Origin of the sequence: Streptomyces sp. NPDC002032 (genome assembly GCF_042890765.1) — a bacterium.
Lineage (GTDB): Bacteria > Actinomycetota > Actinomycetes > Streptomycetales > Streptomycetaceae > Streptomyces.
Genome location: NZ_JBIASM010000007.1, coordinates 56,608 through 112,275, shown reverse-complemented (window position 1 = coordinate 112,275; position 55,668 = coordinate 56,608). Strand labels below are relative to the sequence as shown.

Below are 55,668 nucleotides of genomic sequence, written 5' to 3'. Positions count from 1 at the left end.
CCCTGGCCTTCTTCGCCTCGGCGCAGAAGGCGGGCGGGAGGGGGCCCTGTCCGGCCGGGGGGCTGACGCAGTACTTCGTGTAGAGGTTGTCGGATTCGGTCGCGGCCCGCTTGTTGAGGGCGGCGAGCGCGGGGGCCTTCTCGGTGAGCTTGCCGAGGTGGTTGTTGACGACCTTCGCGGTGTCGGCGACCAGTTTGGCGCTGTCCGCGAGGTTCTTGGGGTCCTTGACGAAGGGACGGGCCTTGTCGGCGGCGCCGTTGACCTTGTCGGCGAGGGTCTGGGTGCCGGCGGCGACGTCCTTGGTGCCGGTCTCCAGCTGGCCGGCGGCCGAGTTGAGCTTCTTCAGGCCGCCGGTGAGTTCGCCCGTCTTCTCCTTGGCCGTGTCCAGGCCGTCGGCGAGTTCCTTCGCGCCCTGCTGGGCCTTGCCCGCGCCGTCCTTGAGCTTGTCGGCGCCGTCGGCGGCCTCGGCGGTCTTGTCGTGCAGGTCGGAGAAGGAGACGAAGATCTTGTCGAGGAAGCCGCGGGAGGCGTTGGCGGTGGCCGCGGAGCGGACCTCGGCGAAGACGGTGCGGGAGATCGAGCCGACGATGTAGTTGTTGGCGTCGTTCGTGCGGACCTGGAGGGCGCTGGTGGTGGGGTCGGCGCCGCCGCTGGAGGCGATCTTCGAGCTGAAGTCGGCGGGCATGGTGAGGGAGAGGTAGTACTTCCCGTCCTCCAGGCCCTCGGCCGCCTCCGCCGCGCTGACCTCGTGCCAGTCGAAGGTCTTGCTGGCGTGCAGCTTCTTGGTGATCTCACCGCCCGCGTCGAGGCGCTTGCCGTCCACGGTGGTGCCCCGGTCGGAGTTGACGAGGGCGACGGGCACCTTGTCGAGGCGGCTGTACGGGTCCCAGAACGACCAGAGGTACAGGGCTCCGTACAGCAGCGGCAGGAGGAGCAGCGCGACGAGTGCGGCCCGGGGCAGCTTCCCCCGCCCGAACCGCTTCAGCTCAAGCGCGGCCAGTTTCGGCGAGCGCATCGTCCGCCCCCTTCGGGTCTTCGGTGTCTTCGGCGTCTTCGGTGTCTTCGGTGTCTGCGTGGGTGGTGCCGGCGGGGGCGGACGCGCCCTCGCCGTCCTTCGCGCCGTCCGTGTCGTTGTCCGGGGCCGGTGCGGTGGCGGCCTCCGCGGCCTCCGCGGCCTCCGCGTCCGCGGGGGACGCGGGGGCGCCGGACCGGCCCCAGGTGATCTTCGGAGCGGCGTCGTGGAGGACGGCCGTCGGCCCGGCGGGCTCCGCGGCGGCGGCTCCGGCGGGCTCCGCGGTGGCGGGCTCCGCGGCGGGGCCGGTGCGGAGCACCGTCACGCCCTCCGGGGCCTCGCTGCACACCGCGAGGACGGTGGTCCCCCGGTCGGCGATCGAGCGGAGCAGCGCCCAGGCCTCGGCGCGTTCGGCGTCCGAGAGCTTGAGGTCGAGGTCGTCCACGGCCACCAGCCGGGGGCCGGCCAGCAGGGCCAGGGCGAGGGAGAGCCGTACGCCCTCCAGCCGCTCCAGGTCGCGCACCGAGGTCCGGGTCCCCTTGGGCAGGGTGGCGAGGTCCAGTCCGACGGCGGCCAGGGCGGCGTCGACGCGGGCCGCGGCGCGGGCGTGGCGCTCGCCGCGCGGGCGCAGCAGGGCGCGCACCGGGCCTTCGTAGCGGCGCTGGAGCAGGGCTCCCTCGCGCAGCTGCTCGGCGACGGTGAGGGCCTGGTCGAGGTCGTTGACGCCGGGGACGGGGCCGAGGGCGGTGATCCGGCGGACCGCGGCCATCTTCTTCGGCAGCCGGTGGCGGCCGATCTCGGCGTGGCCCTCGGTGGGCTTCATCCGCCCGGTGAGGGCGAGGAGCAGGCAGGTCCGGCCGCTGCCGGAGGGTCCTTCGAGCGCGATGAGCGATCCGGGCGCCGCGTCGATGTCCACGCCCCGGAAGGCCCAGCCCCGCGGGCCCTTGAGTCCGAAGCCCTCGGCCTTGACGGCCACGCCGTGCGGGCTGTCCACGCCGTCCCCCTTCGTTTGAACCTCTTTTGAACTGACCGGTCAGTTCAAAAACTACCAGGTTCGGGGCCAAAGTCCGCACCCGGGGCGGGCTTTGGGGGCGAAAGCGCAGGTCAGCGCGATTGTCAGTGGGGGGCGCCACGATGGATCCACGCATGCGCGTACCCGCAACACCGCCGAGCACCACGCAACGACAGGAGGTTCGTCATGGCCACACCGTCCCCGTCCCCTGTCCACCCCGTCCCGCGCAGGTCGGCCGCTCCCCCCGCCGCCCTGGACCTGCTCGCCAAGGCCCGCGGCGGCCTGGCCGAGGCGGCCCTGCTGCCCCGGCCCAACGAGCGGTACGCCACGGCCCATCTGGCCGCGCTGCGCGTCGCCGCGGCCGTGCTCGCCGCGCGCGGGCGGCCCGAGCCGGCGCACCCGAGGCGGCGGCCGCGGATCCGCAGCGCCTGGGAGGTCCTGCCGGAGATAGCGCCGGAACTGAGCGAGTGGGGCGCCCTCTTCGCCTCGGGCGCCGCCCGCCGGGCCCGGGCCGAGGCGGGGATAGCCGGTGCGGCGAGCCCCCGGGACGCGGACGACCTCGTACGGGCGGCCGGGATGTTCCTGCGCCTGGTGGAGCGGATGCTGGCCCTGGGGCCACCGGCGCAGCCCCTCCCCCAGCCCCGGCCGGAGCGTCCCCACGCGGGATGAGCTGCCCGGTCTGCCGAGGCAATAGGGTGGGGCACGCACCGTCCCCCACCCTTACGCGCCGAGGAGTCATCAGCCGTGTCGGACACTTCCCGCCCCCGCGCCTCCCTCCGCACCGCCGTGGTGTGGGAGGTCCTCAAGGAGGCCCTCGACCGCCGGGCGAAGGCGACCGGGCGGGACGTCCTGGACGTGCTGGACACCGGCGGCGGCACCGGCAAGTTCGCCGTGCCGGTGGCACACCTCGGCCACCGGGTGACCGTGGTCGACCCCAGCCCGAACGCCCTGTTCGGACTGGAGCGCCGGGTCTCCGAGGCGGGCGTGGCCGACCTGGTGCGCGGGGTCCAGGGCGACGCCCAGGGCCTGCTGGACGTGGTCGAGCGGGAGGCGTACGACGTGGTGATCTGCCACGGCGTCCTGGAGTACGTGGACGACCCCGCCGAGGGCGTGGCCAACGCGGTCGCCGCCCTGCGTCCCGGCGGCGTCCTCAGCCTGCTCGGCGCCGGTCTCGGCGGTGCGGTCCTGGCCCGGGCCCTGGCCGGCCACTTCACCGAGGCCCGTACCGCGCTCACCGACCCGGCCGGGCGCTGGGGCTCCGGCGACCCGGTGCCGCGGCGCTTCACCGCCGAGCAGCTGAGCGAGCTGGTCGGCGGGGCCGGCCTGGAGGTCGGCGCCGTGCACGGCGTGCGGATCTTCGCCGACCTGGTGCCCGGCGTCCTGGTCGACACGGAGCCCGGGGCCGTGGAGGCACTGCTGCGACTGGAGGAGGCCGCCGCCGAGCTGCCGGCCTTCCACGCCGTCGCCACCCAACTGCACGTCCTCGGCGAGAAGCCCGCCTGATCTGCGGCCTTTGCGCGAACGGGCTCGCCCGCTCACCCTCCGAACCGGCCCCCGGCCACGTATGATCGGAGGCACCGGTCGGCATGCCGGAGAGCTCATTGGGGAATAAGCGCCTCAGTGACCGCGCTGGCGACGGTACGTTTCACGTATTGCTCCATGGTTTCTTGACTCAGTGGTTTGCAGAATGTGGCGTAGAGGGCGGGTATCACGGGGGCGATTCCCCGCCTATCCTGAAGGGGACCCCTGGTCGCTACCCCCCGCGACCGACGGATGAGGAGGACTCCCGTGCCGCTCTCGGAGCACGAGCAGCGAATGCTCGAGCAGATGGAGCGAGCGCTGTACGCCGAAGACCCCAAGTTCGCGACAGCGCTTGAGGGCAGTGGACTGCGCACGTACACCCGGCGACGGGTCTACCAGGCAGTCGCAGGCATTGTGGTGGGTATCGCGCTCCTCATGACCGGTGTGATCTGGCAGGAAGTGCTCTGGATCAGCGTGGTGGGATTCCTCGTCATGCTGGCCTGTACGGTCCTCGTCGTCACCGGTTGGCGCAAGGCACCCAAGCCTGGCGAGCAGCCCGTCTCCGGAAGTGCAGGCGGTTCGGCCCGTGGCGGCCAGAACCGGCAGCGTCGGTCGATGATGACCCGTATCGAGGAACGGTGGCAGCGCCGCCGTGACGAACAGGGGCAGTAGCCCCCGTATCCGTTCCACCGCTGAGGGGGCGGCCGCAGGCGTGCGGCCGCCCCCTCAGCGTTCGTCCCCGGCAGCCGGGCCCTCCTGCGGCATGATGTGCGGGTGAGTGTCCTCCCCCTGGTCTTCACCAGCGGCTGGGCCAGCGGGATCAACGCGTACGCCGTGGTCCTCCTGCTCGGCATCTTCGGCGCCACCGGCCTGACCGACGAGGTCCCGGCCTCGCTCCAGCGCCCCGACGTCCTGATCGTGGCGGGCGTGCTCTTCCTCTGCGAGGCGGGGGCCGACAAGATCCCGTACGTGGACTCCCTCTGGGACTCCGTCCACACCGTGATCCGGCCCGTCGCGGGCGGCGTCGTGGGCGCCCTGCTCGCCGGACAGAGCGGCTCCCTGTCCGACCTGGCCGCCGGGGCCATCGGCGGTTCCACCGCGCTGGCCAGCCATTTCGTCAAGGCCGGCACCCGGATGGCCATCAACACCTCGCCCGAGCCCTTCAGCAACATCGCGGTCAGCACGGCCGAGGACCTCGGCGTGGCCGGCATCATCACCTTCGCCATGTTCAACCCGCAGGCCGCGGCGATCATCGCGGCCGTCCTGCTGGCCATCGGCCTGGCCATGGTGGTCTACCTGTGGAGCCGGATCCGCCGCTTCCGCCGCCGCCGGGCGCAGCGGCGCGAGGAGAAACGGCTCGCCGGCGACGTCCGCACCGGTACCGGGGCACCACCGGGCTGATGCCCTGACCTCGCTCGATAGGCTCAGCCGCATGGCGAGAATTGCGGTGATCGGCGCCGGCATGGGCGCGATGGCTACGGCGGCCCGGCTGGCGGTGGCGGGACACCAGGTGACGGTGTACGAACGGGGTGCCTCCTACGGCGGATCGGTCGGCCGCTTCACACGCGACGGCTTCACCTTCGACACCGGCCCCGGGCTGCTGCACCTGCCCGCCGTCTACCGCGACCTCTTCGTGAAGACCGGCAAGGCCCCGCTGGAGGACCTGGTCGACATGGTCCAGCTGGACCCGGCCGTCCGGCACGTCCTCCACGACACCTCCGTCACCCTCCCCGGCGCCTCCCGCGGCGGTGTCGCGGCCGCCCTCGACGAGGCCTTCGGCAAGGGGGCGGGCGAGCGCTGGAACGCCGTCCTGGGCCGCGCCCGGGACACCTGGGACGCCACCCGCCGCCCGCTGCTGGAAGAACCCCTGCGCCCCGACTGGCAGGTCCTGGGCCGCGACCCCTATCCGGCCCTGCGCGGCAGCGGACTGCTGCGCCGCCGCACGCCCTCGCTGGCCGAGGTGGCCGCGCGCGAGCTGGGCGGCCACCTCGGGGAGCTGCTGGCCGGACGGGTGCGGGCGTACGGGCTGGACCCCGATGCCACGCCCGCCTCCGCCGCCGCGCTGCCGTACATGGAGCAGACCTTCGGCAGCTGGTACGTCCGGGGCGGCATGCGCGAGCTGGCCACCGCCCTCTACGAGCGCTGCCGGGAGCGGAAGGTCGACTTCGCCTTCGGGACGCCCGTACGCGAGGTCCTGACGCGGGGCGGCCGGGCGGCCGGGGTCCTGCTGGGCGACGGCACCGAGGCCGCGGCCGACTCCGTCGTCTGCGGGATGGACCCGCGGCGGCTCCCGGCCGGGTCGGTGTCCTGGCCGCACGGCGGCGCGCCCGCCCGCGGGGACGGGGTGCCCGGGCGGCTGACCCTGCTGCTGGCCCTGCGTGGGGCCCGTACGGAGGGCGCCGCGCACCGCACGCTCGTACATTCCCCCGGACTGGACGTCACCGTCCTGCGCCCCGACGACCCGGCCACCCGGCCCGACGCGGACCACGAGGCGGTCACCGTGACGGCCGTGTGCGGCCCCGCGGGCGGAGCCCCGGTGCCGGACCCGGAGAAGCTGCTGGACCTCGCCGCGCGGGCCGTTCCCCGGCTGCGGGAGCGGCTGCTGTGGCTGGAGGTGCGCACCCCGGCCGACGTGGAGGCGGCGACGGGCGCGCTCGGCGGTTCGGTGCCCCCGCCGGCCCTCGCCGGGAACGGCGGCCGGCTGCTGTACCCCGCCAACGCGACGGCCCTGCCCGGGCTGTACCTCGCGGGCGGCTGGGCGCACCCCGGCGGCGGGCTGGCGCACGCCGGGATGACCGGGGCCCTGGTGGCCGGGCTCATCGTGGAGGGGGAGGGCTTCCGGGGCTCGCAGTGAGCCGGTGAGCCCCGGAGCGGCGGGTCAGTAGCGGTACTGCTCGTACTCGCCGTTCCCGTTCCCGTTCCCGTTGCCGTTCCCGTTGCCGTCGCCCTGCTGGTACGGGTACCCCTGCGGCGGCTGCTGCCGGTCCTGCTCGGGGTATCCGGCCGGGGCGTCGGCGGCGCGCTGCTGCGGGACCCAGACCCCGCCGGGCGGGGTGTCCGTGGAGTACTGCTGCGCGGGGTCGGCGTAGGACGGGTAGGCGGTGTAGGCCGTGTAGTCGGGGTAGTTGTCGGGGGCGGGCGGGCCGACCGCGCCGCCGGTGCCGATGTACGGGTCCGAGTAGGCGGCGTAGACCTGCTGTTCACCGCCCTGGTAGCCGGTGTAGTCGTAACCGCCCTGGCCCTGCTGGGGGTCGTAGGAGGCCGCGTACTGGTGGGGGTCCTGCTCGGCCGGGGCGAAGGCCGGGGCGAAGCCGTCGGTGGCGTCGGGCTGCCGGGGGGCGAAACTCTGTATCCCGTACGACCCCGTCTCCTCGGGGACCGGCTGCGGGGTGAACACGTCGTCGCCGTCGCCGTCGTGGTGCTCGGCGCGGTCCGTGTCCTGGTCCTGGCCGCGGTGCCCGTACTCCAGTCCGGTGACCTCCAGCGCGGGCTCGGGCCGCGGCGCGGCGCCGCCCTTGCGGCGGCGGCTCTGGGTCCGCCGGACGGGCTCGCCGCCGCGGCGCAGGGCCCAGCCGGCCACGAAGCCCTTGCGGAAGGAGAGCGTCACGAGGGTCTGGCCGACGGCGAAGGCGGTCGCGCCCACGGCGATCACGAGGACCGAGGGCAGCACCACCCCGGCGACGACGCCGGCGAACCCGGCGAAGGCGAGCAGGCGCCAGCGCAGCCGGGCCTTGTACTGCATCAGGACCTCGGCAAGCAGCCACAGCGCGACGATGCCGAACGCGATGTAGAGGACCGTCATTCCCATGCAAGGCCCCTCTCGGTACGGCCGCCGGCGCGGGAACGGGGGGCGGCCGCTCAGGCCCGCTGGTGCAGGCCCAGGTTCTCGTAGATCTCGAGGCTCGCCGTGGAATTGTTCAGCGTGATGAAGTGCAGCCCCGGGACACCCTCGGACAGCAGCCGCGCGCAGAACTCCGTGGCGAACTCGATGCCAATGGAGCGTACAGCGGCCGGATCGTCCTTGACGGCGAGCATGCGCTCTTTCACGTCCGCGGGGAAGACCGCGGTGCTCAGTTGGGGCAGCCGGTCGAGTTGCCGGATGCCCACAACAGGCATGACCTCGGGGATGATCGGGGTCTCGCAGCCCGCCTTCGCGGCGCTGTCGCGCAGCCGCAGATAATTCTCGGGATCGAAGAACATCTGGGTGATCGCGTAGTCGGCGCCCGCGCGGCACTTGTCCACGAAGTGCCGGATGTCCGTGTCCCAGTCCTCCGAACGCGGGTGCATCTCGGGGAAGGCGGCGACGCCCACGCAGAAGTCGCCCGACTCCTTGAGCAGCCGGACCAGATCGGCCGCGTAGTCCACGCCCTCGGGGTGCCTGACCCAGGTGCCCATCGGATCGCCCGGCGGGTCACCGCGCAGCGCGAGCATGTTGCGGATGCCCGCGTCCGCGAACTGGCCGATGACGTGGCGCAGCTCGGCGACGGAGTGGTCGACGGCGGTCAGGTGCGCGACGGGGGTCAGGGTGGTGTCGGCGGCGATCTGCTGGGTGGCGCGTACGGTGCCGCCCCGGGTGGAGCCGCCGGCTCCGTAGGTGACCGAGACGAAGCTCGGGGAGACGGCCTCGATCCGGCGCAGGGCGTTCCAGAGGTTGCGCTCGCCCTTCTCGGTCTTCGGGGCCCAGAACTCGAAGGAGTACGAGCGCCCGGACGCGAGGAGGTCGCGGACCGTGTGTGCACGGTCCGACCAGGTGGAAGCGGTACCAAAGGCCATACCGGCAGGTTAGACGGGCCGTCGCGCACGCCGAAGCGGTGTCCAGTAACTGGACACCTTTTTGGACACTAAACCAGGCGGGCGCGGATCCGCTTGGAGAGTTCGTGGGCGGCGCCGTGCGGGTCGGAGGCCTCGGTCAGGGCCCGGACGACGACCACCCGGGTGGCTCCGGCGTCGAGCACTTCGTCCAGATTGCCGGCGTCGATGCCGCCGATGGCGAACCAGGGGCGGGGCTGGTCCAGGGAGGCGGCGTGGCGGACGAGGTCCAGGCCGGGGGCGTGGCGGCCGGGCTTGGTGGGGGTGGGCCAGCAGGGGCCGGTGCAGAAGTAGTCCACGCCGGGTTCGGCGACGGCGGCGTCGACCTCGGACTCGGCGTGGCAGGACCGGCCGATGAGGACCTCCCGGCCGAGGATGGCGCGGGCGGCGGGGACGGGGATGTCGCCCTGGCCGAGGTGGAGGACGTCGGAGCCGATGGCGTGCGCGACGTCGGCGCGGTCGTTGACCGCGAGGAGCTTGCCGTGGCGGCGGGCGGCCTCGGCGAAGACCCGGAGGTGGTCGAGTTCCTCACCGGCCTCCATGCCCTTGTCGCGGAGCTGGACGATGTCGACCCCGCCGGAGAGGACGGCGTCGAGGAATTCGGGGAGGTCGCCCTGACGCTTGCGGGCGTCCGTGCACAGGTAGAGCCGGGCGTCGGACAGCTGCTGCATGGGTGTACCCCCCGTGGTGGTGGCGTACGGGCCCCGGTGGGCCCGTACGCCGGTGGATCAGCCGGTCAGAGGGCGAGCGCCTGGGCGCGTCGCTTCACCTCCGTGCCGCGATTCTCGCTGAGCGCCTGCACCGGGGTGCCGGGCAGGGTGTCGTCGGCGGTGAACAGCCACTCCAGGATCTCCGCGTCGGTGAAGCGGTCGTCGCGGAGCACGGTCAGCAGGCCGGGCAGGCCCTTGACGATCTTGTCCCCGTCGATGAAGGCGGCGGGGACCTGGAGGGAGCGGTTCTCGCCGCGGCGCACGGCGAGCAGCTGACCTTCCTTGACCAGCTGGCGGACCCGGGTCACTTCGATGTCGAGCATCTCCGCGATGTCGGGGAGGTACAGCCAGGCGGGGACAAGGGCGTCGATCTTTGCGTCAATCTCGGTCACGGGCACAAGCCTGCCATCTCGGACTGACCACCGGTACCCGAGCGGCCCCGTCCGGGGTCTGCCGGGGGGTCGCCGGGGGTCTGCCGGGGGCCGGCCGGGCGCCCCGCCCGGGGCGACGGGCGGGGCGGCAGGCGGGGCGCCCGGCGGGGCGGCGGGGCCGCGTCAGGCCGTCGCGGACTTCAGCGGGACGGCCGGGTCGGCGGCCCTGGCCGGGTCTACGGGGACGCCCGATTCGATGAGCCTGCGGCCCTGCGCCAGGTCGCGGGGGCGGCCCACGGCCAGGACGGCGACGAGCGCGCCCCCGCGCAGCCAGCACACCGACCAGGCGGCGCCGGCCGGGTCGCCGCGCCACAGCAGGGTGTCGGCGCCGCCGTGGTGGCCGGCGTACTGGACGAAGCGGCCGAACTGCTCGGACCAGAAGTAGGGCACGGGGTCGTAGGCCTGGACGGGCTCCCCGGCGAGGATGTTCGCCGCGACCGCCCGGGGGCCCTGGAGGGCGTTGTCCCAGTGGTGGACCAGCAGGCGGGCCCCGTAGCGGGCCGACGGGAAGGAGGCGCAGTCGCCCACCGCGTACACCCCGGGCAGGGAGGTGCGCAGGTGGGCGTCGGCGGTGATGGAGCCGTCGGGGCCGCGCTCGATGCCGGTGCCGTCGAGCCAGGCCGTGGCGGGGCGGGCGCCGATGCCGACGACCACCGCCCCGGCCGCCAGTTCCCGGCCGTCGGCGAGCCGGACCACGCCCCCCTCGATGGCGGCCACCTTGGCGCCGGTGATCAGGGTGGCGCCGGCCTCGGCGTACCACCGGGCCATCGGGGCGGCCACCTCGGCGGGCAGGGCCCCGGCCAGGACCCGGTCCGCCGCCTCGACCACCGTGACGGCGCAGCCCGCCCCGCGGGCGGCGGTGGCGAACTCGGCGCCGATCCAGCCCGCGCCGACGACGACGAGGTCGGGGGCCGCCGCCAGGACGGGGCGCAGCCGGACGGCGTCGTCGAGGGTGCGCAGCAGGTGCACGCCCGGGACGCCGGCGGCGCCGGGCAGGGTCAGCGGCTCGGCGCCGGTGGCCAGCACGAGGACCTCGTACGGGAGGGGGCCGGCCGGGGTGTCCAGTTCGCGCTCGGCGGCCCGTACGCCGGTGACCTCGACGCCCAGGCGCAGGTCGATGCGGAGGTCCTCGAAGTCCACGTCGAAGGCCACGTCGAACGCGGAGTCCTCGGCCTTGCCGAGCAGCACCGCCTTGGACAGCGGGGGCCGGTCGTAGGGCTGGTGGGGTTCGGCGCCCAGGAGGGTCACGGGGCCGGTGAAGCCCTGTTCCCGCAGGGCCACCGCGGTCTGCACCCCGGCCATTCCGGCGCCGACGATCACGACACCGGGCTTCGTCTGCTGCGTCTGCTCGCTCACGCGCCCAGCCTAATGAACTGACGGCCCGTCAGGAACAAGGGGCGGGCGGGATCGGGGCGGCAGGGGCGGCGGCGCGGGTGGGCGGCGCGGGCGCGCGGCGCGGGGAGGCAGCCTTACCCGCCACCCGCGGCGGGGTTAGTCTGGCCACCGTACCTATCGCGGGAGTCCGGGCGCACCGGGCTGAGAGGGAGGCTGGACGGCCTCCGACCGTACGAACCTGATCCGGGTCATGCCGGCGAAGGGAGGGGCTGGACGCCCATGCACTCATCCGGAACATCCGGGGCATCCCGGACGGGAACCGACGTCCTCGTCATCGGGGGCGGCCTCATCGGCCTGGTCACCGCCTGGCGGGCCGCCCGGCGCGGACTGCGCGTCGCCCTGGCCGACCCCGACCCCGGCGGCGGCGCCGCCCGGGTCGCGGCCGGCATGCTCGCCGCCGTCACCGAACTGCACTACGGCGAGGAGACCCTGCTCGGGCTCAACGTGGCCTCCGCCGCCCGCTACCCCGAGTTCGCGGCCGAACTGGCGGAAGCCAGCGGGGGCCTGGACATCGGCTACCGGGCCTGCGGCACCCTCGCCGTCGCCCTCGACGCCGACGACCGCCTCCACCTGCGGGAACTCCACGCCCTCCAGCGCCGCTGCGGGCTGGACTCGCAGTGGCTCACCGGCCGCGAGTGCCGCCGCCTGGAGCCGATGCTGGCCCCGGGCGTGCGCGGCGGGCTGCGCGTCGACGGTGACCACCAGGTGGACCCCCGCCGGCTCGCCGCCGCGCTGCTCGCCGCCTGCGAGCGGGCCGGCGTCGCGGTGCACCGGGCGGCCGCGGCCCGGCTGCTGACCGGGGGCGACCGTGCGCTGGGCGCCGTACTGGAGGACGGTACGGAGCTGCGCGCCGGCCAGAGCGTCCTCGCCGCGGGGTCGCTCAGCGGACGGCTGGCCGGGGTGCCGCCGGAGGTGGCGGTGCCGGTGCGGCCCGTGAAGGGCCAGGTGCTGCGGCTGTCGGTGCCCGCCGCGTACGCGCCGTTCCTGTCCCGGACCGTACGGGCCGTCGTGCGCGGGAGCCACGTCTACCTGGTGCCGCGCGAGAACGGCGAACTGGTCGTCGGCGCCACCAGCGAGGAACTCGGCTGGGACACCACGGTCACCGCCGGCGGGGTCTACGAACTCCTGCGCGACGCCCACGACCTGGTGCCCGGCATCACCGAACTCCCGCTGGTCGAGACCCGGGCCGGACTGCGCCCCGGCTCCCCCGACAACGCGCCCCTGCTGGGCCCGACCGAGCTGCCCGGGCTGCACCTGGCCACCGGGCACTACCGCAACGGGGTGCTGCTGACCCCCCTCACCGGCGACGTGATGGCGGAACTGCTGGCCACCGGCTCCGTGCCGGAGATCGCCCGCCCCTTCACCCCGCGCCGCTTCTCCACCACGCGTCAGGAGTCCTACGCATGACCATCTCCGTGAACGGCGAGCCGCGCGAGGTCGCGGCCGGCACCACGCTCGACGCCGTGGTCGCCACCCTGACCGCCGCCCCCTCCGGCGTGGCCGCCGCGCTCAACGAGACGGTCGTCCCCCGGGGGCGCTGGCCGCACACCCCGGTGGGCGACGGCGACCGGGTCGAGGTCCTCACCGCGGTGCAGGGGGGCTGACGGCGATGGCGGACGACCTCTTCACCCTCGGCGGCCGGACCTTCACCTCCCGCCTGATCATGGGCACGGGCGGGGCCCCGAGCCTGGACGTGCTGGAACGCGCCCTGGTCGCCTCCGGCACCGAGCTCACCACCGTGGCCATGCGCCGCCTGGACCCGACGGTGCAGGGCTCGGTCCTGTCCGTCCTGGACCGGCTCGGCATCGCCGTCCTGCCGAACACGGCGGGCTGCTTCACCGCGGGCGAGGCCGTGCTCACGGCCCGGCTGGCGCGGGAGGCGCTCGGCACCGACTGGATCAAGCTGGAGGTCGTCGCCGACGAGCGGACCCTCCTGCCGGACGGCGTAGAGCTGCTGGACGCCGCGGAGATCCTGGTCGACGAGGGCTTCACGGTGCTCCCGTACACGAACGACGACCCGGTGCTGGCGCGGAAGCTGGAGGACGTGGGCTGCGCGGCGATCATGCCGCTCGGGTCCCCCATCGGGTCCGGGCTCGGGATCCGCAATCCGCACAACTTCGAGCTGATCACGGAGCGGGCCGGGGTGCCGGTGATCCTGGACGCCGGGGCCGGGACGGCGTCGGACGCCGCCCTCGCGATGGAACTCGGCTGCGCGGCGGTGATGCTCGCCTCGGCGGTGACCCGGGCGCAGGTGCCGGTCCTGATGGCGGCGGCCATGCGGGACGCCGTCACGGCGGGCCGCCTGGCCCACCGCGCGGGCCGCATCCCCCCACGCCGCTTCGCGGACCCCTCCTCCCCCACGACGGGCCGAGCCACCCTGGACCCGGAACGCCCGGCCTTCTGACGGGGCGGGGGTACGGGCCTTGCGGCGCGGGTGGACGCACGCGCGCACGCGGCTCGCGGCGCGGGCCCGTCATCTCCCCCTCGACACCCCGGGGCGGGCCGGCGGCTGCCCACCCGCCCCCTTGCCTGCGGGCCGGTGGGGTGGGGAGCGGTGTCCCCTCGGGCGGTCTCAGGGAGGGTTTGGGGGCTTCCGGTCAGTCTCATCGTCATTCCGTGTCGTGCCGGCCTGTCAAGGGCGCTCCTTCGTCGCGTCGCTTCGCGATGGCCTTCGGCCACCCTTGACAGACCGACCCGCCACGAAAAGCCGAAGACTGCCGGGAAACCCCCAAAAGAACGGCACGGTCCAGAGAAATGGGACGGGTCTCTCAGCGATGAGACGAGGGGCCAGTGCCCGGCTACCTGCACCAAATGTTGATCAGAGCGCTGTGGGAAGCCGACGGGCGCATCACGGCGTACGGTTTCATCAGCCGACTCGTCACTCCGGTGAACACCGCCGGTCGAGGACTCTTTCCAGGGCATCGATGTAGTCGGCGGGCACGATGTTGTGGACTGCCGTGGTGAATTCGAGGCCGGTCGCGCCCCGGACGTAGGCGAGACGCATCCATCGCTCGGCCCCACCATCCGAGACGTTCTCGTTGATCACGGCCATCAGCTCGCCCTCAGTTCCGGAGGCAATGTCGCGCACGCGGCGACGAAGGAGCCGGTGCGGGACGTACTCGTAGCACTCAGCCATCCCCGTCCCCCTCCATGGAATCGACGAAGCGCTCCCAGCCGGCGCACGCTCGGGCGATAAGCGCCGGGCTGGGCGCGGAAGCATCCTTCGGCTCCAGCCAGGAGACAGGAGGCTCTCCGCCGGCTGCGTCTTTCTCTGCCGCATTCAAGACGGCCCTCCATGTCGCTACGCTGAGTGGTCTGGTTGTCACTGCGCATACGAGCGTAGGTAGGTCGCCCTGCCGGTCGAAGTGACCGTTGGTACGGGTACTTGGCGAAGAATTCGAGGACAGGGAGGTGCTGTGGTCGGCAAGGGACACTCCACCCTGACCACCGGTCCGGGAAGCCGACGGCCCAGCCGTCTCGGAACGGTTTCCGGGTACGTGTTCCGGGTCATCCGGGAGCAGCTCGGCCACACACAGGACAGCCTCGCGGAGGCCTTTCACCTCTCGACGGACGCCATCGCGGGATGGGAATCCGGCAGACGGCCGCTCACGGCTCTCTCCGTCGGCCAGATGCTCGGGCACCGCCATCGGCTCATGCGCATGGGGACTCCGGCAGCCTTGCTCATCGCCTTGGAAAAGGCGATGGAGGCAGACGTCCTGCTGCTGAGCGCCCTCGAAGGGGATGAGCCGGCCAACGGCAGCCCTCTGGGCTCATGGGTCATGCAACGCGACCTTGTGGAAGTCCTGGCCTGGCCACTCAACGGCGAAGCCCCGGAGTCCATGCGTGCGCTGCCGCCTTCGAGTCGCTCCCGGCGCGGCCCGGTGCCAAGCGGGCCTGAGCTGGCTGTGGCAGAACGCACTCAGTTCTTCCAGTACCTGCGTACGACTGCCGAAGAGGCCCGAGACGCTGATCAGTTCCTGTTGCGCCGACAAGCCCTGTACCTCGTGGGCTACGACCAGGCAGCGGATACCGTCGACTGGCTGGTGCAGCAGCAGAAGGCAGAGCGGCCCGACGACTGGCTCACCCGTTGGCTCAATGCCCGTTCCGTGGCCACCGTTGCGGCCCGTCAAGGTGACCGAGAGCGCATGGAACACTTCATCTCCACCACGCTCGAAGGCGATGACTTGGGCGAAACCGCCAACCTCAACTACTGGGCGTACTGGATCGGAGAGGCAGCGCACCTCCAGCTGTCCGACGATTTCATCGTGGAAACCGATGCCACCTCCTGGCAAGGGCACAAGCTCTTCCAGCACTTGGTGAAAGGGCTCAGAACACAGCACGGCTACTTCGACCTGAACGTCCACACCCTCTGGGCACTCTTGGCTGCCCGTCCCAGCCTTCTGAAGACGGCCACTTCCACCACCCGAGACCTGCGGGCCCGGATGCCCGTGTTGTTGGATGGGACCGAGCCCTCGACGGGAGCGCGTCGCGAGCTCGAAGGCATTCGGTACGCGATCCGCCTCGCTGAGGCGTGAGAAGGAGACAGACGTGGCTGACGACCTGTCCGCGGTGGCCCACTTCCTCTACGAGGCCGGAACGCTGAAGAACGCACGCCGCACGGGCTGGTGGATGGCCGGCGTCAACAACCCCGAGAGCGTTGCCGAGCACTCCTGGCGCACATCTCTGATCGCTTCCGTCATCGCCAAGCTGGAGGGAGCCGACCCGGCTCGCGCAGCCTTCCTCGCCGTGTGGCACGACACCCAGGAAACCCGCAGTGGCGATGTGAACCACCTGGGCAAGAAGTACTCCTCCTCTGCCGACCCCGCCGCTATCACGGCCGACCAGACGGCCGCCATGCCCGACCTCCTTGCCTCGACCATCCAGGACCTCGTCGCGGAGTACGAGGCCAAGGAGACACCCGAATCGATCTGCGCCCGGGACGCCGACAAGCTGGAATGCATGCTCCAAGGCATCGAATACAAGGCGCAGGGCTACGCGAACGCACAACGGTGGATCGACAACAGCCGTGGCCGACTGACCACCGAAACCGCCCAGCGCCTCGCTGACGAACTCCTCGCCCAGGGCACCCTGGACTGGCTCCGCGCAGCCATGGGCGAGCAGCCCTGATTGCCCTGACGGTCTGATCAGCCCCGGACGGCTGTCAGTCGCCGAGATCAGAGAACCGCGTAGCGATCTCATGCGCCCGTCGGCTTCCCACAGCGCTCTGATCAACATTTGGTGCAGGTAGCCGGGCACCGGCCCCTCGTCTCATCGCTGAGAGACCTGTCCCATCCCTCTGGACCGTGCCGTTCTTTTGGGGGTTTCCCGGCAGTCTTCGGCTTTTCGTGGCGGGTCGGTCTGTCAAGGGTGGCCGAAGGCCATCGCGTAGCGACGCGACGAAGGAGCGCCCTTGACAGGCCGGCACGACACGGAATGACGATGAGACTGACGGGAAGCCCCCAAACCTTCCCGGAGACCGTCCAGGGGGATGTCCCTCCCGCCGACCCGGCCCGCAGGTCAGGGGGCGGGTGGGCAGGCAGCCCCCGGGCCCCGCCCCCCAGGGGGAGACGGGCCGCCCGCGCCCCGCGCCCGGAGCGCCTTACGGACACGCGGCGCAGCCCCCGGGCCGGCCGCGCATGTCACGGCTGCGCTGCAAGCTTGGGGACCCCGGACGGCTCAAACTCACCGGCTCGTAGAATCGGCGGGTGGATACGACCCTGGATGACCCCATCGTCGGGCGCGTGCTCGACGGCCGCTACCGCATCGACGCCCGCATCGCGGCCGGCGGCATGGCCACGGTCTACCGGGCCGTCGACACCCGCCTGGACCGCGTCCTCGCCCTCAAGGTGATGCACCCGGCGCTCGCCGCCGACGCCGCCTTCGTGGACCGGTTCATCCGCGAGGCGAAGTCCGTGGCCCGCCTCGCGCACACCAACGTGGTCGCCGTCTTCGACCAGGGCACGGACGGCCCGTACACCTACCTCGCCATGGAGTACGTCTCCGGCTGCACCCTGCGCGACGTGCTGCGCGAGCGCGGCGCGCTCCAGCCGCGGGCCGCCCTGGACATCTTCGAGCCGGTGCTCGCGGCTCTCGGCGCCGCCCACCGCGCCGGTTTCGTCCACCGGGACATGAAGCCCGAGAACGTCCTGATCGGCGACGACGGCCGCGTCAAGGTGGCCGATTTCGGTCTGGTCCGTTCCGTGGACGCCGCGACGAACACCACCGGCTCGGTGCTCGGCACCGTCTCCTACCTCGCGCCCGAGCAGATCGAGAACGGCGTCACCGACACCCGCGTGGACGTGTACGCCTGCGGGGTCGTGCTCTACGAGATGCTCACCGGCGCCAAACCGCACACCGGCGGCTCCCCCGCCCAGGTGCTCTACCAGCACCTGAACGAGGACGTCCCGCCCCCGTCGGCGGCCGTCCCCGGGCTCTCCGGGTCCCTCGACGCCCTCGTCGCGCGGGCCACCGCCCGCACCCCCGAGCGGCGCCCCGCCGACGCCGCCGCGCTGCTCGGGCTGGTCCGCGAGGCCCGCGCGGGGCTCGGTGACGCCGAGCTGGACGCGGTGCCGCCGCAGGCGCGGGCCGGGGACCGGGCGGCCTCCGAGGACCGCACCAGTGTGATCCCGCGCCCGGTGGAGGCTCCGCAGCAGCCGGTGCACCACACCTCGCGCCTGGAACTCCCCCACGCCCACGCCGCGCACGCCGCCCCCGCCCCGGCCCGCGGCCCGCGCGGCCGCCGCGGCCCGCTCCTCGTCATCGCCGGGGTGCTCCTCGCGCTCGGGCTCGGCATGGGCGTCTGGTACATCAACTCCGGCCAGTTCACCAAGGTCCCCAACCTCCTCGGCAAGACGGAGGAACAGGCCAGGTCCCAGCTGTCCGCCGCCGGTCTCGGCGTGAAGGGCGTGGACCGGAAGTTCAGCGACGCCTTCGACCGCGGGACGGTGATGAACACCGATCCCCCCGGCGGCAAGCGGATCCGCGGCAACGGCGCGGTCACCCTCACCGTGTCCCGCGGCCCCGAGGTGATCAGCGTCCCCGACCTGAAGGGCAGGCCGCTGGAGGAGGCCAGGACGGAGCTGACGAAGACGGGCCTGGCGCCCGGCATCGTCACGCAGGCCTTCAGCCAGGACGTGGCCCAGGGCTCGGTGATCGACACCAACCCGGCGGGCGGCCAGAAGCGGGCCCCCGACACCGCGGTCGCGCTGATCGTCAGCAAGGGCCGCCCGGTGGCCGTCCCGGCCGTCGCGGGCAAGCCCCTCGACCAGGCGCGCGCCGCGCTGGAGGCCGTCGGCCTGACGGCGGCCACGGCCCCGGAGCAGGTCAACTCCGCCTCCCCCGCCGGTACGGTCGCGAGCCAGTCGCTCGCCGCGGGCGCCCAGGCGGCGGGCGGCGACACGGTCACGCTGACCGTGTCCAAGGGCCCGCGCCAGGTGCTGGTGCCGGACGTGACCGGCCAGGACGTGGACCCGGCCCGCAAGACGCTGGAGGGTCTGGGCTTCAAGGTGAAGGTGGACCGGCCCTTCCTCTCCTTCAGCAACACCGTGGACGCCCAGTCCGTGCCGGGCGGCCAGGGCGCCCCCGAGGGCGGCACGATCACGCTGCGGACCAAGGGACTGTGAGGACTGTGACGGCCGTGACGCGCAATCCCGTGGGCGGGCACGTACCCGTCGCCGGCGGCCTCGCCTCGGTCGGCCTCCCGTACGCCCGCGAGATGGGCGCCGAGGCCCTCCAGGTCTTCGTCGCCAATCCGCGCGGCTGGGCCACCCCGGCCGGCAATCCGAAGCAGGACGAGCTGTTCCGCGCGCAGTGCGCCGCGGAGTCCCTCCCGGTGTACGTGCACGCGCCGTACCTGATCAACTTCGGCTCGCACACCGAGGCGACGGTGGAGAAGTCGATGGAGTCCCTGCGGCACTCGCTGCGCCGGGGCCGCGAGATCGGTGCGCTCGGGGTGGTCGTGCACACCGGCTCGGCGACCGGGGGCCGACCGCGCGAGGCGGCGTACGCGCAGGTCAGGGAGCACATGCTGGGGCTGCTGGACGAGCTGGTGCACGAGGACGACCCGTTCCTGCTGCTGGAGTCCACCGCCGGACAGGGATCCTCGCTCTGCTCCCGGACCTGGGACTTCGGCCCCTACTTCGAGGCCCTCGACCACCATCCGAAGCTGGGCATCTGCCTGGACACCTGCCACATCTTCGCGGCGGGCCACGACCTGGCCGAGCCGGGCGGCACCAAGCAGACGCTGGACCTGCTGGTGGAGGCGGTGGGCCCGGGCCGGCTGAAGCTGATCCACGCCAACGACTCCAAGGAGGGCGTCGGCGCCCACAAGGACCGGCACGCGAACATCGGCCAGGGCCACATCGGCCGGGAGGCCTTCGCGGAGCTGTGCTCGCACCCCGAGACGGACGGCGTGCCGCTGATCATCGAGACCCCGGGCGGCAAGGAGGGGCACGCGGCGGACGTGGCCCTGCTGAAGGAGCTGCGCGGCGCCCACTGACCTCCGGTCCGGAGGTTCCTTGAGGAATACCCCAGGGGGGTATACGGTTCTGTCAGTCGGCAGCACCGTCACCCGGCATTTCCCTCAGGGGGTCGTCATGGAGCAGGCACACGCCCACCACCACGAACACCCGCACGACCACGGCCACGGAGCGGGCCCGGCCGGCTGGGGCACCGCCGCGCGGGCCACCCTGCACTGCCTCACCGGATGCGCCATCGGCGAGATCCTGGGGATGGTCGTCGGCACCGCCCTCGGCTGGGGCAACCTCCCGACGATGATCCTCGCGATCGTCCTGGCGTTCGTCTTCGGCTACGCGCTCACCCTGCGCGGGGTCCTCGCCGCCGGAGTGGACCTCCGTTCGGCCGTCCGGGTGGCGCTCGCCGCGGACACCCTGTCGATCGCCGTCATGGAACTGATCGACAACGGGGTCATCGCGGTGTGGCCCGGCGCCATGGACGCCCAGCTCTCGGACGGCCTGTTCTGGACGGCGCTCGCGCTCTCACTGGCGCTGGCCTTCGTCGTGACCACCCCGGTCAACAAGTGGCTGATCGGCCGCGGCAAGGGCCACGCGGTCGTCCACCAGTACCACTAGAGCGGTACCAGCAGAGCCGTCGGACACCCGCTAGAGCTCGGGACCGTCGCCCGGCACCTCTTGGTACGAGTAGCGCTGCTCGCGCCAGGGGTCGCCGATGTTGTGGTAGCCCCGCTCCTCCCAGAAGCCCCGCCGGTCGGCCGTCATGTACTCCACGCCGCGGACCCACTTGGGGCCCTTCCAGGCGTAGAGGTGCGGGACCACGAGCCGCAGCGGGAACCCGTGCTCGGCCGTCAGCAGTTCGCCGCCCATGTGGGTCGCGAAGACGGTCCGCTCGGAGGCGAAATCGGCCAGTCTCATGTTGGAGCTGAAGCCGTACTCGGCCCACACCATCACATGCGTGACCTGCGGGGCCGGCGGTGCGATGGCGGTCAGGGTTCGCGCCAGCACGCCGCCCCATTCGGCGCCCTGCATGCTGAACTTGGTGACGCAGTGCAGGTCCGCGACGACGGAGTCGAACGGCAGGGCCGCGAACTCCTCGTGGTTCCAGCAGTGCTTCTCACCGTCGGCCGTGGCGCCGAAGACCCGGAACTCCCAGCGCTCCGGCTTGAACTTGGGCACGGGACCGTAGTGGGTGACGGGCCAGCCCCTCTGCAACCGCTGCCCCGGAGGGAGCTCGAACTGCTCTGCTCCCGGAGATTCCCGGCTTTCCGGCTGACCCATGTCTCCATGGTGACAGACGTGGCGGGGTGGTCACGACCAGGTACGACGCCAGGGGGCAAGTCGTGGCAACTCACACTAAGGAGGCACTTACTGGACGGCCTCCGGCGGCGGTGCAAAGATGCGCGCACCTGCCCAGTCACCTAGCTGACATTGCTTGGAAGGAGCCTCTGCGATGCAGGGCGACCCCGAGGTCCTTGAGTTTCTCAACGAGCAGCTGACCGGCGAGCTCACCGCCATCAACCAGTACTGGCTGCACTACCGCATCCAGGACAACAAGGGATGGACGAAGCTCGCCCACTACACCCGTGCCGAGTCCATCGACGAGATGAAGCACGCGGACAAGATCACCGAGCGCATCCTGATGCTCGACGGTCTGCCGAACTACCAGCGCCTCTTCCACGTCCGGGTCGGCCAGACCCTGACGGAGATGTTCCAGGCGGACCGGCAGGTGGAGGTCGAGGCCATCGACCGCCTCAAGCGGGGCATCGAGGTCATGCGCGGCAAGGGCGACGTCACTTCGGCGCGGCTGTTCGAGGAGATCCTGGAGGACGAGGAGCACCACATCGACTACCTCGACACCCAGCTGGAACTGATCGAGAGCATCGGTGAGCCGCTCTACATCGCGCAGCAGATCGAGCAGCCGGAGAGCTAGGCGGCCGGGGCAGCCGGGAGGCTACGCCGCGTCGGCGAGCGCGGGCCCGGATCCGGATGCGGCGGCGGGAACCAGCTGCCGGGTCTCGGCGGCCAGCACCGCGGCGGCGTCGCCCTGCTCCAGCAGTTCCCGGCGCGGGCACGCGCCGCGGCCCAGGAGGCCCTGGATGGTGCGCACGCAGGAGCCGCAGTCCGTGCCGGCCTTGGTCACCGAGGCGATCTGCCGGGGGGTGCACGCCCCAGCGGCCGCGTGGTCCTTGACCTGCTTGTCGGTGATCCCGAAGCAAGAGCAGACGTACACGCGGTTCACCTCCCTGGGGCGGAACGGTTCGGCGGCCACCCCGATGTCGGTGAGGCTTACCTAACCGTACCTAAAGTTAGGGTCCCCTAAAAGACCCGGGTACGCCGATGGGGCGCGGATCACATCGATCCGCGCCCCATCGTCGTAGGAAGCCACTGACTGATCGGCCGCCGCCTACTGGTCGCGGTACATCTCCGCCACCAGGAAAGCCAGGTCCAGGGACTGGCTGCGGTTGAGGCGGGGGTCGCAGGCCGTCTCGTAGCGCTGGTGCAGGTCGTCGACGAAGATCTCGTCGCCGCCGCCCACGCACTCGGTGACGTCGTCACCGGTGAGCTCGACGTGGATGCCGCCCGGGTGGGTGCCCAGCGCCTTGTGCACCTCGAAGAAGCCCTTGACCTCGTCGAGCACGTCGTCGAAACGGCGCGTCTTGTGGCCGGAGGCCGCCTCGAAGGTGTTGCCGTGCATCGGGTCGGTGACCCAGGCGACGGTCGCACCGGACGCCGTGACCTTCTCGACCAGCTCGGGGAGCTTGTCGCGGACCTTGTCGGCGCCCATGCGGACGACGAAGGTCAGCCGGCCCGGCTCGCGCTCGGGGTCCAGGCGGTCGATGTACGTCAGCGCCTCGTCCACGGTGGTCGTGGGGCCGAGCTTGATGCCGATCGGGTTGGCGATCTGCGCGCAGAACTCGATGTGCGCGTGGTCCAGCTGGCGGGTGCGCTCACCGACCCACACCATGTGGCCCGAGGTGTCGTACAGCTTGCCGGTGCGCGAGTCCGTACGGGTGAGGGCGCCCTCGTAGTCGAGGAGCAGCGCCTCGTGCGAGGAGTAGAACTCGACGGCCTTGAACTCCGCCGGGTCGGTGCCACAGGCCTTCATGAAGTTCAGCGCGTTGTCGATCTCCCGCGCGAGCTGCTCGTAGCGCTGCCCGGACGGGGAGGACTTCACGAAGTCCTGGTTCCAGGCGTGCACCTGGCGCAGGTCGGCGTAACCACCGGTGGTGAAGGCGCGCACCAGGTTCAGCGTCGAGGCCGACGCGTGGTACATGCGCTTCAGCCGCTCGGGGTCCGGGATCCGGGCCTCTTCGGTGAAGGGGAAGCCGTTGACGGAGTCACCGCGGTAGGTCGGCAGGGTGACGCCGTCGCGGGTCTCGGTGTCCTTGGAGCGCGGCTTGGAGTACTGGCCGGCGATGCGCCCGACCTTCACGACGGGCACGGAGGCCGCGTACGTCAGGACGGCGCTCATCTGGAGCAGCGTCTTCAGCTTGGCGCGGATGTGGTCGGCCGACACGGCGTCGAAGGCCTCGGCGCAGTCGCCGCCCTGGAGCAGGAACGCCTCGCCCTTGGCGACGGCTCCCAGACGGGCGCGCAGCTGATCGCACTCACCCGCGAAAACGAGGGGAGGATACGACTCGAGGTCCGCGACGACAGCGCGCAGTGCCTCGGCATCGGGGTACGAAGGCTGCTGCGCCGCGGGAAGGTCTCGCCAGGTCGCCTGATGGGCGGGGGCTTGGGTTTCAGCGTTCACGGTCACCTCGTACACATTACGGCGTCACACGTGCCGTCCGGCCCGGCGCCCACCTGATGAGACGGCGTGGCTCGCGGGCCAGGGCCCCGGAAATGAACGGAATCCGTGGTTCACATGTCGGTATAGAACGGATGCAGCGAGATCGCGTCCGCTTGGGCTAGGGTGCCTCGCATGTACGCACACTCGAACCAGAACTGGTGGTGGTCCGCTCCCGGCGGCCCACCCCTCGTGCGTACCCACTGACACGAGCGACGCGAAGGCCGCCCCGAGGGGCGGCCTTCCGCGTTCACGCGTACGGGTCGTCCCTCCCGCCGACAAGCCACCGGATCCGCCGGTCCGCGGATCCGCCGGAAGGACGCCCACACCATGCCCCAGCCCCCCTTCGAGCCGAGCCGGCTCCTCGACGAGGCCTGCCCGCCCTTCGCCCTGCTCCGCCGCCGCACCCCGGGCCGCGACCACGACACGGTCGAGGTGCTGATCGGGCCCGTGCACGAGGCGGCCCGGCTGGCCGACCTGCCCGTCCGCGAGCTGCCCACCCTCGCCCTGGTGCCGTTCCGGCAGATCCGCGAGCGCGGCTTCGACGTCCGCGACGACGGCACCCCGCTGAGCGTGCTGAGCGCCGAGGAGGCGTACGAGATCCCGCTCGACGCGGCCCTCGCCGCCCTGCCCGCCCACCCGGTGCGGGTCAGCGACGGCGCCTTCGACGTGCCCGACGAGGAGTACGCGGCCACCGTCGAGCGCGTGATCCGCGACGAGATCGGCCGCGGCGAGGGCGCCAACTTCGTCATCCGCAGGACCTTCGAGGGCCGCGTCGACGGCTTCGGCCGGGCCGACGCCCTCGCCCTGTTCCGCCGGCTGCTGGAGGGCGAGCGGGGCGCGTACTGGACGTACGTGGTCCACACCGGCGAGCGGACCCTGGTCGGGGCCAGCCCGGAGGTGCACGTACGGATGTCCGGCCGGACGGTCGTCATGAACCCCATCAGCGGCACCTACCGCTATCCGGCCGGGGGCCCGGCCACCGACTCGCTCCTCGCCTTCCTCGGCGACCGCAAGGAGACCGAGGAGCTGTCGATGGTGGTCGACGAGGAGCTCAAGATGATGTGCACGGTCGGCGACATGGGCGGGGCCGTCGTCGGGCCCCGGCTCAAGGAGATGTCCCACCTCGCGCACACCGAGTACGAGCTGCGCGGTCGCTCCTCGCTGGACGTGCGGGAGGTGCTGCGGGAGACCATGTTCGCGGCGACCGTGACGGGCTCGCCCGTCCAGAACGCCTGCCGCGTGATCGAGCGCTACGAGAGCGGCGGCCGCGGCTACTACGCGGGCGCCCTGGCCCTGCTCGGCCTGGACTCCGCCGGCGGCCAGACCCTGGACTCCCCCATCCTGATCCGCACCGCCGACATCGCCGCCGACGGGACCCTGCGGGTGCCGGTCGGCGCCACCCTGGTCCGCCACTCGGACCCGCTCGGCGAGGTGGCCGAGACCCACGCCAAGGCCGCCGGGGTGCTGGCGGCGCTCGGCGTGCGGGAGGCGGCGCCCCGGCCGGCCTTCGAGGGGGCCCGGCTGGCCGACGACCCCCGGGTCCAGGCCGCACTGGCCGCCCGCCGCCAGGACCTCGCGCCGTTCTGGCTTCGGATGCAGGAGCAGCCCGCGACGCTGACCGGCCACGCCCTGGTGATCGACGGGGAGGACACCTTCACCGCGATGCTGGCCCACCTGCTGCGGGTCACCGGCCTGGAGGTGACCGTACGCCGCTACGACGACCCCGGACTGCGCGCGGCCGCCCTGGCCTGGGACGGCCCGATCGTCCTGGGCCCGGGCCCGGGCAACCCGGCGGAGGCCGCCGACCCGAAGATGCGCACGCTGCGCGCCCTGGCCGGGGAACTGCTGGCGGCGCACCGGGGCGGGATCCTCGGTGTCTGCCTGGGCCACGAGCTGCTCGCCGCCGAACTGGGGCTGCCGCTGGTGCGCAAGGCGGAGCCCGCTCAGGGGGCGCAGACCCGGATCGACCTCTTCGGGGACGAGGAGGTGGTGGGGTTCTACAACACCTACACCGCGCACTGCTCCGACGAGCACGCGGTGCGGCTGGCGGCGCGGGGCGTCGAGGTCTCCCGGGACCCGGCGACGGGCGAGGTCCACGCCCTGCGTTCGGCGGCCGGTTTCGCGGGCGTCCAGTTCCACCCGGAGTCGGTGCTCACGCTGCGCGGCGTGGACCTGGTGCGGGCCCTGCTGACCGCGGTGCGCGCCCCGGCGCAGGCCTGACGGGGCCGCCGCCGGGGGGGCTCCCGGGGGCCCGCGGCGCGCTCAGGCGGAGGGCGGGCCGGGCACCAGGGTGTTCTCGGAGCGGCGGCCGGCCAGGTAGTCGGCCACGTTGGCGACGGTGGTGTCGATGATCTGGCCGACCGCGTCGCTCGTGTAGTACGCCTGGTGGGAGGTCACCACCACGTGCGGGAAGGTGACCAGCCGGGCCAGCGTGTCGTCCTCGACGGCCTCCAGGGACTTGTCCAGGAAGAACACCCCGGCCTCCGCCTCGTACACGTCCAGCCCCACCCCGGCGAACCGGCCGGCGCGCAGCTCCGTGACCAGCGCGTCCGTGTCGATCAGCCCGCCGCGGCTGGAGTTCACCAGGATCGCGTCGTCGCGCATCGCCTTCAGGGCGGCCGCGTCGAGGATGTGGTGGGTGGACTCCAGCAGCGGGACGTGGAGGCTGACGAGGTCGGCGTCGGCGAGCAGCGTCTCCTTGTCCACGTACGTCATGCCCAGCTCCAGGCAGGCCGGGTTCTGGGCGACGTCCCAGCCCAGCAGGTTCATCCCGAAGCCGTGGGCGATCCGGGTGAACGCCTCGCCGATCTTCCCGGTGCCGAGCACGCCCGCCGTGCGGCCGCGCAGGTCCCGGCCCATGAGGCCGTTCAGCCGGAAGTCGAAGTCGCGGGTGCGGTTGGAGGCGCGGACGATCCGCCGGTTCACGGCCATCGCCAGCGTCCAGGCGAATTCGGCGACCGAGTAGGGCGAGTAGTGGGAGACGCGGCCGACGGTCATGCCGAGCTGCCGGGCCACGTCGAGGTCGATGTTGTTGAAGCCGGTGGAGCGCTGCGCGATCATCCTGGTCCCGCCGGCCGCGAGGATGCGCAGCACCCGGGCGCCCAGGTCGGCGTTGACGCTGGAGGAAACGATCTCGTAGCCCGCCGCGATGGGCGCGGTGTCCTCGCTGAGGAAGACGTCGAGGCAGCGCACCTCGTGCTGTCCCGAGAAGGCCCGCTCCATCAGGGGCTTCTCATCGGCGGTCACTCCGAAGGCCAGGATCTCCACGCGCGCTCCGTACGTCGAACCGGTCGAACCATGGGTCGTTCGTCACGATACGTCCCATGGTTCGGCCACGCCGTCCGGTGTGTGGTGTGCGGTGTGCGGTGCGCGGCGTCCGGTGCGTGCGGCCCCGTCCGGTCAGCCGAAGAAGACCCCGACCTCCTCGTACAGGGCGGCGTCCACCGTCTTCAGCTTCGCGGTGGCCTCCGCGATCGGCACGCGGACGATGTCGGTGCCCTTGAGCGCGACCATCTTGCCGAAGTCGCCGTCGCGCACGGCGTCGATCGCGTGCAGCCCGAAGCGGGTGGCCAGCCAGCGGTCGAACGCGCTCGGGGTGCCGCCGCGCTGGATGTGCCCGAGGACGGTCGTACGGGCCTCCTTGCCGGTCCGCGCCTCGATCTCCTTGGCCAGCCATTCGCCGACGCCGGAGAGGCGGACGTGTCCGAAGGAGTCCGTGGTGGCGTCCTTGAGCACCAGCTCGCCGTCGGTGGGCATCGCACCTTCGGCCACCACCACGATGGGCGCGTAACTGGCCTTGAAGCGGGAGGTGACCCAGGCGCAGACCTTGTCGATGTCGAAGCGCTGCTCGGGGATGAGGATGACGTTGGCGCCGCCCGCGAGCCCGGAGTGCAGGGCGATCCAGCCGGCGTGCCGGCCCATCACCTCGACGACGAGGACCCGCATGTGCGACTCGGCGGTGGTGTGCAGCCGGTCGATGGCCTCGGTCGCGATGCCGACGGCCGTGTCGAAGCCGAAGGTGTAGTCGGTGGCCGAGAGGTCGTTGTCGATGGTCTTCGGCACGCCGACGCACGGGATGCCGTACTCCTCGTACAGCCGGGCGGCCACGCCCAGGGTGTCCTCGCCGCCGATCGCGACGAGCGCGTCGACCTCGGACTTCGCGAGGTTCTCCTTGATGGCGCGGACGCCGTTCTCCGTCTTGAACGGGTTGGTGCGCGAGGAGCCGAGGATGGTTCCGCCGCGGGGCAGGATCCCGCGGACCTCGGGGATGCCGAGCGGGACGGTGTCCCCCTCGACCGGACCCCGCCAGCCGTCCTTGAACCCGACGAACCCGTATCCGTACTCCTGCGTTCCCTTGCGGACGACGGCCCGGATCACCGCGTTGAGCCCGGGGCAGTCGCCGCCGCCCGTGAGTACTCCGACCTTCATGGAATCTCCCTTCGCCATGACGGTCACGCTAGTGGTGACCCAGATCACAGCAAGGGGCCCGGAGAGGCCAATTCCGGTGAACTCCGGGGACGTTGCGTACGCGTGTTCACTCGTACGGGGAAGTACGTACGAGCGATGTCACCCCTTACGCGTCGTCCAGGCCGCGCTCTATCGCGTACCGGACGAGCTCCACCCGGTTGTGCAGCTGGAGTTTGCCCAGCGTGTTCTGCACGTGGTTCTGCACCGTGCGGTGGGAGATGACCAGCCGCTCCGCGATCTGCTTGTACGAGAGCCCCTTGGCCACCAGCCGCAGCACCTCGGTCTCCCGGTCGGTCAGCCGTGGGGCCTTCGGCTCGTCGGCGGCGGCGGGCGCCGGGTCCGTGGCCAGGCGCCGGTACTCGCCGAGGACCAGGCCGGCCAGGCCCGGGGTGAACACCGGATCCCCGGCGGCCGTGCGGCGCACCGCGTCGATCAGCTCCTGGGCCCCGGCGGACTTCAGCAGGTAGCCCGTCGCCCCGGACTTGACGGCCTCCAGGACGTCCGCGTGCTCCCCGCTCGCCGACAGGACGAGCACGCGCAGCGCGGGATCGGCGCCGACGAGCTCCTTGCAGACCCGCACGCCCGGCATGCCGGGCAGGTTGAGGTCGAGGACCAGCACCTGCGGGGCGGCGGCCCGGGCCCGGCGGACGGCCTCCGGCCCGTCCCCGGCGGTGGCCACGACGTCGAACCCGGCGGCGGCCAGGTCGCGGGCGACGGCGTCCCGCCACATCGGGTGGTCGTCGACGACCATCACCTTGATCGTGCTGAGCTCGTTCACCGGCTCGGTCACTGGGTCCTCCCCCTCGGTACTTTCAGTTCCACTTCGGTGCCCTGGCCGGGGACCGACACCAGCTCGGCGCTGCCGCCGAGATCGCGCAGCCGGCCCCGGATGGACAGGGCCACGCCCATCCGGCCCTCGCCGGCCGCCTGGTCGAGCCGGCCGGCCGCGATGCCCGGGCCGTCGTCCCGGACGGTCACGATCACCTCGTCCCCCCAGTCCTCCAGCAGGATCCAGGCCCTGGCCCCCTCCCCGGCGTGCTTGCGCACGTTGTCCAGGGCGGCGCCGACCGCCGCGGCCAGCTCCCGGGCGGCGGGCCCCGGCAGCGGCACCGGGGCGCCGGGTTCGGCGAAGCTCACCCGGGACCCGGCGTGCGGGGCGAGGAGGGAGCGCAGGTCCAGCTCGCCCTCGTCGGCGCCGGGCTCCTCGACCTCGTACGTGTCCACCAGCGCGCCCAGCGAACCGTCGCGCGAGACCCGCGAGGGGGGCACCAGCCCGCTGGAGACCAGCGTGCGCAGCGCCACTTCCTGCTCGCCCGCCATCCGGCCGAGCTCGGCGGCCTCGCCGCCCAGTTCGGTGCCGCGCCGCTGGACCATGGCGAGGACCTGGAGGACCCCGTCGTGGATGTCCCGGGCGAGGCGTTCGCGCTCGCGGGTGGCGGCCTCGATCTCCAGGGCCCGGGCGAGGGTCGCCTCACTGGCCCGGGCGACCTCGACGACGTAGCCGATCGCTATCGAGGCGACCCAGACCAGCAGGACGTTGTGCAGGGTGTCCCGGGTGGGGTCGCCGCCGTGGATGACGATGTTGGCGACGGCCACGAAGGTCGAGGCGATGCCCGCCCAGCGCCAGCCGCCCTTGAGGGCGAAGGCGAGGACGGAACCGGCCGTCCAGATGCTGGGGAGGGTGGGGCCGCCCGCCGCGATCCGCTCGTGGCTGTCGGCGAGCGGGCTCAGCAGGATCCCGGCCAGCGCCACGGTGAGGTCGAGGGCGAGGAAACGGCGGGTGCAGGCCGCGGCGGAGGCCGCCCTGCGGCGGGTCGCCACCGTCCAGACGGCGAGCACCGCGAGATAGCCGGCCGCGGTCCACGGCTGGTCGAACTTCCGGTAGGCGGAGGCGAACAGCAGCAGCGCGTACACCATGGTGAGCAGTCGGTAGGCCGTCAGGGCGCGCCACAGCGGCTGCTCGACCGACATCCGTACGACGCGCTCGCGCCTGGCCATCTCCCCCACCCCCCGTGCGGGCGCCGGCCGCCCGCCGCTACTCCCCGCCGTCCGTCTTCCCGCCCCTGGCGGCCTTGGCGGCCTTCTCGGCCTCCGCCTTCTCCGCCTTCTCGGCCTTCTCCGCGTCCGCGATCTGCCGCTTGGCGGCCGTCGCGTAGATGTCCACGTACTCCTGGCCGGAGAGCTTCATGATCTCGTACATGACCTCGTCGGTCACCGAGCGGAGGATGAAGCGGTCCCCCTCCATCCCCTGGTAGCGGCTGAAGTCCAGCGGCTTGCCGATCCGGATGCCCGGGCGCATCAGCTTGGGGACGACCTTGCCGGGCGGCTGGATCTTCTCCGTGTCGATCATCGCGACCGGGATCACGGGGGCTCCGGTGGCGAGCGCCACCCGGGCCAGGCCGCCGGGCTTGCCGCGGTAGAGGCGGCCGTCGGGTGAACGCGTGCCCTCGGGGTAAATACCGAACAGCTCCCCGCGTTCGATGACCTCGATGCCGCTCTTGATGGCGGCCTCACCCGCGCCGCGCGCGCCGGAGCGGTCCACCGGGAGCTGGCCGACGCCCTTGAAGAAGGCGGCCGTCAGCTTGCCCTTGACTCCCGGGGAGGTGAAGTACTCGGCCTTCGCGATGAAGGTGACCTTCCGGTCCAGCACCGCCGGCAGGAAGAAGGAGTCGGAGAAGGACAGGTGGTTGCTCGCGAGGATCGCCGGCCCCTCTGCGGGAATGTTCTCGAGGCCCTCCACCCACGGCCTGAACGCGAGCTTCAGGGACCCGCCGATGGAGAACTTCATTGCGCCGTAGATCAACTCGAAAGCCTTCCTGTGTCTGTCGAACAGACCTTATCCCGTGGCTCCTCCCGGAGCGGCCCGACGACCCTGGTCGGTGTCACGCCGGTCGCGTACGGTGAAGTCACACAGAGCAACGCACCCGCCAACCCCTCATGACCAAGGAGATCCTGGTGCCCGTCCTCCCTGGAGCCGAGCCGTTCCGCCACGAGGGCGGAGAGGTCGGCGTCCTCCTCTGCCACGGCTTCACCGGTTCCCCGCAGTCCCTGCGTCCCTGGGCCGAGTACCTGGCCGCGCGCGGGCTGACGGTCTCCCTGCCGCTGCTGCCCGGGCACGGGACGCGCTGGCAGGACATGCAGCTCACCGGCTGGCAGGACTGGTACGCCGAGGTCGACCGCGCGCTGCGGGAACTGCTGGACCGGTGCGAGCGGGTCTTCGTCTTCGGGCTCTCCATGGGCGGGGCGCTGACGCTGCGGCTGGCGGCCAAGCACGGGGACGCGATCAGCGGGATCGTCCTCGTCAATCCGGCGAACAAGGTGCACGACCCGCTGGCCGTGGCCCTTCCGGTGGCCAAGCACTTCATCCGGTCGACGCCGGGCATCGCCAGCGACATCGCGAAGCCGGGCTCGGAGGAGGTCGGCTACGACCGGGTCCCGACCCGGGCCGCGCACTCCCTGCGGAAGTTCTTCCAGCTGGTGGACACCGAGCTGCCGCAGGTGACGCAGCCTGTGCTGCTGCTGCACAGCCCGCAGGACCACGTGGTGCCGCCCGTGGACTCGGCGCGGATCCTGGCGCGGGTGTCGTCGACGGACGTCACCGAGACCCTGCTGGAACAGAGCTACCACGTCGCGACGTTGGACTACGACGCGGAGCGGATCTTCGCGGACAGCTATGCGTTCGTCGGGCGGCTCGCGGAGAGCGTCGGCAGGGAGGGGGCGGCCAGCGGTGGCTGAGCACGAGGAGTCCTCGGGGGGTGTGCCCCCGCTGGACGAGGAGGCGGCGTGGGCGGCGATCGTCGCCGGGTACGGGCAGGAGCCGGCGGACCCGCCGGGCGCGAGACCGTTCCGGCCGATCGAGAACCTGATGCTGCCGGAGGAGGACGTGAAGCCGGCACCCCCGTCGCCGGAACCGGAACCTCCGGCTCTGGGGAGCTCGGTGACCTTCGCCCCCGGCGTGGGGGCGATGACGGGCCCCCGGGACCACACGCCGGCCCCGCCGAAGGGCGAGGACGAGGGCCACTTCGTCCCGCCGGAACCGGAGCTCCCGCCCGCGGACACCACGGCGAAGTTCGCGTGGCTGGCGGTCGTGGGCGGGCCGGTGCTTTTGTTGCTGGCGGTGCTGCTCCAGTGGGACATGACCTGGTGGCTGACCACCCTGGGCATCGGCGGCTTCCTGGGCGGCTTCGCCACCCTGGTGGCCCGCATGGCGCACGGGGACGACGAGGACGACGACCCCGGCCGCGGCGCGGTGGTGTGACCTCCTCCTGACGCGCCGCGCCCCTTTCCCGACGCGGCGCCGCCACCCCTCAGCGCCGCCGCGCGGGGCCGTCCTCCACCCGCCCTTCCACCGCTCCCGCCGCACGCGCCGGCGGGGCCGAAGTCGCCCCCCGGGCGGGGGGTGGGAGGCGGAGGGCGGCCAGGACCGGGAGGTGGTCCGTGGCGGTGCGCAGGTCGTGGGGGGTGATCCCGGGCAGGGCGGTGGGGACGCCGCAGGCCAGGACTTCGACCCCCGGGGAGGCGAAGACGGCGTCGATGCGCCGGTCCGGCGCCACCGCCGGGAAGGTGTCCGCGCCGCCCCACGGCGCGACCGTCCAGCAGTCCCGCAGGGTTTCCGTGAGGCGCCCGAACGCCGGCCCGCCGGGGGCTTCGTTCACATCGGCCGCCACGATCGCGTGCGGCGCCCCCAGCGCCGCGGCCCGCTCCGCCAGCAGCCCCGCCTGCGCGGCCCGCTCCGCCCGGTCCAGGGACAGGTGCGCGCTGACCACCCCGACCCGCGCCGCCCCGAAGCGGACCACCGCCGTGGCGAAGCCCCGCCGGTGCCGCCCCGGCGTCAGCGGGAGCAGCACGTCCTCGGTGCGCTCCACGAAGGCCCGTAGCGAGCACATCAGCAGCGGCCCCGCCGCCGTCGCTCCCCCGCTCAGCACCACCAGGTCGGTCTTCGAGGCCAGCCGCGCCGCGTGTTTGCGCCAGCGGAAGAACCGCGGCGCCTCCTGTACGAAGACCAGGTCGGGCGCGCAGGCGCGGATCACCCGGGCCACTGCTTCCTCGTCGTCGCGCAGCGAGCGGATGTTGTAGCTGAGGGCCCGGATCACGGCAGAACCGTCGGGCTCCGTAACAGACTTCGGCAGCATGCTCCGCAACATACGCAGAAGCCCGCCGCTCCCCCAAGGGGCGCGGCGGGCTTCCCCGGACGTGTCAGCCCTGGCGCGCCAGGTCCGCCGCGCCGACGAGCCCGGCCTTGCCGCCGAGCTGCGCGGCGAGGACCTGCGCGTGCGGCCGCCACGCGCCGCCGATCAGCCAGCGCTTGAAGGACTTGCGGATCGGGTCGAGGACGAGGTCGCCCTCGTCGGAGACCCCGCCGCCGACGATGAACGCCGACGGGTCGAAGAGGGAGGCCAGGTCGGCGAGACCGGCTCCCGCCCAACGCGCCAGTTCGCGGAAGGAGTCGACGGCCACCAGGTCCCCGGCCCGGGCCGCCTCGCTGATGTGCTTGCCCTCGATGCCCTCGGGGGTGCCGTCGCCGAGGCCGAGCAGGACCGCCGCGTTCTCGGGGGTGGCGTTGGCGCGCTGCTTCGCGTACCGGACGAGCGCGCGGCCGGAGGCGTACTGCTCCCAGCAGCCCTGGCTGCCGCAGCCGCACAGCAGGCCGTCCGGGACGACCCGGATGTGGCCGAACTCGGCGGCCACGCCGAAGCGTCCGCGCCGCAGCTTGTTGCCGATGATGATGCCGCCGCCCAGGCCCGTGCCGAGCGTGATGCAGATGACGTCCTCGTGGCCCTGGCCGGCGCCGAAGCGGTACTCGCCCCAGGCGGCGCAGTTCGCGTCGTTCTCGACGACGACCGGCAGGCCGATGCGCTGCTCGACCTTGTCCTTGAGCGGCTCGTGGCGCCAGTTGATGTTCGGCGCGAACAGGACGGTGGCGCGCTTGTCGTCCACGTATCCGGCGGCGCCGATGCCGACGGCGTCGATGGTGTGGTTGCTGCTGACTTCGGAGACGGCGGCGCAGATCGCCTCCGTCACCCCGTCCGCGGTCGGCGGGGTGGGCACCTTGTACGTCTCAAGGATGGTGCCCTCTTCGTCGACCACGCCGGCCGCGATCTTCGTGCCGCCGATGTCGACGCCGATGGTGAGTCCCATTAGTCCCTCGGTTTCCGGTCAAACCCCGCCACGGCCCACCGTACCCGAGGCGGGCGGAGGATCAGTCGAGATCGATCCGCTCGGCCGGCCCCGCTTCGGGGCCCTCGTCGTCGCCGTCGTCGGACGCGCGCGGGGCCGGCGGCTCGTCGCGGGTCCAGCGGCGCTCGTGCCCCTCGACGGCGGAGCGGTAGGCGGCGAGGAGCTCGGACCCGGCGGCGGCGAGGTGGTCGAAGACCTCGGGATTGCGTTCCACTACGGGCTTGGCCGCGGTCTTGGCCTGGTTGACGAACTGGCGTACGGCGCCCTGGGCGGCGGCGCCGAGCAGCGGGTTGTTCAGCGCGGAGACCTTGTCGGCGACGGCCTCGAAGAGCTTGAACAGTTCCTCGGCGGCCGTGCCGGGGGCGCCCGCGGGCCCGGCCCCGGCGGCCTCGCGCTCTGCGCGGCGGCGGGCTTCCTCGGCGGCGAGGTCCTCGGCGCAGGCCTTCGCCCAGGCGTCGTCGTCGGTGGGGCGGTCGGTGGCCTCGCTCATGGCGGACTCTCCTGGCGGCGGCGGGACGTGCGGTGCGGTACTGGCGTACCGCCTCCTTCCGACGGTACCCGAACGGCGGTACGCGGCTCAGCGCGCCCGGGGCCACTGCTGCGGGTCGGGGGTGAAGCGGACGCGGAGGACGCCTTCGTCGAGGGCGGCGCCGGAGACGGTGCAGCGGCGCAGCGCGGCGGGCAGCGCGACGATCCTGCGGTGCGGGCCCACCGCGAGGACCAGCTCGTCCCCGCGCCGGATCAGGTCCAGCTCGCTCTTGCGGGCGCGGGGCAGCGGGATCGCCCAGACCAGGACCCCGTCGGCGGCGAGCCGGTCCTCGACGCCCCAGCGGGGGCGGTCGGCGGTCCCGGGGGCGGGCGGGGCCATGCCGGGGGCGGCGGCGAGGAGCGCCAGGTCCTCGGGGCCCCGCGGGTCCCGGCCGAGGTGGGCCGCCCGGACGACGGGCGGGCCCGGGTCCCGGGCGGCCAGGAAGGCGTCCTGCCGGGCGGCGATCCCCGCCACCCAGGGGTCGGCGGAGTCCCGCGGCACGAGCCGGTTGGCGACCAGGTCGAGGACGGGCAGCTCGTACAGGGCGAGGCCGAGCACAGCGGTGCGCAGGGCGGCGTCGGCGGCGGGGCCCGGTTCGGCGACCAGGCGGACGGCGGTGGTGCCGGCTTCGACGACGGCCTGGACGGCGGCCAGCTCCGCGTCCCAGCGGGCGGCGGCCTCGTAGAGCCACTGCGCGGGCATCGGCACTCCGGCCAGCTGGGCCAGTACGGGGCGCAGGGCGCGGGCCGCCTGGCGTTCGGCGGGCAGCAGCCGGGCGAGGTAGCGGCGCAGCTGGGCGGGCAGCGCGAGGGTGGTCAGCGCCTGGTGCAGTGGGGGCATGTCCACCACGACGAGGTCGGCGCCGGGGGCGGAGGCCGCCCGGCGCAGGGCGCGCAGCAGGGCGAACTGCTCGGCGCCGGGCAGCTCGGTCAGCTCCTCGGCGCCGAGGGGGCGGCCGCCGAGCATGCCGATGAGGGCGGCGCCGCGGTCCTGGAGGGCGGCGAGCTCGCTGCGGAACTCCGCGCCGGAGTCGAGCCGGGGCGTGTGCAGGCCCTCGGGGACGGGGCCGCCGTGGAAGGGGTCCGCCGCGGACAGCAGCACCGCGCGGCGCCCGGCGCGGACGGCGGCGAGCGCGGTGGCCCCGGCGATGGTGCTGCGCCCGGCCCCACCGGGTCCGGTGACCAGCAGGACCTGCGTCATGGTGCTCCTCGTTGTCCGGCCGCCGCCACGCGGGCGCGCCGACGCGACTTGTGCCTGCCGACCCGGCAGAAGACCGGCCCGACCCCCTATCCGACCCGGCGAAAAGGCCGGCGCCGCTGCGAAAACACGACCGTCGGACGGCCCGGCCGAAGGCCGGCCCGGCCGAACGGCTCGCACGGCTGCGAAGGCCCGTGCCGCCGGGGAGAGCAGGGGCCCGGGCGCCTCGTCGCGCGGCGCGGCGGGGAGGTCCGGCCGCGGCGGCGTGCGGGGGCTGGGGCGCCGCCGCCGCGGGCAACCGCCGTGCGGGCTCAGGCGGTCTTGGACTCGACGCGCTTCTTCAGGCCCGCCAGCGCGCGGTCGATGATGACCTTCTCCGCCTTGCGCTTGATCATGCCGAGCATGGGGATCTTGACGTCCACCGTCAGCTGGTAGGTGACCTCCGTGCTGCGGCCGCCCGCCAGCGGCGCCAGCCGGTAGGAGCCGTCCAGCTGCCGCAGCATCTGGGACTTGTCCAGGGTCCAGCTGACCTCGTCCTGGCCCGTCCAGCTGTAGGCCAGGGTGTGGTCGTCCTTGATCGCGCCCGCGTCGAGCAGCAGCCGCACCTTGGCCGCGCGGCCCTCGGCGTCGGTGGCCAGCACCTCGGCCTCCTTCACCTCGCCGGTCCACTCGGGGTAGCGGGCGAAGTCGGCGATCACGGCCATGACGTCGGCCGGCGCGGCCTCGATCGTGATGCTCGAGCTGGTGTGTTCCGCCATCGCGGTCGCTCCTCCGGGGAGTGTTCGACAAGTGTGCGGGCGGCCCCCGGCCGCCGCGTGAAGGCTACCGTGCGTGCGGGTCCCGGCACTCCCGCCCCTCTCACCACTCCAGCGCCCACGGCCGCCCGGTCGCCGCGAAATGGCCGACGTTGACGCACTCCGTGCCGCCGATCCGGGCGCGCCGCGCCAGCGGCTGGTGGACGTGCCCGAACAGCGCGTACCGCGGCCGGGTCCGCCGGATGGCGGCCAGCAGGGCCTCGCTGCCCCGCTCGAAGCGGCGCGCGACGGTGTCGTAGCAGAGCTCGGGAACCTCCGGCGGAATGTGCGAGCACAGCACGTCCACCTCGCCCAGGGCTTCCACCTTGGCGGCGTACTCCTCCTCGTCGACCTCGTACGGCGTGCGCATCGGCGAAGGCAGGCCGCCGCCGACGAAGCCGAAGACGCGGCCGCCGATCTCCACGCGCTGGCCGTCGAGGACGGTGGTGCCGGGTCCGGCGTACTCGGGCCACAGACCCGGGATGTCGACGTTGCCGTAGGTGGCGTACGTGGGACTGGGGAAGGCGGCGAACATCCGGGCGTACTGCCGGCGCACCGCTTCCTCGATCAGCCGCTCCCTGTCCAGGCCGTCCCACAGGCTGCGGCCGAATTCCCTCGCCTCCACGAAGCGCTTGGCGGTGCGCAGTTCGACGATGCGGTCGGCGTTCTCGATGCCGAAGAGCTCGGGGAAGATGCCGCGCGAGTGGTCGGCGTAGTCGAGGAAGAGCACCAGGTCACCGAGGCAGATGAGGGCGTCGGCGCCCTCTCCTGCCCGGGCGAGGGCTTCGGTGTTGCCGTGGACGTCGCTGACGACGTGGACCCGCGTACGACTCTTCGTGCCACCCATGCGGCCACCCTAGGGGCGCCGGGGCCCGGCCCGGTAGAGGGGCCCCCGCAGGCGGCCGGACCTGCGGTTACTTCCGAGTCGCGAACCGGGTCGACTACTGTCGGCAAGGCGGCCGGGGGTGCGCCGCCGTCCGGGCGGAGTAGGGCGATGTACAGAATGTGACGCACGGAACATCTGGCCGGTTCCCTCTATCCGGAACCCACTACCGGTGGGTAACGTCCGGTCGGTCCACACAGTGGCGATGGCGCCCAGAGGAGCAGCAGTCTTGCGCGAGTTCAGCCTTCCGGCCCTGTACGAGGTCCCTTCGGACGGAAACCTGACGGATCTCATCCGCCGCAACGCCGCCCAGCATCCCGACACCGCCGTCATGAGCCGCAAGGTCGACGGCCGGTGGCAGGACGTGACCGCGACGGAGTTCCTCGCCGAAGTGCGGGCCACCGCCAAGGGCCTGATCGCCGCGGGCGTCGAGCCCGGCGACCGGGTCGCCCTGATCTCCCGCACCCGCTACGAGTGGGTGCTCCTGGACTTCGCGATCTGGACGGCGGGCGGCGTCACCGTCCCCGTGTACGAGACGAGCTCCGCCGAGCAGGTCCAGTGGATCCTCGGGGACTCCGGCGCGGTCGCCGTCATTACGGAGAGCCCGGCGCACACCGCGACCGTGGCCTCCCTGCGCGACCGGCTGCCGGAGCTGCGCGAGGTCTGGGAGATCGAGCAGGGCGCCGTGGCCGCGCTGCGGACCGCGGGCGCCGCGGTCACCGACGCCGAGGTGGACGCGCGCAGCACCCTCGCCAACGCCGACGACCCCGCCACCATCGTCTACACCTCGGGCACCACCGGCCGCCCCAAGGGCTGCGTGCTGACCCACCGCAACTTCTTCGCCGAGTGCGGCAACGTGGTGGAGCGCCTGAGCCCGCTCTTCCGGACCGGCGAGTGCTCCGTGCTGCTTTTCCTGCCGGCCGCGCACGTCTTCGGGCGCCTGGTGGAGGTGGCGGCCGTGCTGGCGCCGATCCGGCTGGGCTGCGTACCGGACATCAAGAACCTGACGGACGAGCTCCAGTCGTTCCGGCCCACCCTGATCCTCGGGGTGCCGCGCGTGTTCGAGAAGGTCTACAACTCGGCGCGTGCCAAGGCCCAGGCCGACGGCAAGGGCAGGATCTTCGACGCGGCCACCGACACGGCCATCGCCTACAGCCGGGCGCTGGACGCCCCGGGCGGTCCGTCCTTCGGCCTGCGCCTCAAGCACAAGGTCTTCTCGAAGCTGGTCTACAGCAAGCTCCACACGGTCCTCGGCGGGCGCGGCGAGTACGCGATCTCCGGCGGCGCGCCGCTGGGCGAGCGGCTCGGGCACTTCTTCCGCGGCATCGGCTTCACGGTGCTGGAGGGGTACGGCCTGACCGAGTCCTGCGCGGCCACGGCCTTCAACCCGTGGGACAAGACGAAGATCGGTACGGTCGGCCAGCCGCTGCCCGGCTCGGTGGTGCGCATCGCGGACGACGGCGAGGTGCTGCTGCACGGCGAGCACATCTTCAAGGAGTACTGGAAGAACGAGACGGCCACCGCCGAGGCCCTGACGGACGGCTGGTTCCACACCGGCGACGTCGGCACCCTCGACGAGGACGGCTACCTCGCCATCACGGGCCGCAAGAAGGAGCTCATCGTCACGGCGGGCGGCAAGAACGTCGCCCCCGCGGTGATCGAGGACCGGATCCGGGCGCACGCGCTGGTCGCGGAGTGCATGGTGGTCGGCGACGGGCGGCCGTTCGTGGCGGCGCTGGTCACCGTCGACGAGGAGTTCCTGGTCCGCTGGGCCGCGGAGAACGGCAAGCCGGCCGGGGTGACGGCGGCGGAGCTGCGCGAGGACGCGGAGCTGATCGCCGCCGTCCAGAAGGCCGTGGACGACGGCAACGCGGCGGTCTCCAAGGCGGAATCGGTGCGGAAGTTCCGTATCCTCGGCTCCCAGTTCACCGAGGAGTCGGGCCACATCACGCCCTCGCTGAAGCTGAAGCGGAACGTGGTGGCGAAGGACTTCGCGGACGAGATCGAGGCGCTGTACCGGGGCTGAGCCGCCCCGCACGGCGCCCTACCGGGGGTCCTCGGCGAGGATCCGGGCCATGTTCCGCTCCGCGAGGGCGGTGATGGTGACGAACGGGTTCACCCCGAGCGACCCCGGTACGAGCGAGCCGTCGACGACGTACAGCCCCTGGTAGCCCTTGGCGCGGCCGTAGGTGTCCGTGGCCTCGCCGAGGACGCAGCCGCCCAGCGGGTGGTAGGTGAAGTCGTCGGCGAAGGCCCTGTTGCCGCCGAAGAGGTCGTAGCGGTAGATCGTGAAGTTGGCCCGGTTGACGCGGTCGAAGAGGTTCTTGGCGGCCCGTACGGCCGGGGCGTTCTGGTCGCGCCGCCAGTTGAGCCGCGCCGAGTCGGTGGCGGCGTCGTAGGTGAAGTGGCCGCGCTCCGGGTTCTTGGTGATGGCCAGGTACATCGAGATCCAGTGCTCGAAGCCCATCGGGAGCGGGGCGATCTCCGCGAAGACGGGGTTGGCGGGGTTGTCCCAGTCGTCGATGCCCAGGGCGGGCATGGTCGCCTGGTTGGCCCCGACGGTGTCCCACAGGTGGTTGGCGCGGGCGGTCATGACGTTGCCGTTGGGGCCCCAGCCGAGTCCGACGCGGTCGCTCAGCGCGGGCAGCGTGCCGCACTCGCGGGCGCGCAGCAGGATCTCGGTGGTGCCGAGGCTGCCGGCGCCCAGGAAGAGCTGCTTGCAGCCGAGTTCGCGGACCTGGGTGACCTTGCCGGTGACGTCGCTGGTCCGCACCGTGAGGACGTAGCCGCCGGCCGGGTCGGGGCGTACGCCGACCACGCGCTGCATGGTCTCGATGGTGACGTTGCCGGTGCCGAGGGCGGCGGCCAGATAGGTCTTGTCGACGCTCTTCTTGCCGTGGTTGTTGCCGTAGATGACCTCGCCGGCGAGGGCGGACCTGGCGGCGGTGCCGGCGGCCTCGCGCTTCATGTACGAGAAGTCGTAGACGTTGGGCACGAAGGTGGTCTTCAGGCCGGTGTTCTGGGCGTGCTTGCGGGAGATCCGGGCGAAGCGGTACCACTCCGTGGACTCGAACCAGGCCGGGTCGATGTCGTTCACGCCCAGCATGGCGCGGGCGCGCGGGTAGTACGTGCCGTACATCTCGTCCGCGTCGACCTGGGGCAGCACCTCGGTGAAGTACGAGCGCCTCGGGGTGGGCGACATGCCGCCGTTGACGAGGGAGCCGCCGCCGACGCCGCGGCCGACGTAGACCGACATCTCGCCGTAGTTCACCCGGTCCAGGACGCCGGGGTAGGGGCTGATGTCGCGGTTGACCACGTCGAGCCAGAGGAACTGGGCGAGCGGGGCCTCGGTGCGGTTGCGGAACCACATGGAGCGCTGGTCGGGCGCGGAGGTGGAGGGGAAGACCTTCCCGTCGGGCCCGGGGGTGTCCCACAGCCGCCCCATTTCGAGGACGACGGTACGCACCCCCGCCTGTCCGAGGCGCAGCGCGGCGACGGCGGACCCGTAGCCGGAGCCGACGACGATGGCGGGCGCGTACTGCGCGGCGGGGGGTTCGGCGGCGGCCGCCGAGGAGAGCCCGATGCGGGTGAATCCGAGGGCCGCCGCGGTCTGGAGCGCGCCGATGCCCAAGAGGTGACGGCGCGTCAGGTTGGGAGTCATGGCCGCATCATGAGCGGATTCCGCCCAACCGGCCATAACCCGCGCTGACACGTATGTGAGTGACAGTCAGACATGGCTCGACCGTAGGCCGGAGCCCGCCCGCGCCCGCCCGGTTTCCCGGTCCGCGCCCGCGCCGGGCGGCGGGGAGCGATAATGCCCCGCCCGCCCGGACCGGGCCCGGGTACCGGCGGGATGCCGGCCGGACCCCCGGGCCCCCGCCCGCCGGACGTACGCCTACAGCAGCTCGCGCAGGCGCTCCGCCAGGAGGTCCCAGCGCCACTTCTCCTCGACCCAGGCGCGGCCGCGGGCGCCCATGCGCGCGCGCAGTTCCGGGTCCCTGAGGAGGGCGACGATCCGGTCGGCGGCCTCGTCCGGGGAGCCGCCGCGGACCACCCAGCCGGTCTCCCCGTCGAGCACCGCGTCGGGCGCGCCGCCCGAGTCGCCCGCGACCACCGGCAGACCCGTCGCGGAGGCCTCCAGGTAGACGATCCCGAGCCCCTCCACGTCCAGGCCGCCCCGCCGGGTCCGGCACGGCATCGCGAAGACGTCACCCGCGCCGTAGTGGGCCGGCAGCTCCTCCCAGGGGACGGCTCCGGTGAAGACCACGGAGTCCGCGACCCCGCCCCGGGCGGCCAGCGCGCGCAGGTCCGCCTCGTACGGGCCGCCGCCCACGACCAGCAGCACCGCGTCCGGCACGGCCGCCAGGATCCGGGGCATGGCCTCGATCAGGGTGTCCTGCCCCTTGCGCGGGACCAGCCGGGAGACGCACACGACCACCGGCCGGTCGGTCAGGCCCAGCCGGGCCCGGACCTCGGCGCCGCCCGAGCCGGGGTGGAAGGTCTTCTCGTCCACCCCCGGCGGGAGCTGGACCATCCGGGCCGCCGCCCGCTCCGTGACCGCGGAGGCGATCCGCGCACGCGTGTACTCCCCCAGGTAGGTCAGGGTGTCGGTGCCCTCGCCGATCCGCCGCAGCAACTGCCGCGCGGCCGGCAGCTGCGCCCAGCCCGCCTCGTGCCCGTGGGTGGTGGCGACCAGCCGCCGGGCGCCCGCCCGGCGCAGCGCCGGGCCCATCAGGCCGAGCGGGGCGGCCGCCCCGAACCACACCGACCCGCAGCCGTGTTCGCGCAGCAGGGACACCGCCCGGCGGGTCACGCGGGGCGTCGGCAGCAGCATGGTGGTGCGGTCCCGCACCACCGGGAAGGGCTGCTCGGCGTCGAAGGCGGCGGTGGCCGCCCGGCCCTGCGCTCCGTGCTTCCAGGTGGAGGCGTAGACGACGACCTGCTCGGGGTCGAGGCGCAGCGCCATGTTGTGCAGGAAGGCCTGGATGCCGCCCGGGCGCGGCGGGAAGTCGTTGGTCACGATCAGCGTCTTGTGCATCGCTGCCAACGTACCGGACGGCGTCAGCCGAGTTCGTGGCGCAGGGCCTCCTGCCAGGCCCGCGTCAGCTCCTGCCGGTCCGTGCCGAGGACGGTCTCCAGCGCGGCCGGCAGCGGCTCGCGGCCTGCCTGTTCGTAGAGCCGTACGAGCGCCGCCGCGCCCCACCGGTCCGCGATGAGCCGGCAGGCCAGCCAGGCCCCTTCGTACGCCCGCGCGGTGGCCTCCTGGTCGCCGCCGAAGGCGAACGCCGCGTCGGCCGGGAGCGCGCCGGGCGGCCCCCCGGCGCGGACGGCGCGGGCGAGGGTGGGCGCCGCCTCGGCGGGGGTCAGCGGGCCGTCCCGGTACGCGACCCAGTCGGCGAAGCCCTCGGACAGCCATTGCGGGGTCCCGGCCGTGGTGGCGGCGCGGGTGGCGACGTGGGTGGCCTCGTGGGTCAGGACGACGTCCTTGCCCGCCGCGCCGAGCTGCGCGTACCCCTCGGGGTTGATCACGATCCGGTCGGCCGGGGCCGGTCCGCCGCCGGTGCTGCCGGTGGTGACGGCGCCCAGCCCCCGGTAGGTGGCGGCGGGCTTCCCGAGCAGCGCGGCCATCGCGTCCAGCGAGCCGGGGACGAGCACCACCACCCGCCGGGCCCAGGCGCGCGGCCAGGCGGCGCTCACGGCGGGCACCGCCCGGTCGGCCTCCCGGCCCACCTCGGCCAGCGTCGCGGGGCTCTGGCCGACGCCGAGCACGAGGGAGGCGGTGCCGCGTACGACGGCCACCTCGCCCTGGTCCCACAGCTGCGCCGGCGCCCCCGGGGCGGGCCCGTCGGAGGTGACCTTCCAGGCGGCGCCCTCCCGGGTCAGCTCCACCTCCCGGGCGGACCCGGCGGGGGCGCCGTCGTAGCCGGCCAGCCGGTAGCGCAGCTCGGCGCGCACGTGCGCCCGTACGCCGTCCAGCCGGACGGAGCCGACCTCGTAGGCCCACCCCTCCAGCGGGAGCCCGGCGAGCCGCGCGGGCGGGGTCCGCGACCAGGCGGCGACGGCCTCCCGGACCCCGGCGTCCCCGGACCCGGACCCGGACCCGGCCCCGGTCGGCCCCCCGCACGCCACCAGCAGCGCGCAGAGCAGCAGCGCCGGCAGGCGCGGGGCGGTACGGAACGGGGTCACCCGGCCGATCGTACGCAGCCCTAGGGCCGGGTCACCGAGGAGACCGGCATCATCCCGACGGGGTCGTAGCGCACCCGGGCGCCCGGATAGGGGGCGTGGATCACCTGACCGTTGCCCACGTACATGCCGACGTGGCTGGCGTCCGAGCGGTACGTCACCAGGTCCCCGGGCTGGGCCTGCGAGAGCGGCACCTGCCGGCCCGCGTACCGCTGGGCCTGCGAGGTGCGCGGCAGGGAGACCCCCGCCTGCCGGTAGGACCACACCATCAGCCCGGAGCAGTCGAAGCCGGAGGGGCCGGTGGAGCCCCACACGTACGGCCGGCCCACGGCCGCCCGGGCCGCCATCACGGCCGTCATGGCGCGGCCCGAGGCGTGGCCTCCGTCCCCGGCGAAGGACGGGTCCGGCAGCACGTCGGCGCGGCCGGCCGAGCGCGAGGCCCGCTCGAAGTCGGCCCGCTCCCCCGACGGCATGGCGTCGAGCAGTTGCCGGGCGGCGGCGAGCTTCGCCGTGACGGAGCGCTTCTGGGTGGCCACCTCGGTGCGCAGGACCTCCAGTTCGGAGAGCTTGCGGGTGGCCTCCTGGCGCTGCTGGCCGATCCGGCGCTGTTCCTCGCGCAGTTCGCCCAGCTGCTGGGCCTGGCGGCCGCTGAGCCGGTTCAGGACGGCCGACTTGTCGAGGTAGTCCCGGGGGTCGTCGGACAGCATCAGCTCGACGGTCGGGTCGAGGCCGCCCGAGCGGTACTGGGCTCCGGCGAAGGCGCCGAGGACCCCGCGCATGGTGTTGATGCGGTCCTGGCCGCGGGCGACCGCGTCCTGGGCCCGGCTGATCTCGTCCCGCAGCCGGTCGGCCTTCTCGCCCGCCTCGTTGAACCGTTCGGTGGCCTGTTCGGCCTCTTCGAAGAGCCGGTCGACCTGGGCGCGGGAACCGGTGGAGGGGGCCGGCGGGAGCCCGGGTGACGCCTGTGCGGGTGCGCCCGTCAGGGCCACGGCGGCGGTGGCCGCGGCGGCGGTCAAGACGGTGACCTTGGTGCTCCGGTCGAGGCCGCTGAGGCCGGTCCGGCGATGGGACGCCACGTGGAACCGCTCCCTTCCGCTGCGCGGGACCCGGGTCCGCCCTCCGTGGACGGCCGTGTGCCGGGCTCCGCGCTGGCAGACAGTAGCCGCGCCACCACGCACCGGCCAACGACCGGCGCGGGGCGCACATGCCGACGCCCCGCCTCAGACGCAGGTCACCGGCGGGGCGTGGGGTCAGGGGCGGTCCGCGCAATTCGCCCGGATGGGCGGTGTGCGGCGCGTCCCCGCGACGGGGCGCCCCTGGGACGGGGCGGGCGGGGACGGGTCAGCCGACGCGGACGCCGAACTGGAAGGGCATGTTCTTCATGGCCTCGTAGCGGACGCCGCCGGTGGGGTTGGAGGCGTGGAAGACCTGGCCGTTGCCGGCGTAGAGGCCCACGTGGTGCAGGTCGTCGTAGAAGAAGACCAGGTCGCCGGGCTGGAGCTGGCTCATGCCGATGCGCGTGCCGTCGTTGGCCTGGGTGTAGGTGGTGCGGCTGATGTTGATGCCGGCCTGCGCGTAGGCCCACTGCGTCAGTCCGGAGCAGTCCCAGGAGTCGGGGCCGGTGTCGCCCATGTGGTAGCGGTCGCCGTTCTGGGTCAGCGCGGCGGCGAGAGCGTCCGCGGCCCGGCCCGAGCCCTTCACGGCGCCCCCGCCCGATCCCGCTCCGGCCCCGGGCTTGGCGCCGCCGCCCCCGTTCGCGGCGTTCGCGGCGCCCTCGCCGTCCTTGGCCGCCTCGTTCTTGAGCTGCGCGCGGTCGTCCGCGGTCAGCGAGTTGAGCTGGGCCTGGGCGTCGGCGAGCTTGTCCTGGGCGGTCTTCTTCTTCTCGGCCAGCTCCTTGCGGGTGGCGTCGAGGTCGGCGAGCTTGCCGGTGGCCTCCGCGCGCTGCTGGGCGAGGCTGCGCTGCTTGGCCTGGATCTTGGATATCGCCTCGACCTGCTTGCCGCTCAACTGCTGGAGCGTGGAGGCCTTGTCGAGGTAGGACTGCGGGTCGGCGGAGAGCAGCAGCTCCACCGACTGGTCGAGGCCGCCGCCGCGGTACTGGGCGGTCGCCATCGAACCGAGCGTGTTGCGCAGGCCGTTGAGCTCGTCCTGGCCGCGCGCGACCTGGTCCTGGAGCTGCGCGATCTCCTTCTCCAGCTTGTCCTGGCGGTCCTTGGCGGCGTTGGCCTTCTCGCCGGCCTGCTCGGACTCCCCGTAGAGGGCGTCGACCTTGGACTTGACCTCGTCCTTGCTGGGCTTGTCCGGTGCGGCCATGGCCGACTGGGAGGAGAGGGCGACGGCCGCGGTGGCGAGCGCCGTGAGCACGCTCACGCGCGTACGGGTGGGCGGCTTGGGTCGACGGTGGGACGCCACGAAAGCGAGCTCCTTCTTCCTGGAGCCGCCGAAGACGGTCGCAAGCTCGGCGGCACGCCTCCGCCCGCACCCGAATGGGTGAACTGCCGCACGAAGGTTTGAACAGACCCTAGTGACCCGCCTGTGATCAGTTCAAATCCTCGCGAGAAAAATTCCGCTTCGGGGCCGGCCTTTTTGCCCGTGGCGCACGCTGCGTGCCGGGGAGTTGACGGTACGTCCCCCACCCCGGCCACCAATTCCGGCATTGCGCCCAGCAGTTACGAAAGCCGCCAAAGCCCCTTCGGCTACGAAACCCTCGACAGCCGCTTCAGCAGCAGCGCGGACGTCACCGGCCGGGCCCCCGCCTTCGCCACCCCGTCGGCCACCTCCCGGTCCGTGGAGACCACGACCACCGGACGGCCGGGCGGCTCGGCCCGCACCAGCTGGCGGATCAGCTCGTCGGCCGTCACCCCGGCCTTGGAGAACAGCACCCGCACCCCGCGCGGCGGGGCGAGCAGCACCGGCGCCGCCAGTTCCGCCCCGTCGAACACACAGGTCATCTCGGCACCGGTCTGCGCGGCCAGCATCGACAGCCCGCCCAGCAGCCGCAGCCGCTGCTTCTCCAGCGGCATCGTCGGGTAACCGGTCTTGGTCACGTTGTAGCCGTCGACCACCAGGTGCGCCTGGGGCAGCGCCAACAGCTGGTCCAGCAGCGCCGGATCGGTCTCCGACAGGGCCCGCGCCGCAATGTCCTTCGGCGTCATCCGGCCCGGCTCCACGGCCTCCACCGTGTCGGCCGGCCGCGTCGAGAGCGGGGGCAGCGCCAGTTCGCGGCGCAGCCCCGCCGCCGCGTCCAGCACCGTGTCCAGCAGCAGCCGCAGCCGCATGTCCTCGATGCTGCGCCCCTCGCGGGTGGCCCGGCGCGAGGTCTCCAGCGCCGACTCCACCTCCGCCAGCCGGGACTTGAGCCGCCGGGTCTCGCTCTCGGCGGCCGCCACCTGCGCGGCCGCCTCGGCCCGGAACCCGTCGATCTCCGCCGTCACCTTGCGCAGGGCCGCCTCGCCCCGCTTGACGTCGCTCAGGGCACTGCGCAGTTTGCGCTGAAGCGATTCCGCTTCCTTGCGGGAGGCGTCCAGATCGGCCCGCACCTGGTCGCCCCCGGCGCGCTGCTGCTCCCTGGCCTGGGCCAGTTCCCCGCGCAGCCGCTCGACTTCCCGGCGGGTCTCGTCGCCGACCCGCTCGGCGTCGGCGCGCTGCGCCTCCTCGCCGGCGGCGGCCACCAGCTTCACCCAGCCGGCCGGACGCAGCACGTACGCGGCGGCCGCCACGTCCAGCGGGTCCGCCGCGGCGGGCGGGGCGGCGGAGTCCAGCGCGGCCGCCAGCTCCGGCTGCGCCTCGCGCAGCTTCTCCGCGACCCGGCTGCGGAAGGCACCGTCCGTCTCCACGGCGGCCGCCATGGCGTTCCCGGCGAACTTGGCGCGCCGGGTCGGGGTGAAACGGGCGTACTGGCGCAACTGCGCCGGAAGGTCCGCGACCGTCAGTCCGCCGAAGGCGTCCGAGACGAGCGCGACGACCCGGCGCCGCACGCCTTCCGGCAGCGGGCGGTCGAGCACCTCGGCGGCGTCGCCGGCCGCGTCGGCCGGCTCAGCGCCGCTTGCTGGCTCCACAATCCGTCACCCCTACCGTGATCTACTGTGGGCCCGGCTCCCTCAGGAGCCGGTGCCCGGCCTGTCCACGAGCTCGATCTGGTCCACCGCGTTGCACCAGCGACAGCGGACCGACTCGATGGTCTCACTGACCACCTCGCGCTCCTCGACCTTGGGCTCCCCGGCGAGGTCCAGGTGGACATACTCGACGACCTTCGACGAACGGGTCACGTCGAACCGCGTGAGGTTGCCGCACAGCGTGCAGCGCCACCGGGTCGTGTCGGTCGGCAGGGGAACCGTCATCAGGCCGCTCTCTCCTTCGTAGCTCATTCAATCAAAGCGTTCACAGCCGCGCGTGGCGGTCTCGGACCGCAGCACGTAACCCTACGGCCTGGCAACGCCACCGGAGGGGTGCACCTGCGTCATGCTCAGTCGCATGATCGTAAAGTGGCGGACGGTCCGCGAGGCCGCCCGGGGCCCGGTGGTCACGTACGCGCTGATCGCGGGCTGCTGCCTGGCGTTCGTGCTCGGCCCGGCCTCCGGCCTGAATCCGTCCTACGGCACGGGCGACCGGCTGCTGGACGCGGGCACGCAGTACTTCCGGCACTGGGGCGTGGTCCCCGACGAACTGTTCTCGGGAGCCGGGCGCCCGCTGCTGACCCCGCTGACCGCGCTCTTCGTCCACGGCAGCTGGCTGCACCTGCTCGGGAACATGCTCTTCCTGCACGTCTTCGGCGCGATGACGGAGGAACGGATGGGCCGGGCGCCCTTCCTGGTCTTCTACGTGTGCACCGGATACCTGGCGCTGGCGGCGTACGCGGCGGCCAACGCCTCCTCGGACCAGACCCTGGTCGGTGCGTCGGGGGCCATCTCGGCGGTCCTCGGGGCCTTCCTCTGCCTCTTCCCGAAGGCGCGGGTGACGAGCCTGTTCCCGTTCCTGCTCTTCCTGCCGCTGCGCTTCCCGGCCTGGATCGTGCTGATGTTCTGGTTCGCCCTGCAGTGGCTGGCCGCGCAGCGTGCGGAGAGCGGGCCCGGAGTGGCCTATCTGGCCCACGTGGTGGGCTTCTCGGTGGGCTTCCTCTACGCGTGGGCGCGCTATCGGCGTACGACTAGAGTGAGGAGACCAGTGACTGCCGGCGAGGGAGACAGCCAACCGTGATCACCGCGATCGTGCTCATCAAGACCAGCGTGGACCGCATCCCCGAGATCGCCGAGTCCATCGCCGCGCTGGACAGCGTCAGCGAGGTCTACTCCGTCACGGGCACGTACGACCTGATCGCGCTGGTCCGCGTCGCCCGCCACGAGAACCTGGCCGACATCATCCCCGGCCGCATCAGCAAGATCCCGGGCGTCGAGGCGACCGACACCCACGTGGCGTTCCGCACCTACTCGCAGCACGACCTGGAAGCAGCCTTCGCCATCGGCCTGGACGCGTAACACCCGGCCCGGCAGGGCCCGGCCCGGAGCCGGCGGTGGTCTCCGGCGAACCCGCGGACGGCCGGGACGGGGTCCCGGCCGGTCAAGGTCCGTACGGTGTCAGACGGCCGGGACGCAGCGGCCCTCTTCCGTGCGGTACTGCCACTTGGCGCCGTCCGCGACGAGTTCCCGGACCGCGCGCACGAACCGCTCGACGTGCTCGTCGGGGGTCCCCGCGCCGAAGCTGACCCGGATCGCGTTCAGCGAGCGCTCCCCCGGCGCGGCCTCCGGGGCGCCGCACTCACCCGGCTCCTGCGGCTCGCTGCCGAGCAGGGTGCGCACCAGCGGGTGGGCGCAGAAGAGGCCGTCGCGCACGCCGATGCCGTACTCGGCGGACAGCGCCGCCGCGAAGTGCGAGCTGTTCCAGCCGTCCACCACGAACGAGATGACGCCGACGCGCGGGGCATCGTCCCCGAAGAGGGACAGGACGCGGACGGCCGGGACCTCGGCCAGGCCCTCGCGGACCTTGGCGATGAGGTGGTTCTCACGGGCGACCAGGCTCTCGAACCCGGCCTCCTTCAGGGCCCGGCAGGCCGAGGCGATGGAGTAGACGCCGATGACGTTCGGGGAGCCGGCCTCGTGGCGGGCTGCGGTGGTGTGCCACTCGACGTCCACACCGCCGTCCTCGCGGCGGGCCACCTTGCGGGAGGCGCCGCCGCCCGCGAGGTAGGGCGGCGCCTGCTGGAGCCAGTCGGCGCGGCCGGCGAGCACGCCCGATCCGAAGGGGGCGTACAGCTTGTGGCCGGAGAAGGCGATCCAGTCGACGTCCAGCTCCTGGACGGACACGGGGTGGTGCGGCGCCAGCTGGGCGGCGTCCAGGACGATCCGCGCGCCGTGCGCGTGCGCGGCGGCGGCCAGCTCCTTGACCGGCCACAGCTCACCGGTGACGTTGGACGCCCCGGTGACGCACACCAGCGCCGGGCCGTAGGGGTCCCGGTCGGCCAGCGCCCGCTCCAGGGTCGCGACGGCCTGGGCCGGGGTACGGGGGGCGTTGAGGTAGGTGACCTGCGCGTCGCCCCAGGGCAGCAGCGAGGCGTGGTGCTCGGTCTCGAAGACGAAGACCTGGCAGTCGGCCGGGAGGACGGCGGCCAGCAGGTTCAGCGAGTCGGTGGTCGACCGGGTGAAGACCACCTGGTCGCCGGGGCGGCAGTCCAGGAACTCCGCGACCGTGACGCGGCTCTGCTCGAACAGGTCGGTGGACAGCTGCGAGAGGTACCCGGCGCCGCGGTGGACGCTGCCGTAGTACGGGGCGTACGCGGCCACGTCGTCCCAGACCCGCTGGAGCGCCGGGGCGCTGGCCGCGTAGTCCAGGGCGGCGTAGGTGACCTCGCCGCCGGTGACGAGCGGCACGGTGACGTCCCGGCCGAGGACCGGCAGCGGCTCGGCACAGGCGGGGCCGGCGGCGGCGTCGGCGGCAACGGCGGTGGTGGTGGCGGCGGCGTTCAGGGTTGCGGACATGGCGGTATCTCCCGGCAGGCAGGGCTGAATGGCTTCGTTGTTCGCCCGTACGCGGGTACGGCTCGGCGGCCGGCCACAGGGGTACGGGTGGAGCCTCGGAAGGACATGGGGGTACGCCTCAGCGACCCTGTTCCGAGGGGTGAAGAAGGGGCGGAGTCGCCCTATCGCATTCGCTTGCTCACGGAAAAGCTCCTCGAAGACCCAGGACCCCTGGTATCGAGGGATCCGCGCTTGCCGTAGACCTCGCTGCCTACGACCTGGTCATCACCCGGGGCACCCCGCCACGGAAGGAGGGTTGCCGGACAGCGAGCCGGGGCCAAAACGCTGTCACTCGTGACCTGAGCAGCATCCTGCCACAAGATCCCCCACGCACAAGACCCCGGTCCACCATGTGGACCGGGGTCTCGCGGGGGGGCGACCGATCAGGCGTTGCTGGCGGCCACCCAGCGCTCCAGCGCCGCCCCGGCCGAACCCGAGTCGATCGATTCGGCCGCACGGGCGATGCCCGCCGCGATCTGCTCCTCCAGGGAGCCCGTGCCCGGGTCCAGCGCCACCAGGGCCGCCGCCGAGTTCAGCAGGACGGCGTCGCGTACGGGGCCGGTCTCCCCGGCCAGCAGCCGGCGGGCGACGTCCGCGTTGTAGGAGGGGTCCTCGCCGCGCAGGTCGGCGACGTCCACGAGCGGGATCCCGACGTCGCGCGGATCGAACGGGAGCTCGGTGACCGTGCCCCCGCGGACCCACCAGACCCGGGAGGTGGCGGTCGTGGTCAGTTCGTCCATGCCGTCGTCGCCGCGGAAGACCAGCGCCGAGGAGCCGCGCTCCGCGAGCACCCCGGCGACGATGGGCGCCACCCGGGGATCGGCCACGCCCGTGGCCTGCGCGCGCACCCGCGCCGGATTGGTCAGCGGACCGAGGAAGTTGAAGGTGGTCCGGATGCCCAGTTCCTTGCGGGCCGCCGCCACGTGCCGCAGCGCGGGGTGGAACTTGACCGCGAAGCAGAAGGTGATGCCGGCCTCCTCGACCACCTCCGCCACCCGCGCCGGGGTGAGGTTGAGGTTGACGCCGAGCTTCTCCAGGACGTCGGAGGAGCCGCTCGCCGACGATGCGGCCCGGTTGCCGTGCTTGACCACCTTGGCGCCCGTACCGGCCACCACGAGCGCCGACATCGTGGAGATGTTGACGGTCTTCGCGCCGTCCCCGCCCGTGCCGACGATGTCCACCGTGCGGCCCGGGACCTCGATCAGGTTGGCGTGTTCGTACATGGCACGCACCATGCCGTTGATCTCCGCGACGGTCTCCCCCTTGGCCCGCAGCGCCACCATGAAACCGGCGATCTGCGCGTCCGTGGCCTCGCCCCGCATGATGCGGTCCATGGCCCAGGCGGTGTCGTCCGCGCCGAGGTCCCGGCCGGTGAGCAGGGCGTCGAGGAGGCCCGGCCAGCCGCGGGCCGCCACGCTGTCGCCGCCTGCCGGGGTCACAACGTTCATGGTCCGCTCCTGCTGCTCGGAAAAAAGTTCCACGTGGAATGGGGAAGGATCTCAGCCTATCCAGCCCCGGAGACGGCAAAGAGCCCCGTCCAGACACTGGACGGGGCCCTCACCGTGGCAACACCGGGATTGGCCGGAACCGATCCCTCTAACGGGTCTTACCGGAGGTCAGTGGTGGCCGTGGCCGCTCTGGATCTCCTTGTACTCCTCCACCGTGGGCTTCGGGATGTGGGTGTTCTCCCCGTAGAAGCCCCTGCTGAGCTTCGCGCGCAGCTTCTCGGTGGCCTTCACCTTGCGCTCGACACCGTTCTCGTCGACCGTCGGGCCGATCTCGATCGGCTCGTACTGCGTGTGCGAGGTGAGGGTGTGCAGCTTGCCCTGCGAGAGCGGCTCGTGGACCTCGACGAACTCACCGTGCGGCAGGCGCTTGATGATGCCGGTCTCGCGACCGTGCAGCACCTTGTCGTGGTCCCGGCGCTGGAGGCCGAGGCAGATCCGCTTGGTGATCACGAAGGCGACGACCGGGCCCACGAAGAAGCCGATCCGCGCGAACCAGGTGATCGAGTTGATCGACAGGTGGAAGTACTGCGCGAACATGTCGTTGCCGCCGGCGATCAGCAGGATCACGTACCAGGTGAGCCAGGCGACACCGAAGGCCGTACGGGTCGGGACGTTGCGCGGGCGGTCCAGGATGTGGTGCTCGTTCTTGTCCCCGGTGACCCAGGACTCGATGAACGGGTACACCGCGATCGCGACCAGGATCAGCGGGAAGATCACCAGCGGGATGAACACGCCCAGGACGAGCGTGTGGCCCCACAGGTTGATCTCCCAGCCCGGCATGGCACGGATCAGGCCCTCGGAGAAGCCCATGTACCAGTCGGGCTGCGCACCGGTGGACACGTGGTCCGGACGGTACGGGCCCAGCGCCCAGATCGGGTTGATCGACGCGAGCGCCGCGATGGCCGCGATGACACCGAAGACCAGGAAGAAGAAGCCTCCGGCCTTGGCCATGTAGACCGGCAGCAGCGGCATGCCGACGACGTTGTTGTTCGTCTTGCCGGGACCCGCGAACTGGGTGTGCTTGTGGTAGAAGACCAGGATCAGGTGGGCCACCAGCAGGCCCATCATGATGCCGGGCAGCAGCAGGATGTGGATCGAGTAGAACCGCGCGACGAAGTCGCCGCCGGGGAACTCGCCGCCGAAGAGGAAGAACGACAGGTACGTGCCGACGACCGGCACGGACAGGATCGCGCCCTCCATGAAGCGGACACCGGTGCCCGAGAGCAGGTCGTCCGGCAGGGAGTAACCGGTGAAACCGGTGAACATGCCGAGGACCAGCAGCAGGAAGCCGAAGACCCAGTTGACCTCGCGGGGCTTGCGGAACGCACCCGTGAAGAACACGCGCATCATGTGCACGAGCATGGCCGCGACGAAGATCAGCGCCGCCCAGTGGTGGATCTGCCGGATGAGCAGACCGCCGCGGACGTCGAAGCTGATGTCCAGGGTCGAGGCGAAGGCCTCGGACATCTGGACGCCCTGCATCGGCACGTACGAGCCGTGGTACACGACCTCGTTCATGCTCGGGTGGAAGAACAGCGTCAGGTACACACCCGTGAGGATGATGATGATGAAGCTGTAGAGGCAGATCTCACCCAGCATGAAGGACCAGTGGTCCGGGAAGATCTTGCGCATGTTGGACTTGGCCAGGCTGTAGATGCCCAGGCGGCCGTCCGCCCAGTCCGCTACGCGCTCGCCGGCCGGCGCCTTGCGCCCCGGGGTGCCCGGGGCGCCGGCGGCTGATGAATTCGTGGTGGCAGTGCTCATCCGCGCTCCCAGAAAGCAGGACCGACGGGCTCTTCGAAGTCGCCGTGCGCTTCGAGGAAGCCTTCGTCATTGACGCCGATCCGCAGCTGCGGAAGCGCGTGACCGGCCGGGCCGAAGATGACTCGGGCGCCGTCGGAGAGGTCGAAGGTGGACTGGTGGCACGGGCAGAGCACGTGATGCGTCTGCTGCTCGTACAGGCTGATCGGGCAGCCGACGTGGGTGCAGATCTTGGAGTAGGCCACGATCCCCTCGTGGGACCACTCCAGCTCCTGCTTGTCCTTGATGTCCTCCGGCTTGATCCGGACGATCATCAGGGCGGCCTTGGCGATCTGCGTCTGGAAGTCGTGCTGGTCCTCCTCCAGGCCTTCCGGCCGGGCGAAGGTCAGCGAACCGACGAGCACGTCCTCGGGACGCAGCGGCTCGTTCGTGTTGTCGTTGATCAGCAGCTTGCCCTTGGCCCACACGGTCTTGCGCAGCTTCTCCTCGGGCAGGGGCCCCAGGTCGCGCAGGATCACGACGGCGGACAGCGGCAGCATGGCCAGCGCGCCGAGCATCGTGTTGCGGATCAGCGGACGGCGGCCGATACCGGACTCGCTCGCACCGTCGGCGAAGTCCTGGAGGACCTTCGCCTTGACCTCCGGCGGCGCCGCGATCGCGTGGCGCTCGTCGGCGACCTCCACGTCGGACATCAGGGTGCGGGCCCAGTGGACCGCGCCCGCGCCGATGCAGAAGAGCGCCGTGCCCAGGGTCAGACCGAGCGCGAAGTTCAGCGCGCTCACCTTCCCGATGGGGAAGATGTAGACGATCTTGTCGACCGGGAGGGTCACGTAGGAGGCGATGAAGCCGATCGTGGCCAGCATCGACAGCGTGAACAGCATCGCCACCACGCGCTCGGACCGCTTGGCGGCCCGCTCGTCGATGTCCTGGATGCGCGGCTTGTGGACCGGGAGGCCCGGGTCCGCGAACGGCGCGTCCGCGACCGCCACGCCACCGTGGTGCGCGTCGCCCTGCTCGCTCGGCAGGTGCTTCTCTTCGGGAATGTCTTGGCTACTCATGACTTCTTGGCCTTAGCGGTGTGGGCCGCGACCCAGACGGCGACAGCGATCAGCGCACCCAGACCGAAGATCCAGCCGAACAGACCCTCGGAGACGGGGCCGAGGCCGCCGAGCTTGAGGCCACCGGGGCTGGTCGACTTATCGCCGTTGACGTTCTGGAGGTACGCGATGATGTCCTTCTTCTGCTTCTCCGGCATGGTGCGGTCGGGGAAGGAGGGCATGTTCTGCGGGCCGGTGAGCATGGCCTCGTAGATGTGCTTCGGCTCGACGCCCTCGAGGTTCGGGGCGTACTTGCCGTTCGTCAGGGCGCCGCCCTCGCCGGTGAAGTTGTGGCACTGCGCGCAGTTGTTGCGGAACAGGACGCCACCGTTGGCGATGTCGGCACCGGCCGGGTCGTACTGCTTCTCGGTCGGCGTGATCGGACCGGCGCCGAGGGAGGAGATGTATCCCGCGAGCTGGTCGATCTGGGCCTGGGAGTAGATGACCGGCTTCTTCGGCACCTGGGCGCCGGGCTGCTGGGCCGGCATGCGGCCGGTGCTCACCTGGAAGTCGACGGCCGCGGAGCCGACGCCGACCAGGCTGGGGCCGTCAGTGGAACCCTGACCGCCGGTTCCGTGGCAGCTTGCGCAGCCCACGGCGTAGAGCTTCTTGCCCTCCTCGATGGCGAGGGACTGGGCGGTTTCGTCGGCCTTCGCCTGGCTCGCGGGCGCGAAGGCGGCGTACAGCCCCCCAGTGACCGCCAGCGCGAAGAGTAGAACGACGACCGCCGCCAGCGGATGGCGTCGTCGTGCGGAGAGCTTTTTCACGGATTACCCCGGTGTCAGGATCTTCTGCGTCGGTGTTTCTGGATGGAGTGCCGGGTCGGGCCCGGCGACGTGTTCGCTACTTGATCAGGTAGATCGTCGCGAAGAGGCCGATCCAGACGACATCGACGAAGTGCCAGT

The 55,668-nt window shown here is 72.5% G+C and carries 55 protein-coding genes and 2 riboswitches (2 of these 57 cut by a window edge); of the genes, 20 read left to right on the top strand and 35 right to left on the bottom strand.

The features are described 5' to 3' along the window. Nucleotides 1–1,015 carry the beginning of a YhgE/Pip domain-containing protein gene (locus ACFYYT_RS18420; RefSeq protein WP_351820790.1) on the bottom strand. Its footprint begins 1,082 nt before the window's first position, so the window shows 1,015 of its 2,097 coding nt (coding positions 1–1,015); it begins with the start codon at nt 1,013–1,015; its stop codon lies beyond the left edge, outside the window. Continuing rightward, complete coding sequence (locus tag ACFYYT_RS18415) at nt 987–2,006, bottom strand: ATP-binding cassette domain-containing protein (protein WP_351820793.1); 1,020 nt, start codon at nt 2,004–2,006, stop codon at nt 987–989. The genes ACFYYT_RS18420 and ACFYYT_RS18415 overlap by 29 nt, the downstream gene beginning before the upstream one ends. Nucleotides 2,007–2,210: 204 nt before the next feature. On the opposite strand from ACFYYT_RS18415, the gene ACFYYT_RS18410 reads away from it, so the two are divergent. The 5 genes from ACFYYT_RS18410 to ACFYYT_RS18390 all read left to right on the top strand — a co-directional run bounded on the left by ACFYYT_RS18410 (nt 2,211) and on the right by ACFYYT_RS18390 (nt 6,399). Beyond that, nucleotides 2,211–2,693, top strand: coding sequence for an SAV_6107 family HEPN domain-containing protein (locus ACFYYT_RS18410; protein WP_351820796.1), 483 nt, complete (start codon nt 2,211–2,213; stop codon nt 2,691–2,693). A gap of 75 nt (nt 2,694–2,768) precedes the next feature. Beyond that, nucleotides 2,769–3,527, top strand: a complete 759-nt coding sequence (locus tag ACFYYT_RS18405; protein WP_351820799.1) for a methyltransferase — start codon at nt 2,769–2,771, stop codon at nt 3,525–3,527. A gap of 285 nt (nt 3,528–3,812) precedes the next feature. Next, nucleotides 3,813–4,217 (top strand): DUF3040 domain-containing protein, encoded by a 405-nt coding sequence (locus ACFYYT_RS18400; RefSeq protein WP_266577690.1) that lies wholly within the window; start codon nt 3,813–3,815, stop codon nt 4,215–4,217. A gap of 102 nt (nt 4,218–4,319) precedes the next feature. Next, the gene (locus ACFYYT_RS18395; RefSeq protein WP_351820804.1) at nt 4,320–4,946 is read left to right on the top strand and encodes a DUF4126 domain-containing protein; all 627 of its coding nucleotides are present in this window, start codon (nt 4,320–4,322) and stop codon (nt 4,944–4,946) included. A 31-nt stretch (nt 4,947–4,977) separates the two neighbouring features. Further along, the gene (locus ACFYYT_RS18390; protein ID WP_351820806.1) at nt 4,978–6,399 is read left to right on the top strand and encodes an NAD(P)/FAD-dependent oxidoreductase; all 1,422 of its coding nucleotides are present in this window, start codon (nt 4,978–4,980) and stop codon (nt 6,397–6,399) included. 24 nt (nt 6,400–6,423) lie between these two features. Here the strand turns inward: ACFYYT_RS18390 and ACFYYT_RS18385 are convergent, their stop codons facing one another. From ACFYYT_RS18385 to ACFYYT_RS18365, 5 genes are all read right to left on the bottom strand, one after another. Then, entirely contained in the window at nt 6,424–7,353 is a 930-nt protein-coding gene (locus ACFYYT_RS18385) for a hypothetical protein (RefSeq protein WP_351820809.1), read from the bottom strand. A gap of 50 nt (nt 7,354–7,403) precedes the next feature. After that, nucleotides 7,404–8,318: a methylenetetrahydrofolate reductase [NAD(P)H] gene (gene metF / locus ACFYYT_RS18380; RefSeq protein WP_351820812.1), complete on the bottom strand. Its 915-nt coding sequence runs from the start codon at nt 8,316–8,318 to the stop codon at nt 7,404–7,406. A gap of 68 nt (nt 8,319–8,386) precedes the next feature. Further along, nucleotides 8,387–9,025 (bottom strand): thiamine phosphate synthase, encoded by a 639-nt coding sequence (gene thiE / locus ACFYYT_RS18375; protein WP_351820815.1) that lies wholly within the window; start codon nt 9,023–9,025, stop codon nt 8,387–8,389. A gap of 65 nt (nt 9,026–9,090) precedes the next feature. Further along, complete coding sequence (locus tag ACFYYT_RS18370; RefSeq protein ID WP_351820817.1) at nt 9,091–9,456, bottom strand: Rv2175c family DNA-binding protein; 366 nt, start codon at nt 9,454–9,456, stop codon at nt 9,091–9,093. 162 nt (nt 9,457–9,618) lie between these two features. Beyond that, on the bottom strand, nt 9,619–10,851 hold the full coding sequence (locus ACFYYT_RS18365; RefSeq protein WP_351820820.1) for an FAD-dependent oxidoreductase: 1,233 nt from the start codon (nt 10,849–10,851) through the stop codon (nt 9,619–9,621). A gap of 148 nt (nt 10,852–10,999) precedes the next feature. After that, a riboswitch (TPP riboswitch) is annotated at nt 11,000–11,112 on the top strand. On the opposite strand from ACFYYT_RS18365, the gene thiO reads away from it, so the two are divergent. The 3 genes from thiO to ACFYYT_RS18350 all read left to right on the top strand — a co-directional run bounded on the left by thiO (nt 11,110) and on the right by ACFYYT_RS18350 (nt 13,294). After that, entirely contained in the window at nt 11,110–12,297 is a 1,188-nt protein-coding gene (gene thiO, locus ACFYYT_RS18360) for a glycine oxidase ThiO (RefSeq protein WP_351820823.1), read from the top strand. It overlaps the preceding riboswitch by 3 nt. Then, on the top strand, nt 12,294–12,494 hold the full coding sequence (thiS, locus tag ACFYYT_RS18355; protein ID WP_351820826.1) for a sulfur carrier protein ThiS: 201 nt from the start codon (nt 12,294–12,296) through the stop codon (nt 12,492–12,494). Before thiO ends, thiS begins: the two co-directional genes overlap by 4 nt. 5 nt (nt 12,495–12,499) lie before the next feature. After that, nucleotides 12,500–13,294 carry a thiazole synthase gene (locus tag ACFYYT_RS18350; RefSeq protein WP_351820829.1) on the top strand — a complete coding sequence of 265 codons (795 nt, stop codon included), beginning with the start codon at nt 12,500–12,502 and terminating at the stop codon, nt 13,292–13,294. 474 nt (nt 13,295–13,768) lie between these two features. Here the strand turns inward: ACFYYT_RS18350 and ACFYYT_RS18345 are convergent, their stop codons facing one another. Beyond that, complete coding sequence (locus ACFYYT_RS18345) at nt 13,769–14,026, bottom strand: hypothetical protein (protein WP_351820832.1); 258 nt, start codon at nt 14,024–14,026, stop codon at nt 13,769–13,771. A 280-nt stretch (nt 14,027–14,306) separates the two neighbouring features. On the opposite strand from ACFYYT_RS18345, the gene ACFYYT_RS18340 reads away from it, so the two are divergent. The 5 genes from ACFYYT_RS18340 (at nt 14,307) to ACFYYT_RS18320 (ending at nt 19,979) form a co-directional block, all read left to right on the top strand. Further along, nucleotides 14,307–15,425, top strand: a complete 1,119-nt coding sequence (locus ACFYYT_RS18340) for a helix-turn-helix transcriptional regulator (protein WP_351820835.1) — start codon at nt 14,307–14,309, stop codon at nt 15,423–15,425. 13 nt (nt 15,426–15,438) lie between these two features. Next, nucleotides 15,439–16,017: an HD domain-containing protein gene (locus ACFYYT_RS18335; protein ID WP_351820838.1), complete on the top strand. Its 579-nt coding sequence runs from the start codon at nt 15,439–15,441 to the stop codon at nt 16,015–16,017. A gap of 578 nt (nt 16,018–16,595) precedes the next feature. Next, entirely contained in the window at nt 16,596–18,512 is a 1,917-nt protein-coding gene (gene pknB / locus ACFYYT_RS18330; protein ID WP_351820841.1) for a Stk1 family PASTA domain-containing Ser/Thr kinase, read from the top strand. A 14-nt stretch (nt 18,513–18,526) separates the two neighbouring features. Further along, nucleotides 18,527–19,387 carry a deoxyribonuclease IV gene (locus tag ACFYYT_RS18325; RefSeq protein WP_351820843.1) on the top strand — a complete coding sequence of 287 codons (861 nt, stop codon included), beginning with the start codon at nt 18,527–18,529 and terminating at the stop codon, nt 19,385–19,387. Between the two features lie 97 nt (nt 19,388–19,484). Next, the gene (locus tag ACFYYT_RS18320; protein ID WP_351820845.1) at nt 19,485–19,979 is read left to right on the top strand and encodes a DUF4396 domain-containing protein; all 495 of its coding nucleotides are present in this window, start codon (nt 19,485–19,487) and stop codon (nt 19,977–19,979) included. 30 nt (nt 19,980–20,009) lie between these two features. Here the strand turns inward: ACFYYT_RS18320 and ACFYYT_RS18315 are convergent, their stop codons facing one another. Beyond that, on the bottom strand, nt 20,010–20,642 hold the full coding sequence (locus ACFYYT_RS18315) for a sulfite oxidase-like oxidoreductase (RefSeq protein ID WP_351820848.1): 633 nt from the start codon (nt 20,640–20,642) through the stop codon (nt 20,010–20,012). Between the two features lie 172 nt (nt 20,643–20,814). Here ACFYYT_RS18315 and bfr point away from each other — a divergent pair, with 172 nt between their 5' ends. Beyond that, nucleotides 20,815–21,294 (top strand): bacterioferritin, encoded by a 480-nt coding sequence (bfr, locus tag ACFYYT_RS18310; RefSeq protein ID WP_351820851.1) that lies wholly within the window; start codon nt 20,815–20,817, stop codon nt 21,292–21,294. 21 nt (nt 21,295–21,315) lie between these two features. On the opposite strand, the gene ACFYYT_RS18305 is transcribed toward bfr, so the two are convergent. Further along, the gene (locus ACFYYT_RS18305; RefSeq protein WP_351820854.1) at nt 21,316–21,594 is read right to left on the bottom strand and encodes a (2Fe-2S)-binding protein; all 279 of its coding nucleotides are present in this window, start codon (nt 21,592–21,594) and stop codon (nt 21,316–21,318) included. A gap of 174 nt (nt 21,595–21,768) precedes the next feature. Continuing rightward, nucleotides 21,769–23,133: a class II 3-deoxy-7-phosphoheptulonate synthase gene (locus ACFYYT_RS18300; RefSeq protein ID WP_385321577.1), complete on the bottom strand. Its 1,365-nt coding sequence runs from the start codon at nt 23,131–23,133 to the stop codon at nt 21,769–21,771. 351 nt (nt 23,134–23,484) lie between these two features. On the opposite strand from ACFYYT_RS18300, the gene ACFYYT_RS18295 reads away from it, so the two are divergent. Continuing rightward, on the top strand, nt 23,485–25,377 hold the full coding sequence (locus tag ACFYYT_RS18295; RefSeq protein ID WP_351820860.1) for an anthranilate synthase family protein: 1,893 nt from the start codon (nt 23,485–23,487) through the stop codon (nt 25,375–25,377). 42 nt (nt 25,378–25,419) lie between these two features. Here the strand turns inward: ACFYYT_RS18295 and ACFYYT_RS18290 are convergent, their stop codons facing one another. From ACFYYT_RS18290 to ACFYYT_RS18270, 5 genes are all read right to left on the bottom strand, one after another. Further along, nucleotides 25,420–26,424: a 2-hydroxyacid dehydrogenase gene (locus tag ACFYYT_RS18290; RefSeq protein ID WP_351820863.1), complete on the bottom strand. Its 1,005-nt coding sequence runs from the start codon at nt 26,422–26,424 to the stop codon at nt 25,420–25,422. A 132-nt stretch (nt 26,425–26,556) separates the two neighbouring features. Beyond that, nucleotides 26,557–27,585 (bottom strand): 6-phosphofructokinase, encoded by a 1,029-nt coding sequence (locus ACFYYT_RS18285; RefSeq protein WP_351820866.1) that lies wholly within the window; start codon nt 27,583–27,585, stop codon nt 26,557–26,559. 145 nt (nt 27,586–27,730) lie between these two features. Next, nucleotides 27,731–28,375, bottom strand: a complete 645-nt coding sequence (locus ACFYYT_RS18280; RefSeq protein WP_351820963.1) for a response regulator transcription factor — start codon at nt 28,373–28,375, stop codon at nt 27,731–27,733. A 35-nt stretch (nt 28,376–28,410) separates the two neighbouring features. Beyond that, entirely contained in the window at nt 28,411–29,622 is a 1,212-nt protein-coding gene (macS, locus tag ACFYYT_RS18275) for a MacS family sensor histidine kinase (RefSeq protein ID WP_351820869.1), read from the bottom strand. A 37-nt stretch (nt 29,623–29,659) separates the two neighbouring features. Continuing rightward, nucleotides 29,660–30,412 carry a lysophospholipid acyltransferase family protein gene (locus ACFYYT_RS18270; protein ID WP_351820966.1) on the bottom strand — a complete coding sequence of 251 codons (753 nt, stop codon included), beginning with the start codon at nt 30,410–30,412 and terminating at the stop codon, nt 29,660–29,662. A 167-nt stretch (nt 30,413–30,579) separates the two neighbouring features. On the opposite strand from ACFYYT_RS18270, the gene ACFYYT_RS18265 reads away from it, so the two are divergent. Both ACFYYT_RS18265 and ACFYYT_RS18260 read left to right on the top strand, forming a co-directional pair. After that, nucleotides 30,580–31,359, top strand: coding sequence for an alpha/beta fold hydrolase (locus tag ACFYYT_RS18265; protein WP_351820969.1), 780 nt, complete (start codon nt 30,580–30,582; stop codon nt 31,357–31,359). Continuing rightward, nucleotides 31,352–31,882 carry a hypothetical protein gene (locus ACFYYT_RS18260; protein WP_351820871.1) on the top strand — a complete coding sequence of 177 codons (531 nt, stop codon included), beginning with the start codon at nt 31,352–31,354 and terminating at the stop codon, nt 31,880–31,882. The genes ACFYYT_RS18265 and ACFYYT_RS18260 overlap by 8 nt, the downstream gene beginning before the upstream one ends. A gap of 49 nt (nt 31,883–31,931) precedes the next feature. Here ACFYYT_RS18260 and ACFYYT_RS18255 read toward each other — a convergent pair whose 3' ends face one another. The 6 genes from ACFYYT_RS18255 to ACFYYT_RS18230 form a co-directional block, all read right to left on the bottom strand. Continuing rightward, entirely contained in the window at nt 31,932–32,756 is an 825-nt protein-coding gene (locus ACFYYT_RS18255; RefSeq protein ID WP_388608471.1) for an endonuclease/exonuclease/phosphatase family protein, read from the bottom strand. Nucleotides 32,757–32,820: 64 nt separating this feature from the next. Continuing rightward, the gene (locus ACFYYT_RS18250) at nt 32,821–33,762 is read right to left on the bottom strand and encodes an ROK family glucokinase (protein WP_351820877.1); all 942 of its coding nucleotides are present in this window, start codon (nt 33,760–33,762) and stop codon (nt 32,821–32,823) included. Nucleotides 33,763–33,823: 61 nt separating this feature from the next. Continuing rightward, the gene (locus tag ACFYYT_RS18245) at nt 33,824–34,291 is read right to left on the bottom strand and encodes a DUF5304 domain-containing protein (RefSeq protein ID WP_351820880.1); all 468 of its coding nucleotides are present in this window, start codon (nt 34,289–34,291) and stop codon (nt 33,824–33,826) included. Nucleotides 34,292–34,378: 87 nt separating this feature from the next. Further along, the gene (locus ACFYYT_RS18240) at nt 34,379–35,530 is read right to left on the bottom strand and encodes an ArsA-related P-loop ATPase (protein WP_351820883.1); all 1,152 of its coding nucleotides are present in this window, start codon (nt 35,528–35,530) and stop codon (nt 34,379–34,381) included. Between the two features lie 308 nt (nt 35,531–35,838). Beyond that, entirely contained in the window at nt 35,839–36,285 is a 447-nt protein-coding gene (locus ACFYYT_RS18235) for an SRPBCC family protein (RefSeq protein WP_351820885.1), read from the bottom strand. 100 nt (nt 36,286–36,385) lie between these two features. Continuing rightward, on the bottom strand, nt 36,386–37,168 hold the full coding sequence (locus ACFYYT_RS18230; protein WP_351820888.1) for a metallophosphoesterase: 783 nt from the start codon (nt 37,166–37,168) through the stop codon (nt 36,386–36,388). A gap of 265 nt (nt 37,169–37,433) precedes the next feature. Here ACFYYT_RS18230 and ACFYYT_RS18225 point away from each other — a divergent pair, with 265 nt between their 5' ends. Continuing rightward, complete coding sequence (locus ACFYYT_RS18225) at nt 37,434–39,230, top strand: AMP-dependent synthetase/ligase (protein WP_351820891.1); 1,797 nt, start codon at nt 37,434–37,436, stop codon at nt 39,228–39,230. A gap of 18 nt (nt 39,231–39,248) precedes the next feature. Here the strand turns inward: ACFYYT_RS18225 and ACFYYT_RS18220 are convergent, their stop codons facing one another. From ACFYYT_RS18220 to ACFYYT_RS18190, 7 genes are all read right to left on the bottom strand, one after another. Further along, the gene (locus ACFYYT_RS18220) at nt 39,249–40,865 is read right to left on the bottom strand and encodes a GMC oxidoreductase (RefSeq protein WP_351820894.1); all 1,617 of its coding nucleotides are present in this window, start codon (nt 40,863–40,865) and stop codon (nt 39,249–39,251) included. Between the two features lie 234 nt (nt 40,866–41,099). Beyond that, nucleotides 41,100–42,242: a glycosyltransferase family 4 protein gene (locus ACFYYT_RS18215; protein ID WP_351820897.1), complete on the bottom strand. Its 1,143-nt coding sequence runs from the start codon at nt 42,240–42,242 to the stop codon at nt 41,100–41,102. A 23-nt stretch (nt 42,243–42,265) separates the two neighbouring features. Next, on the bottom strand, nt 42,266–43,390 hold the full coding sequence (locus ACFYYT_RS18210; RefSeq protein ID WP_351820900.1) for a hypothetical protein: 1,125 nt from the start codon (nt 43,388–43,390) through the stop codon (nt 42,266–42,268). Between the two features lie 20 nt (nt 43,391–43,410). Continuing rightward, a complete protein-coding gene (locus ACFYYT_RS18205; protein ID WP_351820903.1) occupies nt 43,411–44,463 on the bottom strand; it encodes an NlpC/P60 family protein in 1,053 nt (350 codons plus the stop codon). A gap of 265 nt (nt 44,464–44,728) precedes the next feature. Continuing rightward, nucleotides 44,729–45,799, bottom strand: coding sequence for an NlpC/P60 family protein (locus ACFYYT_RS18200; RefSeq protein WP_351820906.1), 1,071 nt, complete (start codon nt 45,797–45,799; stop codon nt 44,729–44,731). A gap of 284 nt (nt 45,800–46,083) precedes the next feature. After that, nucleotides 46,084–47,448: an NYN domain-containing protein gene (locus tag ACFYYT_RS18195; RefSeq protein WP_351820972.1), complete on the bottom strand. Its 1,365-nt coding sequence runs from the start codon at nt 47,446–47,448 to the stop codon at nt 46,084–46,086. Between the two features lie 39 nt (nt 47,449–47,487). Beyond that, nucleotides 47,488–47,727: a hypothetical protein gene (locus ACFYYT_RS18190; RefSeq protein WP_351820975.1), complete on the bottom strand. Its 240-nt coding sequence runs from the start codon at nt 47,725–47,727 to the stop codon at nt 47,488–47,490. 133 nt (nt 47,728–47,860) lie between these two features. Here ACFYYT_RS18190 and ACFYYT_RS18185 point away from each other — a divergent pair, with 133 nt between their 5' ends. Together ACFYYT_RS18185 and ACFYYT_RS18180 are read left to right on the top strand one after the other, a co-directional pair. After that, nucleotides 47,861–48,583: a rhomboid family intramembrane serine protease gene (locus tag ACFYYT_RS18185; protein ID WP_385316797.1), complete on the top strand. Its 723-nt coding sequence runs from the start codon at nt 47,861–47,863 to the stop codon at nt 48,581–48,583. Further along, nucleotides 48,580–48,861 (top strand): Lrp/AsnC family transcriptional regulator, encoded by a 282-nt coding sequence (locus ACFYYT_RS18180; RefSeq protein WP_008738815.1) that lies wholly within the window; start codon nt 48,580–48,582, stop codon nt 48,859–48,861. Before ACFYYT_RS18185 ends, ACFYYT_RS18180 begins: the two co-directional genes overlap by 4 nt. A 99-nt stretch (nt 48,862–48,960) precedes the next feature. Here the strand turns inward: ACFYYT_RS18180 and ACFYYT_RS18175 are convergent, their stop codons facing one another. The 6 genes from ACFYYT_RS18175 to ACFYYT_RS18150 all read right to left on the bottom strand — a co-directional run. Next, a complete protein-coding gene (locus ACFYYT_RS18175) occupies nt 48,961–50,358 on the bottom strand; it encodes an aminotransferase class V-fold PLP-dependent enzyme (RefSeq protein WP_351820912.1) in 1,398 nt (465 codons plus the stop codon). A 222-nt stretch (nt 50,359–50,580) separates the two neighbouring features. Next, nucleotides 50,581–50,697, bottom strand: a riboswitch (SAM riboswitch). Between the two features lie 83 nt (nt 50,698–50,780). After that, nucleotides 50,781–51,845, bottom strand: a complete 1,065-nt coding sequence (trpD, locus tag ACFYYT_RS18170; protein ID WP_351820915.1) for an anthranilate phosphoribosyltransferase — start codon at nt 51,843–51,845, stop codon at nt 50,781–50,783. Nucleotides 51,846–52,013: 168 nt separating this feature from the next. Beyond that, on the bottom strand, nt 52,014–53,669 hold the full coding sequence (locus ACFYYT_RS18165) for a cytochrome bc complex cytochrome b subunit (protein ID WP_351820918.1): 1,656 nt from the start codon (nt 53,667–53,669) through the stop codon (nt 52,014–52,016). Beyond that, a complete protein-coding gene (locus tag ACFYYT_RS18160; protein ID WP_351820921.1) occupies nt 53,666–54,724 on the bottom strand; it encodes a Rieske 2Fe-2S domain-containing protein in 1,059 nt (352 codons plus the stop codon). The genes ACFYYT_RS18165 and ACFYYT_RS18160 overlap by 4 nt, the downstream gene beginning before the upstream one ends. Beyond that, entirely contained in the window at nt 54,721–55,530 is an 810-nt protein-coding gene (locus ACFYYT_RS18155) for a c-type cytochrome (protein WP_351820924.1), read from the bottom strand. Before ACFYYT_RS18155 ends, ACFYYT_RS18160 begins: the two co-directional genes overlap by 4 nt. 76 nt (nt 55,531–55,606) lie before the next feature. Beyond that, nucleotides 55,607–55,668, bottom strand: partial view of a heme-copper oxidase subunit III gene (locus ACFYYT_RS18150; protein ID WP_053676065.1) — the final stretch only. Its footprint extends 559 nt past the window's final position; 62 of the gene's 621 nt are visible here — the last part of the coding sequence; its start codon lies beyond the right edge, outside the window; its stop codon occupies nt 55,607–55,609.

Excerpts from the sequence above, each read along its gene's own strand:
- ACFYYT_RS18175 (WP_351820912.1), bottom strand. The coding sequence starts at position 50,358 with ATGTCCGCAACCCTGAACGCCGCCGCCACCACCACCGCCGTTGCCGCC.
- ACFYYT_RS18385 (WP_351820809.1), bottom strand. The coding sequence starts at position 7,353 with ATGGGAATGACGGTCCTCTACATCGCGTTCGGCATCGTCGCGCTGTGG.
- ACFYYT_RS18255 (WP_388608471.1), bottom strand. The coding sequence starts at position 32,756 with ATGCTGCCGAAGTCTGTTACGGAGCCCGACGGTTCTGCCGTGATCCGG.
- ACFYYT_RS18350 (WP_351820829.1), top strand. The coding sequence starts at position 12,500 with ATGGCGGACGACCTCTTCACCCTCGGCGGCCGGACCTTCACCTCCCGC.
- ACFYYT_RS18235 (WP_351820885.1), bottom strand. The coding sequence starts at position 36,285 with ATGGCGGAACACACCAGCTCGAGCATCACGATCGAGGCCGCGCCGGCC.
- ACFYYT_RS18190 (WP_351820975.1), bottom strand. The coding sequence starts at position 47,727 with ATGACGGTTCCCCTGCCGACCGACACGACCCGGTGGCGCTGCACGCTG.
- ACFYYT_RS18295 (WP_351820860.1), top strand. The coding sequence starts at position 23,485 with ATGCCCCAGCCCCCCTTCGAGCCGAGCCGGCTCCTCGACGAGGCCTGC.
- metF (WP_351820812.1), bottom strand. The coding sequence starts at position 8,318 with ATGGCCTTTGGTACCGCTTCCACCTGGTCGGACCGTGCACACACGGTC.
- ACFYYT_RS18160 (WP_351820921.1), bottom strand. The coding sequence starts at position 54,724 with ATGAGTAGCCAAGACATTCCCGAAGAGAAGCACCTGCCGAGCGAGCAG.
- ACFYYT_RS18245 (WP_351820880.1), bottom strand. The coding sequence starts at position 34,291 with ATGAGCGAGGCCACCGACCGCCCCACCGACGACGACGCCTGGGCGAAG.
- ACFYYT_RS18185 (WP_385316797.1), top strand. The coding sequence starts at position 47,861 with ATGATCGTAAAGTGGCGGACGGTCCGCGAGGCCGCCCGGGGCCCGGTG.
- ACFYYT_RS18220 (WP_351820894.1), bottom strand. The coding sequence starts at position 40,865 with ATGACTCCCAACCTGACGCGCCGTCACCTCTTGGGCATCGGCGCGCTC.
- thiO (WP_351820823.1), top strand. The coding sequence starts at position 11,110 with ATGCACTCATCCGGAACATCCGGGGCATCCCGGACGGGAACCGACGTC.
- ACFYYT_RS18410 (WP_351820796.1), top strand. The coding sequence starts at position 2,211 with ATGGCCACACCGTCCCCGTCCCCTGTCCACCCCGTCCCGCGCAGGTCG.
- ACFYYT_RS18285 (WP_351820866.1), bottom strand. The coding sequence starts at position 27,585 with ATGAAGGTCGGAGTACTCACGGGCGGCGGCGACTGCCCCGGGCTCAAC.
- ACFYYT_RS18250 (WP_351820877.1), bottom strand. The coding sequence starts at position 33,762 with ATGGGACTCACCATCGGCGTCGACATCGGCGGCACGAAGATCGCGGCC.
- bfr (WP_351820851.1), top strand. The coding sequence starts at position 20,815 with ATGCAGGGCGACCCCGAGGTCCTTGAGTTTCTCAACGAGCAGCTGACC.
- ACFYYT_RS18280 (WP_351820963.1), bottom strand. The coding sequence starts at position 28,375 with ATGGTCGTCGACGACCACCCGATGTGGCGGGACGCCGTCGCCCGCGAC.
- ACFYYT_RS18390 (WP_351820806.1), top strand. The coding sequence starts at position 4,978 with ATGGCGAGAATTGCGGTGATCGGCGCCGGCATGGGCGCGATGGCTACG.
- ACFYYT_RS18320 (WP_351820845.1), top strand. The coding sequence starts at position 19,485 with ATGGAGCAGGCACACGCCCACCACCACGAACACCCGCACGACCACGGC.
- thiS (WP_351820826.1), top strand. The coding sequence starts at position 12,294 with ATGACCATCTCCGTGAACGGCGAGCCGCGCGAGGTCGCGGCCGGCACC.
- ACFYYT_RS18345 (WP_351820832.1), bottom strand. The coding sequence starts at position 14,026 with ATGGCTGAGTGCTACGAGTACGTCCCGCACCGGCTCCTTCGTCGCCGC.
- ACFYYT_RS18240 (WP_351820883.1), bottom strand. The coding sequence starts at position 35,530 with ATGACGCAGGTCCTGCTGGTCACCGGACCCGGTGGGGCCGGGCGCAGC.
- macS (WP_351820869.1), bottom strand. The coding sequence starts at position 29,622 with ATGGCCAGGCGCGAGCGCGTCGTACGGATGTCGGTCGAGCAGCCGCTG.
- ACFYYT_RS18270 (WP_351820966.1), bottom strand. The coding sequence starts at position 30,412 with ATGAAGTTCTCCATCGGCGGGTCCCTGAAGCTCGCGTTCAGGCCGTGG.
- ACFYYT_RS18165 (WP_351820918.1), bottom strand. The coding sequence starts at position 53,669 with ATGAGCACTGCCACCACGAATTCATCAGCCGCCGGCGCCCCGGGCACC.
- trpD (WP_351820915.1), bottom strand. The coding sequence starts at position 51,845 with ATGAACGTTGTGACCCCGGCAGGCGGCGACAGCGTGGCGGCCCGCGGC.
- ACFYYT_RS18215 (WP_351820897.1), bottom strand. The coding sequence starts at position 42,242 with ATGCACAAGACGCTGATCGTGACCAACGACTTCCCGCCGCGCCCGGGC.
- ACFYYT_RS18230 (WP_351820888.1), bottom strand. The coding sequence starts at position 37,168 with ATGGGTGGCACGAAGAGTCGTACGCGGGTCCACGTCGTCAGCGACGTC.
- ACFYYT_RS18315 (WP_351820848.1), bottom strand. The coding sequence starts at position 20,642 with ATGGGTCAGCCGGAAAGCCGGGAATCTCCGGGAGCAGAGCAGTTCGAG.
- thiE (WP_351820815.1), bottom strand. The coding sequence starts at position 9,025 with ATGCAGCAGCTGTCCGACGCCCGGCTCTACCTGTGCACGGACGCCCGC.